At 64.9% G+C, this 57,671-nt stretch carries 55 protein-coding genes (2 of these 55 running past the window's edge); 47 read left to right on the plus strand and 8 right to left on the minus strand.

All coding sequences use genetic code 11. The features are described 5' to 3' along the window. A protein-coding gene (gene nadE / locus BN3266_RS08760; protein WP_059004859.1) for an NAD(+) synthase crosses the window boundary here: on the minus strand, positions 1-139 show its beginning. It extends 1,640 nt beyond the left edge of the window; the window shows 139 of its 1,779 coding nt (coding positions 1-139); it begins with the start codon at positions 137-139; the stop codon falls past the left edge of the window. A 338-nt stretch (positions 140-477) separates the two neighbouring features. Between nadE and BN3266_RS08765 the strand changes: the two genes are divergently transcribed. From BN3266_RS08765 to epsC, 35 genes are all read left to right on the plus strand, one after another. Continuing rightward, entirely contained in the window at positions 478-957 is a 480-nt protein-coding gene (locus tag BN3266_RS08765; RefSeq protein ID WP_021661514.1) for an Lrp/AsnC family transcriptional regulator, read from the plus strand. Next, on the plus strand, positions 954-2,132 hold the full coding sequence (locus tag BN3266_RS08770) for an aminotransferase class I/II-fold pyridoxal phosphate-dependent enzyme (protein ID WP_242861749.1): 1,179 nt from the start codon (positions 954-956) through the stop codon (positions 2,130-2,132). The genes BN3266_RS08765 and BN3266_RS08770 overlap by 4 nt, the downstream gene beginning before the upstream one ends. Before the next feature lie 81 nt (positions 2,133-2,213). After that, positions 2,214-3,353, plus strand: coding sequence for a DUF362 domain-containing protein (locus tag BN3266_RS08775; protein ID WP_059004860.1), 1,140 nt, complete (start codon positions 2,214-2,216; stop codon positions 3,351-3,353). Positions 3,354-3,374: 21 nt separating this feature from the next. Beyond that, positions 3,375-4,286, plus strand: coding sequence for a 4-(cytidine 5'-diphospho)-2-C-methyl-D-erythritol kinase (ispE, locus tag BN3266_RS08780; protein WP_075109724.1), 912 nt, complete (start codon positions 3,375-3,377; stop codon positions 4,284-4,286). 193 nt (positions 4,287-4,479) lie between these two features. Then, on the plus strand, positions 4,480-5,124 hold the full coding sequence (gene spoIIR / locus BN3266_RS08785; RefSeq protein ID WP_059004861.1) for a stage II sporulation protein R: 645 nt from the start codon (positions 4,480-4,482) through the stop codon (positions 5,122-5,124). Between the two features lie 178 nt (positions 5,125-5,302). Beyond that, positions 5,303-8,596, plus strand: a complete 3,294-nt coding sequence (locus tag BN3266_RS08790; protein WP_059004862.1) for a PD-(D/E)XK nuclease family protein — start codon at positions 5,303-5,305, stop codon at positions 8,594-8,596. 3 nt (positions 8,597-8,599) lie between these two features. Continuing rightward, complete coding sequence (locus tag BN3266_RS08795; RefSeq protein ID WP_154669040.1) at positions 8,600-12,160, plus strand: UvrD-helicase domain-containing protein; 3,561 nt, start codon at positions 8,600-8,602, stop codon at positions 12,158-12,160. A 219-nt stretch (positions 12,161-12,379) separates the two neighbouring features. Continuing rightward, positions 12,380-12,883, plus strand: coding sequence for a translation initiation factor IF-3 (infC, locus tag BN3266_RS08800; RefSeq protein ID WP_021661507.1), 504 nt, complete (start codon positions 12,380-12,382; stop codon positions 12,881-12,883). A gap of 23 nt (positions 12,884-12,906) precedes the next feature. Further along, positions 12,907-13,104 carry a 50S ribosomal protein L35 gene (rpmI, locus tag BN3266_RS08805; RefSeq protein ID WP_021661506.1) on the plus strand — a complete coding sequence of 66 codons (198 nt, stop codon included), beginning with the start codon at positions 12,907-12,909 and terminating at the stop codon, positions 13,102-13,104. 44 nt (positions 13,105-13,148) lie between these two features. After that, complete coding sequence (gene rplT / locus BN3266_RS08810) at positions 13,149-13,502, plus strand: 50S ribosomal protein L20 (protein ID WP_021661505.1); 354 nt, start codon at positions 13,149-13,151, stop codon at positions 13,500-13,502. A gap of 90 nt (positions 13,503-13,592) precedes the next feature. Then, a complete protein-coding gene (locus tag BN3266_RS08815) occupies positions 13,593-14,381 on the plus strand; it encodes a TrmH family RNA methyltransferase (protein WP_059004864.1) in 789 nt (262 codons plus the stop codon). After that, positions 14,378-15,415 (plus strand): DNA-processing protein DprA, encoded by a 1,038-nt coding sequence (locus tag BN3266_RS08820; protein ID WP_059004865.1) that lies wholly within the window; start codon positions 14,378-14,380, stop codon positions 15,413-15,415. The genes BN3266_RS08815 and BN3266_RS08820 overlap by 4 nt, the downstream gene beginning before the upstream one ends. A gap of 58 nt (positions 15,416-15,473) precedes the next feature. Beyond that, positions 15,474-17,564, plus strand: coding sequence for a type I DNA topoisomerase (gene topA / locus BN3266_RS08825; protein ID WP_059004866.1), 2,091 nt, complete (start codon positions 15,474-15,476; stop codon positions 17,562-17,564). Then, complete coding sequence (trmFO, locus tag BN3266_RS08830) at positions 17,561-18,883, plus strand: methylenetetrahydrofolate--tRNA-(uracil(54)-C(5))-methyltransferase (FADH(2)-oxidizing) TrmFO (protein ID WP_059004867.1); 1,323 nt, start codon at positions 17,561-17,563, stop codon at positions 18,881-18,883. Before topA ends, trmFO begins: the two co-directional genes overlap by 4 nt. Positions 18,884-18,901: 18 nt before the next feature. After that, positions 18,902-19,921 carry a phosphate acyltransferase PlsX gene (plsX, locus tag BN3266_RS08835; protein WP_059004868.1) on the plus strand — a complete coding sequence of 340 codons (1,020 nt, stop codon included), beginning with the start codon at positions 18,902-18,904 and terminating at the stop codon, positions 19,919-19,921. Continuing rightward, on the plus strand, positions 19,921-20,598 hold the full coding sequence (gene rnc, locus BN3266_RS08840) for a ribonuclease III (RefSeq protein WP_021659814.1): 678 nt from the start codon (positions 19,921-19,923) through the stop codon (positions 20,596-20,598). The genes plsX and rnc overlap by 1 nt, the downstream gene beginning before the upstream one ends. Next, positions 20,595-21,587 carry an elongator complex protein 3 gene (locus tag BN3266_RS08845; protein WP_059004869.1) on the plus strand — a complete coding sequence of 331 codons (993 nt, stop codon included), beginning with the start codon at positions 20,595-20,597 and terminating at the stop codon, positions 21,585-21,587. Before rnc ends, BN3266_RS08845 begins: the two co-directional genes overlap by 4 nt. 4 nt (positions 21,588-21,591) lie before the next feature. Then, positions 21,592-25,161, plus strand: a complete 3,570-nt coding sequence (gene smc / locus BN3266_RS08850; protein ID WP_059004870.1) for a chromosome segregation protein SMC — start codon at positions 21,592-21,594, stop codon at positions 25,159-25,161. Positions 25,162-25,209: 48 nt separating this feature from the next. Beyond that, entirely contained in the window at positions 25,210-25,530 is a 321-nt protein-coding gene (locus BN3266_RS08855) for an MGMT family protein (protein ID WP_059004871.1), read from the plus strand. Positions 25,531-25,557: 27 nt separating this feature from the next. Then, positions 25,558-26,469, plus strand: coding sequence for a signal recognition particle-docking protein FtsY (ftsY, locus tag BN3266_RS08860; RefSeq protein WP_021658461.1), 912 nt, complete (start codon positions 25,558-25,560; stop codon positions 26,467-26,469). Between the two features lie 35 nt (positions 26,470-26,504). Continuing rightward, positions 26,505-27,092, plus strand: a complete 588-nt coding sequence (locus BN3266_RS08865) for an XTP/dITP diphosphatase (protein WP_059004872.1) — start codon at positions 26,505-26,507, stop codon at positions 27,090-27,092. A gap of 47 nt (positions 27,093-27,139) precedes the next feature. Further along, positions 27,140-27,427 carry a YhbY family RNA-binding protein gene (locus BN3266_RS08870; RefSeq protein ID WP_059004873.1) on the plus strand — a complete coding sequence of 96 codons (288 nt, stop codon included), beginning with the start codon at positions 27,140-27,142 and terminating at the stop codon, positions 27,425-27,427. Between the two features lie 22 nt (positions 27,428-27,449). Further along, positions 27,450-28,058, plus strand: coding sequence for a nicotinate (nicotinamide) nucleotide adenylyltransferase (gene nadD, locus BN3266_RS08875; protein ID WP_059004874.1), 609 nt, complete (start codon positions 27,450-27,452; stop codon positions 28,056-28,058). Further along, on the plus strand, positions 28,055-28,621 hold the full coding sequence (gene yqeK, locus BN3266_RS08880; protein ID WP_021658457.1) for a bis(5'-nucleosyl)-tetraphosphatase (symmetrical) YqeK: 567 nt from the start codon (positions 28,055-28,057) through the stop codon (positions 28,619-28,621). Before nadD ends, yqeK begins: the two co-directional genes overlap by 4 nt. A 1-nt stretch (position 28,622) precedes the next feature. After that, positions 28,623-29,756 (plus strand): LCP family protein, encoded by a 1,134-nt coding sequence (locus BN3266_RS08885; RefSeq protein WP_082671757.1) that lies wholly within the window; start codon positions 28,623-28,625, stop codon positions 29,754-29,756. Positions 29,757-29,784: 28 nt separating this feature from the next. Continuing rightward, positions 29,785-30,138 carry a ribosome silencing factor gene (rsfS, locus tag BN3266_RS08890; protein ID WP_059004876.1) on the plus strand — a complete coding sequence of 118 codons (354 nt, stop codon included), beginning with the start codon at positions 29,785-29,787 and terminating at the stop codon, positions 30,136-30,138. Positions 30,139-30,197: 59 nt separating this feature from the next. Next, on the plus strand, positions 30,198-32,603 hold the full coding sequence (leuS, locus tag BN3266_RS08895) for a leucine--tRNA ligase (RefSeq protein WP_059004877.1): 2,406 nt from the start codon (positions 30,198-30,200) through the stop codon (positions 32,601-32,603). Between the two features lie 241 nt (positions 32,604-32,844). After that, positions 32,845-33,027: a 30S ribosomal protein S21 gene (gene rpsU / locus BN3266_RS08900; protein WP_021658453.1), complete on the plus strand. Its 183-nt coding sequence runs from the start codon at positions 32,845-32,847 to the stop codon at positions 33,025-33,027. Between the two features lie 153 nt (positions 33,028-33,180). Then, on the plus strand, positions 33,181-33,663 hold the full coding sequence (locus tag BN3266_RS08905) for a YqeG family HAD IIIA-type phosphatase (RefSeq protein WP_081692924.1): 483 nt from the start codon (positions 33,181-33,183) through the stop codon (positions 33,661-33,663). 1 nt (position 33,664) lies between these two features. Beyond that, complete coding sequence (locus BN3266_RS08910; RefSeq protein WP_059004878.1) at positions 33,665-34,522, plus strand: TIM barrel protein; 858 nt, start codon at positions 33,665-33,667, stop codon at positions 34,520-34,522. A 51-nt stretch (positions 34,523-34,573) separates the two neighbouring features. Further along, positions 34,574-35,008, plus strand: a complete 435-nt coding sequence (gene aroQ / locus BN3266_RS08915) for a type II 3-dehydroquinate dehydratase (protein ID WP_075109725.1) — start codon at positions 34,574-34,576, stop codon at positions 35,006-35,008. Positions 35,009-35,010: 2 nt separating this feature from the next. Continuing rightward, positions 35,011-36,063 (plus strand): M24 family metallopeptidase, encoded by a 1,053-nt coding sequence (locus tag BN3266_RS08920; RefSeq protein WP_059004879.1) that lies wholly within the window; start codon positions 35,011-35,013, stop codon positions 36,061-36,063. A gap of 87 nt (positions 36,064-36,150) precedes the next feature. Then, positions 36,151-36,708: an elongation factor P gene (gene efp / locus BN3266_RS08925; RefSeq protein ID WP_021658448.1), complete on the plus strand. Its 558-nt coding sequence runs from the start codon at positions 36,151-36,153 to the stop codon at positions 36,706-36,708. Between the two features lie 60 nt (positions 36,709-36,768). Next, a complete protein-coding gene (locus BN3266_RS08930) occupies positions 36,769-37,218 on the plus strand; it encodes a CD1247 N-terminal domain-containing protein (protein WP_021658447.1) in 450 nt (149 codons plus the stop codon). Between the two features lie 287 nt (positions 37,219-37,505). Beyond that, a complete protein-coding gene (gene epsC / locus BN3266_RS08935) occupies positions 37,506-38,153 on the plus strand; it encodes a serine O-acetyltransferase EpsC (protein ID WP_059004880.1) in 648 nt (215 codons plus the stop codon). Between the two features lie 375 nt (positions 38,154-38,528). Here the strand turns inward: epsC and BN3266_RS08940 are convergent, their stop codons facing one another. Continuing rightward, entirely contained in the window at positions 38,529-38,990 is a 462-nt protein-coding gene (locus BN3266_RS08940) for a GtrA family protein (protein ID WP_059004881.1), read from the minus strand. A 314-nt stretch (positions 38,991-39,304) separates the two neighbouring features. Here BN3266_RS08940 and BN3266_RS08945 point away from each other — a divergent pair, with 314 nt between their 5' ends. The 6 genes from BN3266_RS08945 (at position 39,305) to BN3266_RS08975 (ending at position 46,418) form a co-directional block, all read left to right on the plus strand. After that, positions 39,305-40,513 carry a hypothetical protein gene (locus tag BN3266_RS08945; protein WP_075109726.1) on the plus strand — a complete coding sequence of 403 codons (1,209 nt, stop codon included), beginning with the start codon at positions 39,305-39,307 and terminating at the stop codon, positions 40,511-40,513. Positions 40,514-40,745: 232 nt separating this feature from the next. Continuing rightward, positions 40,746-41,966 (plus strand): metal-dependent hydrolase family protein, encoded by a 1,221-nt coding sequence (locus BN3266_RS08950; RefSeq protein ID WP_059004883.1) that lies wholly within the window; start codon positions 40,746-40,748, stop codon positions 41,964-41,966. Positions 41,967-42,102: 136 nt separating this feature from the next. Then, positions 42,103-43,317 carry a metal-dependent hydrolase family protein gene (locus BN3266_RS08955; protein WP_059004884.1) on the plus strand — a complete coding sequence of 405 codons (1,215 nt, stop codon included), beginning with the start codon at positions 42,103-42,105 and terminating at the stop codon, positions 43,315-43,317. Between the two features lie 50 nt (positions 43,318-43,367). After that, positions 43,368-44,579 carry a metal-dependent hydrolase family protein gene (locus BN3266_RS08960; protein WP_059004885.1) on the plus strand — a complete coding sequence of 404 codons (1,212 nt, stop codon included), beginning with the start codon at positions 43,368-43,370 and terminating at the stop codon, positions 44,577-44,579. 335 nt (positions 44,580-44,914) lie between these two features. After that, the gene (locus tag BN3266_RS08970) at positions 44,915-45,106 is read left to right on the plus strand and encodes a hypothetical protein (protein WP_059004886.1); all 192 of its coding nucleotides are present in this window, start codon (positions 44,915-44,917) and stop codon (positions 45,104-45,106) included. A gap of 169 nt (positions 45,107-45,275) precedes the next feature. Beyond that, complete coding sequence (locus BN3266_RS08975) at positions 45,276-46,418, plus strand: M20/M25/M40 family metallo-hydrolase (RefSeq protein WP_059004887.1); 1,143 nt, start codon at positions 45,276-45,278, stop codon at positions 46,416-46,418. A 63-nt stretch (positions 46,419-46,481) separates the two neighbouring features. Here BN3266_RS08975 and BN3266_RS08980 read toward each other — a convergent pair whose 3' ends face one another. Next, positions 46,482-46,724, minus strand: coding sequence for a hypothetical protein (locus BN3266_RS08980; RefSeq protein WP_021658437.1), 243 nt, complete (start codon positions 46,722-46,724; stop codon positions 46,482-46,484). Positions 46,725-46,824: 100 nt separating this feature from the next. Continuing rightward, the gene (locus BN3266_RS08985; protein ID WP_154669041.1) at positions 46,825-47,916 is read right to left on the minus strand and encodes a hypothetical protein; all 1,092 of its coding nucleotides are present in this window, start codon (positions 47,914-47,916) and stop codon (positions 46,825-46,827) included. Positions 47,917-48,279: 363 nt separating this feature from the next. Here BN3266_RS08985 and BN3266_RS08990 point away from each other — a divergent pair, with 363 nt between their 5' ends. The 5 genes from BN3266_RS08990 to BN3266_RS09010 all read left to right on the plus strand — a co-directional run bounded on the left by BN3266_RS08990 (position 48,280) and on the right by BN3266_RS09010 (position 51,933). Next, positions 48,280-48,846: a phosphate propanoyltransferase gene (locus BN3266_RS08990; RefSeq protein WP_021658625.1), complete on the plus strand. Its 567-nt coding sequence runs from the start codon at positions 48,280-48,282 to the stop codon at positions 48,844-48,846. A gap of 148 nt (positions 48,847-48,994) precedes the next feature. Further along, entirely contained in the window at positions 48,995-49,696 is a 702-nt protein-coding gene (locus BN3266_RS08995; RefSeq protein ID WP_059004889.1) for a hypothetical protein, read from the plus strand. 288 nt (positions 49,697-49,984) lie between these two features. Beyond that, positions 49,985-50,740 (plus strand): exodeoxyribonuclease III, encoded by a 756-nt coding sequence (locus tag BN3266_RS09000; protein WP_059004890.1) that lies wholly within the window; start codon positions 49,985-49,987, stop codon positions 50,738-50,740. A gap of 25 nt (positions 50,741-50,765) precedes the next feature. Further along, the gene (locus tag BN3266_RS14440) at positions 50,766-51,626 is read left to right on the plus strand and encodes a CCA tRNA nucleotidyltransferase (protein ID WP_059004891.1); all 861 of its coding nucleotides are present in this window, start codon (positions 50,766-50,768) and stop codon (positions 51,624-51,626) included. After that, entirely contained in the window at positions 51,616-51,933 is a 318-nt protein-coding gene (locus BN3266_RS09010) for an HD domain-containing protein (protein WP_059004892.1), read from the plus strand. Before BN3266_RS14440 ends, BN3266_RS09010 begins: the two co-directional genes overlap by 11 nt. Before the next feature lie 51 nt (positions 51,934-51,984). On the opposite strand, the gene BN3266_RS09015 is transcribed toward BN3266_RS09010, so the two are convergent. Together BN3266_RS09015 and BN3266_RS09020 are read right to left on the minus strand one after the other, a co-directional pair. Further along, positions 51,985-52,863 (minus strand): AraC family transcriptional regulator, encoded by an 879-nt coding sequence (locus BN3266_RS09015; protein WP_059004893.1) that lies wholly within the window; start codon positions 52,861-52,863, stop codon positions 51,985-51,987. Positions 52,864-53,031: 168 nt separating this feature from the next. After that, a complete protein-coding gene (locus BN3266_RS09020) occupies positions 53,032-54,450 on the minus strand; it encodes a spore germination protein (protein ID WP_161213276.1) in 1,419 nt (472 codons plus the stop codon). Between the two features lie 641 nt (positions 54,451-55,091). Between BN3266_RS09020 and BN3266_RS09025 the strand changes: the two genes are divergently transcribed. Then, entirely contained in the window at positions 55,092-55,280 is a 189-nt protein-coding gene (locus tag BN3266_RS09025; RefSeq protein ID WP_059004894.1) for a DUF6440 family protein, read from the plus strand. Between the two features lie 152 nt (positions 55,281-55,432). Here BN3266_RS09025 and BN3266_RS09030 read toward each other — a convergent pair whose 3' ends face one another. Next, complete coding sequence (locus tag BN3266_RS09030) at positions 55,433-56,650, minus strand: CPBP family intramembrane glutamic endopeptidase (protein ID WP_059004895.1); 1,218 nt, start codon at positions 56,648-56,650, stop codon at positions 55,433-55,435. A 223-nt stretch (positions 56,651-56,873) separates the two neighbouring features. Beyond that, on the minus strand, positions 56,874-57,671 hold the 3' portion of the coding sequence (gene dinB / locus BN3266_RS09035) for a DNA polymerase IV (protein WP_075109727.1). The gene runs 480 nt beyond the window's last position; only the last 798 of its 1,278 coding nucleotides appear in the window; its start codon lies off the right edge, out of view — the gene reads right to left on this strand; the stop codon is at positions 56,874-56,876.

Raw genomic sequence — 57,671 nt, forward strand, 5'->3', positions numbered from 1 at the left:
TGTATTTGGGCAGCAGCACCAGGTCGGGGGCGCGATCCCCCAACTGCTGGGCCGCCTCGATCAGGGCCTCGGCGCTTTTGTGCATGTCCCCCAGGGAGATGCGGGAGGTGAGCGCCGCCACCCGTACAATGCTTTCCAAAAAAGAGACCTCCTTGCCAAAAAGAGATGGGCCCCCCCGGCGCGGACAGCGCGCCCGCGGCGGGGGGAAAGGGGGGCGTGCACCGGCGCGCCGCCCCGCCCAAACAGGGGGGAGGGGCCGCCGGCTGCCAGGCCCGCCCTGGCGAATATCGCCATGCGGCCATTATAGCATATTTCCCCGCCCAAAAACACCGTGCAGGGGCAGAAAAATGCGCCCGGCAACGGGTTTTTGCCCGGCGCGCCCCCCTTGTGCGCAGGGGCAAAAGGGAGTATACTGTTTACTCAATCAGCCCCTTTTACCGGGGGGCGGAAAAAAAGACGTGAAGGAGTGAGTGACGGATGGACAAATTACTGAAGATCTTACGGCGCAACGGCATGATGGAGGTGGCGCAGCTGGCGCTGCTTTTGGACCAGAGCGAGGCGGAGGTGGAAGAGCGGCTTCGCCAGCTGGAAGAGGATGGGGTCATCAAGGGCTACCGGGCGGTCATCGATTTTGAGGAGACCGAGGAGAACCATGTGGAGGCCCTGGTGGACCTGAAGGTGACCCCCCGCAAGGACTGCGGCTTTGACTACGTGGCCGACAAGATCGCCCAGATGAAGGAAGTGGATTCCCTCTACCTGATGAGCGGCGGCTACGACCTGTCGGTCCACATTTCCGGCAAGACCTTTCAGGACATCGCCATGATGGTGGCCAAAAAACTCTCCACCATCGACGGGGTGACCGGCACCGCCACCCATTTTGTCCTCAAGAAATACAAGGAAGACGACATCCTCTTCTGCGGTGAAAAACGCGATGAAAGGGGACTCACCAACCTGTGATCGACTACAACAAAATCCTCTCCAACAAAATTTTGCAGGTGAAGCCCTCCGGCATCCGCAAGTTCTTCGACATCGCCGCCGAGATGGAGGGGGTCATCTCCCTCGGGGTGGGGGAGCCCGACTTCGACACCCCCTACTCGGTGCGCCAGGCCGGCATCAAGAGCTTGGAAGAGGGCAAGACCTGGTACACCGCCAACGCCGGACTGGCCCCCCTGCGGGAGGGAATCGCCCGCTACCTGCAGCGCCGGTTCGACGGCCTCACCTACGACCCCAGCGACGAGATCCTGGTCACGGTGGGCGGCAGCGAAGCCATCGACATCGCCATCCGCACCCTGGTGGATCCGGGGGACGAGGTGATCATCCCCGAGCCCAGCTTTGTCTGCTACACCCCAATCGTCCAGCTGGCCGGCGGGGTGCCGGTGCCCATCCCCACCAGGGAGGAAAACGAGTTTCGCCTCACCGCCCAGGAGCTGAAGGACGCCCTCACCGAGCGCACCAAGCTGCTGGTGCTGCCCTTCCCCAACAACCCCACCGGCGCGGTGATGGAGCGGCGCCACCTGGAGGAGATCGCCCAGGTGCTGCGGGGGACCGACGTGATGGTCCTCTCCGACGAGATCTACGCCGAGCTGACCTATGGCGGGCTGAAACACACCCCCTTTGCCGCCATCGAGGGGATGTGGGAGCGCACCATCACCGTCAACGGCTTTTCCAAGGCCTTTGCCATGACCGGCTGGCGGCTGGGCTACGCCTGCTGCCCGGCCCCCATCCTCGCCCAGATGAAAAAGGCCCACCAGTTCGCTATCATGTGCGCCCCCACCGTCAGCCAGTACGCCGCGCTGGAGGCCATCAACAACTGCGACGACAGCATCGAGGAGATGAAGGAGGAGTACGACAGCCGCCGGCGCTACATCGTCGACGCCTTCAACAAGCTGGGGCTGCCCTGCTTCACCCCCAAGGGGGCCTTTTACGTCTTCCCCTGCATCCGCTCCACCGGGATGTCTTCCGCCCAGTTCTGCGAGGAACTGCTCTACTCCAAGAAAATCGCGGTGGTGCCGGGGGACGCCTTCGGCGAGAGCGGGGAGGGCTTTATCCGGGTGAGCTACTCCTACTCCCTCTCCCACCTGAAAAAGGCAATCAAGCGCATCGGCGAATTTCTGGAAGAGCGGCAGGGGTGAGGACGCCCCGCCAAAAAACCAAACGGCACGGGCCGCGACCGAAGGGGCCGCGGCCCGTTTTGAGAAATGGGGGATCGGAAGATGTCCGCTGAACTGGTTTCGGTGATAAAGACCCCGCGCTACGGGCGGGAGGAGGCGGTGGCCGCCGTCCGCCGCCACTTTGCGGCCTTGGGGGTAAAGGAGCAGGTGGGTCCGGCCACCCGCGCCCTCATCAAGCCCAATTTGCTGATGAAGCGGGCCCCTGAGGGGGCCACCACCACCCACCCCGACTTGGTCTACGCGGCGGTGGTCTGCCTGCAGGAGCTGGGGGTGCGGGAGATCGCCATTGCCGACAGCCCCGGCGGCCCCTACACCGAGAGCGCCCTGCGGGGCATCTACCGCGCCTGCGGGATGGAGGAGGTGGCCCGGGACACCGGCGCCCGCCTCAACTTCGACTTGGGGGAGGGGGAGCGGGAGAACCCTGCCGGGGTGAAGGCCAAGAAGTTCGCCGTCATCGCCCCCATCTGCCGGGCCGACTTCATCGTGGATGTCGCCAAGTGCAAGACCCACTGCATGACCACCCTCTCCGGCGGGGTGAAAAACCTCTTCGGCAGCATCCCCGGCCTGCAAAAGCCGCGGATGCACTACCGCTTCCCCGAGACCGAGGACTTCTCCCAGATGCTCCTGGACCTCTGCGGCGCGGTGCGGCCCGATCTGGTGCTGGTGGACGCGGTGGAGTGCATGGAGGGGGACGGCCCCTCCAGCGGGGTGAAAAAGCAGGTGGGGCTGACCCTCTGCGGCCGCAGCCCCTACGCCGTGGACGAGTGCCTCTGCCGGCTGATGGGCTTTTCCCCCGAACAGGTGGCCACGGTGCGGCTGGCCCGGGCGCGGGGGCTCTTTGGCGGGGAGGTGGCGCTGACGGGAGACGAGGACGCCCTGCAAAACCGCCATTTTCAGCGGCCCCGCTCCTCCACCGTGGACTTTATGGCCGGGGTGCCCGCCCCCCTGCGCCGCCCGGCCAGGTGGGTGATGCGCATCCTCTTTACCCCCCGGCCGCTCATCGATACCGCCGCCTGCGTGGGCTGTGGGAAGTGTGCCGAGAGCTGCCCGCCCCAGACCATTGTCCTGGAGGGGGGGAAGGCCCGCATCCGGAGGGAGCGCTGCATCCGCTGCTACTGCTGTCACGAGATGTGCCCGGTGGGGGCCATCCGCGTCTCCAAAAACATCCTCACCAAACACTAAAAGCGAGAGGAGGGCGCGCCCATGGACGGTTTGCACCTGCGGGCCAACGCCAAAATCAACCTGTCTCTGGACATCCTCGGCCGGCGGCCGGACGGCTATCACGAGATGGACATGGTGATGCAGACGATCACCCTCTGCGACGAGATCACCCTGTGCCGGACGCCGTCGGGCATCTCCCTCACCGGGGACGACCCGACCCTGCCCTGCGACGAGCGAAACATCGCCCACCGGGCCGCCCGCGCCTTTTTTGAGCGGACCGGACGGCCGGGCGGCTGCGCCATCCACATCCAAAAGCGGATCCCTGCCCAGGCGGGGCTGGGGGGCGGCAGCAGCGACGGCGCAGCGGTGCTGCGGGGGCTGAATGCCCTCTACGGCGCGGGGCTCACCACCCCCCAGCTCTGCGAGGTGGGGGCCGAGGTGGGGGCCGACATCCCCTTTCTGGTGCTGGGGGGCACCGCCCGGGTGGGGGGATTTGGCGAAAAGCTGACCCCCCTCCCCCCGCTGGGGGACTGCTTTCTCCTCCTCTCCAAGCCGGAGGAGGGGGTCTCCACCGGGGCGGCCTTTGCCGCTTTCGACGGAGCGGAAGATCCCCCCCGCCCCGACACCCAGCGGCTGTTGGCCGCCCTGGCGGCGGGGGACCTGCCCGCCCTGGGACAGGCCCTGAAAAACGCCATGCAGCTGCCGGGGGTGGTGCCGCCGGCGGTCTGGGAAATCGCCCGTCGGATGGAGGAAGGGGGGGCGCTGGGGGCCTGCATGAGCGGCAGCGGCTCGGCGGTCTTCGGCCTCTTTGACCGGGAGGGGCCCGCCCGCCGGGCCGAGGCGGCGCTGCGGAAAGTCTACCCCCAGACCGTCCTCTGCCGCCCCACCCCCTTTGGGGTGACCGACCGCCGGGGACAGCCGGTTGAGGGCTCCGTTGGGGCCGCGCGCCTTTAACAGTGCGCTGGCAGAAGGGCCCCTCTGCACCGGAAAGGGGCAATGGCCGCCGATGGGGCGGGGGAAGGCCCCCGGCCCCTTCTCCGTCTCTATCCCCTGCTCTGTCGGCGGCAAAATAAATTTGAATTTCCAGGTATAATTTGAAAAAGAGCGCTCCATACTCTCCCCAGACAAATCGGAAGGGGCGTTTTCAGTGAAGCGTTTTGCAAAAGTCCACAAGTGGGAGTGGGCCCTGGCTCTGGCCTCGGTCCTCTGCATCTTCTACGCGGCGGTGTCCGCAGAGGGGGAGTCGGTGGAGGCCATCCGCGAGAACACCGTGCGGCTGCACATCGTGGCGAATTCCGACTCGCCGGAGGACCAGGCCCTCAAGCTGCAGGTGCGCGATGCGGTGCTGGCCCGCTCCGACGAGCTCTTCGGCGATCTCGAGGGGAAGGAAGAGGCCCTGGACGCCATCCGGGAGAAGCTGCCCGCCATCGAGGAGGCCGCCGAGGCGGCCCTGCGGGAAAACGGCTGCCAGGAGCCGGTGCGCGCCGGGGTGACAAACCTCTACTTTGACATCAAGCGCTACGGCGACCGGGCGATCCTCCCCGCAGGGGAGTACGACGCGCTGCAGCTGGTCATCGGCGAGGGGCAGGGCCACAACTGGTGGTGCGTCATGTTCCCGCCCCTCTGCGTCCCCACCGCCAGCGAGCAGACCCCCGACTCGGTCTACGGCGAGGCGGCGGGGGAGATCGACCCCATCCAGGGGGTGGAGGTCAAGTTCAAGGTGGTGGAGTGGTTTGAGGGGGTGCAGCGCTTCTTCTCCGGCGAGAAGAGCGCCGAGCACTACACCCACTAGAGTGGGTCTCGGGCGGGCGGCCGCAGCGGAAGAATCTTCCGCCGCGGCCGCCCGCCTTTTTGCGCCCCGCGCGGGTTGCCCGGCGGGCCAAAACGTGTTATTCTGAAAGGCAAACGACAACCCCTCCCACCGCCCCTTTTGGGCGGCGGGAGGGCCGGACCGAAAGGGGGGAAGAGAGATGCTGCAACTGGTGCTGGGCCGGGCCAAGACCGGCAAGAGCACCCTGCTGGAAAGCCGGGTCGCCCAGCGGGCCGCTCAGGGGCGGGAGGTGCTGTTTCTGGTGCCGGAACAGGCCTCCTACCAGACCGAGAGCCGTCTCTTTTCCGCCCTGCCCCACGGCGATTTCAGCCGGGTGCAGGTCCTCTCCATCACCCGGCTGTGCGAGACCATCTTCGCCCAAAACGGCGGCCTCTCCGTCCCCGATTTGACCGGGGTGGGGGCGGCCTCCCTCATGGCCTCGGCCTTTTACGAGACCAAAGACCAGCTGCGCCTCTACGGCGGCCAGCCGGTGACCGAGGGCTTTCTCTCGGCCCTCATCGCCGCCCGGGAGGAGTTTCAGAACATGGGCCTCTCGCCCCAGGCCATCGACGAGGCCGCCCAGGCCCTGGGGAGCCCCGCCCTGCAGGACAAGCTGGGCGATTTCTCCGCCGTCTTCGCCGCCTTTGACGCCCTTTTGGACCGCAGCTTTACCGACGAGCCGGGGAAGATCTACCGCGCCATCGACCGGCGGGGGGATTTCTTTTTGGGCAAGTCGGTCTTTGTCGACGCCTTCACCGGCTTCACCAAGCCCCAGCACGACCTGCTCGACTGCATCCTGCGGGAGGCGGAGGAGGTGACGGTGGCCCTCTGCTGCGACGACCCCTGGCAGGGGGACGGGCGGGAGCTCTCCCCCTTTTACGAGGCCCGCAAGACCGCCCGCCGCCTGGCCCGCAACTGCCGGGAGATGGGGGTGGCGGTGGCCGAACCCGAGCGGCTGGACACCCCCCGCTTTGCCTCCGCCGACCTCTGCCAGATAGAGGCGGCCTTTGCCGGGCGCCGCCCCGCGCCGCTGGAAGAGGGGAAGGTGCGGGTCTTTGCCGCCCCCGACCGGTTTGCCGAGTGCGACTGGGCCGCGGCCGAGATCGACCGGCTCTGCCGACAGGGCTACCGCTACCGGGAGATCGCCGTCCTCTGCCGCCGGGCCGACGACTGCGCCGTGGCCATCCGCCAGGCGTTCGACCGGCGGGAGATCCCCTATTTTATCGACGAGAACCAGCCGGTCTACGCCAAGCCCACCGTCAGCCTGGTGCTGGCCATTTTGCGGGCCCTCACCCGGGGGCTGGACGCGGACGGCCTCCTCCTCATCGCCCGGCAGGGGCTGGCCGACGCCGACGAGGAGACCCTCTGCGACCTGGAGAACTACCTCTACACCTGGAACCTCTCGGGGGCGGCCCTCAAGCGGCCCTTTGAAAAAAATCCCGACGGCTTCGGCGGCCCCCTCACCCCCGAAGGGGCCGAGACCCTGCGCCGGGTCGAGGCGCTGCGCCAGGCCGTCTGCGATCCCCTGTTCGCCCTTGAAAAGAGCTGCCGCCGCAGCACCGGCGGGAAAATCGTCAAGGGCCTCTTTTCGCTGTTGGAGCGATACGGCGCGGCCCGGCTGGGGGAGCGGCAGGTGGCCCGGCTGGACGAGCTGGGGGAGAGCGCTTTGGCCGACGACTTTGTGGCCCAGTGGGACGCCCTGGTGGCGGTGCTGGACGAGCTCTACCTCACCCTGGGGGACCAGCCGCTGGACATCGACCGGTTTGCTGAGATCTTTCGTCTCTCCCTCAAGGCGGGGGATTTCGGCGCCATCCCCCGCAGCCTCGACCAGGTCATCGTGGGCTCGGCGGACAAGACCCGGCTGGAGGGCTGTCGGGTCTGCTTTGTGCTGGGGGCGACCTTTGGGGCCTTCCCCCTGCAGGAGGACCCGCCGGGGCTGCTGACCCAAAAGGAGAAAAACGCCCTGGCCGAGTGGGGCCTCGCCTACGCCGTGGACACCGGCGAGGCGGTGAGCCGGGAGCTGGGCTACTGCTACAATGCGGTCTGCGCCCCCAGCGAGCGGCTCTACATCGGCTACCACACCGCCTCGCTGAAGGGGGAACAGTTTGAGCCCAGCGAGCTGGTGGAGACCGCCCTGAAGATCCCCGGCCTCAAGGTGGAGGCCGGAGAGCTTCCGGGAGAGGAGGCCGTCTCCAACCGGGAGACCGCCTTTGCCGCCCTTTGCGCCGGGGAGGACCCGGCCTTGGCGGCCGCCCTGACCCAGGCCCTGGGCGAGCCGGAGCGCCGCCGGTTGGAGCGGGTGCGCCGCAGCGGCGAGGGGTACCGCTTCACCCTGGGGAGGGAGGCCAGCTACCTCCTCTTCGGGACCAAGCTGAACCTCTCCCCCACCGGGCTGGAGCAGTTTGAAAACTGCCCCTTCTCCTTCTACCTCAAGCGGGGGCTGGGGCTCGCCCCGCCCCCCAAGGGGGAGGTCTCCCCCCTGGAGACGGGCAGCTTTATCCACTATCTGCTGGAACAGGCCCTCAAGACCTACGGGCGGGCGTTCCCCGCCGTCCCCAGAGAGGAGCTGGACGGCTTTGTGGACACCGCCGCCGCCCGCTACGGGAAGGAGCAGTTGGGGGAGGAAAACCTCACCAAGCGCCAGCAGTACCTGCTGCAAAAGGTGCGGGAGAACACCAAGCTGCTGCTGACCCACCTGCAGAGGGAGCTGGCCCAGAGCCGGTTTTTCCCCGCTGCCTTCGAGCTGCCGGTGGGGGAGGGGAAGGACGCCCCGCCCCTGCGGGTGCAGGCCGCCGACGGCACCGAGGTGGCGGTGCAGGGGTATGTGGACCGGGTGGACACCTGCGAGATCGACGGCCAGCCCTACCTGCGGGTGGTGGACTACAAGTCGGGGGGGAAGGCCTTCTCCCTGAGCGATGTGTACAGCGGGCTGAACATGCAGATGCTCATCTACCTCTTCTCCCTCTGCCAGAAGGAGGGACCCTTTGCCGGCAGCCTGCCCGCCGGGGTCCTCTACATGCCCGCCGCCGTCACCTATTCCGACGTGGAGGGGGAGCCGGACGAAGGCTCCGCTGCCCTCTTTTCAAAGGGGCTGACCCAGAGCGGGCTGGTGCTGCGGGATCTGGAGGTCGTCCGCGCCATGGAGCCGGGGGTGGCGGGGGACTTCATCCCCGTCAAGCAGAACAAGGACGGCACCTTCAGCAAGTACAGCCGCCTGGCGACGCTGGAGCAGATGGGCCAGATCGAGGGGCACATCCGCCGCACCATGGCCGGGCTGGTGGACGCGCTGCGCCAGGGGGAGATCGGCGCCGTGCCCCTGCAAAAGGACCAGTTCCTCCCCTGCACCTACTGCGACTACCGCCGGGTCTGCCTCATCGAGGAGAAGGACGAGCGGCGGGAGTGCCCCAAACTGAAGGGGGACGCCGAATTTTACCAGAGGACAAAGGGGGAGTGAGTGATGGCTGAAAAGCCCCGCTTTACCAGGTGGCAGCAGGCCGCGGTGGACGACCGGGGCGGCACCCTGCTCGTCAGCGCCGCCGCCGGTTCGGGCAAGACCTCGGTCCTCACCAGCCGGGTGGTCTCCCTCCTGGCCGACGAGACGGCCCCCGTCAGCCCGGAGGAGCTGCTCATCGTCACCTTCACCAACGCCGCCGCCGCCGAGATGAAGCAGCGCATCTACACCGGCCTGGCCGCCGAGATCGCCGCCCGGCCGGGCAGCGCCTTTCTGCGCCGCCAGCAGGCACTGGTCTCCCGCGCCGACATCTGCACCATCGACTCCTTTTGCATCAAGTTGGTGCGGGAGCACTTCTCGGCCCTGGGCATCCGCCGGGACTTCTCCATTGTGGAGGGGGCCCAGGCGGGGCTGCTCAAGCAGCGGGCCCTGGGCGAGACCCTGCAGGAGCTCTACGAGGAGGCGGAACCCGCCTTTTTGCAGATGGCCGAACTGGTCAACGCCGAGCGCAGCGACCGACGGCTGGAGGACATCCTCTTAAAGCTGCACGACTTTCTCCAGTCCCTGCCCTACCCCCAAAACTGGCTCGACAGCGCCCTGGCCCTCTACGACGGGGACCAGCCGGCGGGGGAGAGCGTCTGGGGCAGGGCCCTCCTCGCGGGCGCAGCGGAGATGCTCTCCTTCTCCCTCGCCCAACTGGAGAAGATGGGCGACCTCGCCGCCGGGGACGGAAAGCTGTCCGCGGCTCTGGCCCCGGTGCTCGAGAGCGATCGGGCCCTGGTGCAAGGCGCCCTGGACGCGGCCCTGACCGGGGACCTGGGCGGCCTGGAGGAGCGGCTGCGGGCGGGCGGCTTTGCCCGTTTTCCCACGGTGCGGGGCTATGCCGACGACCCGCTCAAGGTGCGCGTCAAAGAGCTGCGCGACGAGGTGCGGGCCGACTGGGCCGAGTGGCGGGACAAGCGCCTCTGCCGCACCCCCGCTCAGCACCGGGAGGACGTGGCCGCCCTGCGCCCCCTGGTGGCCGCCCTCTATGGGGCGGTGAGCCGCTTTGGCCGCAAGTTGGAGGAGCGCAAGCGGGCCGAAAACCAGTTTGAGTTCTCCGACTTGGAGCAGTACGCCCTGCGGCTGTGCACCACCACCGACGGGGTGCAGATCCTCCCCAGCGAGCTGGCGGGGGAACTGTCGAGCACCATCTCCTTTATCATGGTGGACGAGTACCAGGACACCAACGGGGTGCAGGACGCCCTCTTTCAGTCCCTGTCCAAAAATGGGGAGAACCTCTTTTTGGTGGGGGACGTCAAGCAGAGCATCTACCGCTTCCGCCAGGCCAAACCGGAGATCTTCATCGCTAAGAAGGAGCAGTTTCACCCCTACGACGGCAGCGCCTACCCGGCCCTCATCACCCTGGACCAAAACTTCCGCAGCGCCAAGGGGGTCACCGACTTTGTCAACTTCCTCTTTTCCCGGGTCATGAGCCGGGAGGTGGGGGAGATCCCCTACGGCGAGGGGGAGGAGCTGGTCTACTCCGGCGGGTACGACGGCGCGGCGGTGGACGACGCGCCCGAAATCTACCTGGTGGACGGCAGCCCCGAACAGCCGGGGGAGGGGGAGGAGCCGCCCCCGCCCGACCGCCGGACCCTGGACGAGCGGGAGGCCGACTTTGTCGCCCAGAAGATCCGCTCCATGGTGGAGGGCGGGTTCCTGGTCAAGGACGGCCCGGTCACCCGCCCCGCCCGCTACGGCGACTTTGCCGTGCTGCTGCGCTCGGCCAACACCCTGGCCCCCCTCTATCTCGAGCGGTTGGAGCTGGCGGGGGTCCCGGCCGGCGGCAGCGGCAGCCAGGGCTTTCTCGGCCGCAAGGAGATCGGGATGCTCACCGACTTGCTCAAGTGCATCGACAACCCCAAAGACGACGTGGCCCTGGCCGGGGCCATGCTCTCCCCCCTCTACGGCTTCACCCCCGACGAGCTGGCCGAAATCCGCGCCGGCGCGCCCAGGGGGGCGGGGAAGAGCCTCTACGCCCGGCTGCTGGGGGCGGCGCGTACCCCCAAGCTGGACGGGTTTTTAAAGGACCTGCGCTACTTCCGCGAGCTGGCGGCCGTCCTCCCCGCGCGGGAGCTGCTGGGGCGCATCTACCTGGCCACCGACGTGGAGAACCTGGTCAGCGGGCTGGCAAACCCCGCCCCCCGGCGGGAAAACCTCCGCCTCTTTCTCACCTACGCCCAGGAGTTTTCCCAGTCCGGCTCGGCGCGGGAGTTCCTGCGCTATCTGGAGCGGGTGGCCGAGGGGGGGGACGACCTGCCCGGCGCCCAGTCCGGCGGCGGGGGCAACGGGGTGCAGGTGATGAGCATCCACCGCTCCAAGGGGCTGGAGTTCCCCGTCTGCTTTGTCTCCCGGCTGGGGGGCGGCTACAACCTGAAAGACGCCCGGGCCCGGGCCCAGGTCTCCCCGGCCATGGGCTTTACCTGCTACCGGCGGCGGGAGCACTTTTTGCAGCACTCCACCCTGATGCACGAGGCGGCCAAGTGGGAGGCGGTGCAGCAGTCGTTGAGCGAGGAGATGCGGGTGCTCTACGTGGCCCTGACGAGGGCCAAGCAGAAGCTGATCCTCACCGCCGCCCAGAAGGACCCCCAGGGCTATGCTCGCGCCTGCTGGGCCCGGGGCACCAGCCCCTACGCCGTCCGCCGCAGCGGCTGCTTTGCCGACTTTGTGCTGGCGGCCCTGGCCCAGCACCCGGGGGCCGACGGCCTCTTTCGGGGGGCGGGGGTCCTCCTCCCGGCGGGGGAAGCGCCCTTCCCCCTGGTGGCGGCGGTGGTCCGCCCCGCTCTGCCCGCCCCGCGGGAGACCGCGCGGGAAGAGGTGCCGGCCGACCCCGCCCAGGTGGCCCGGCTGCGGGAGAAGCTCGCCTACCAGTACCCCTACCGGGCCCTGACCGCCCTGCCGGCCAAGGCCTCGGTCTCCCAGCTGGCCAAGGGGCGCAAGAGCTGGCTCAACACCCGCCCGGTCTTTACCTACCAGGGGGGGCTCACCCCCACCGAGCGGGGCAACGCCCACCACAAGTTCATGCAGTACTGCGACTACCGGGCCGCCGCAGCCGACCCCGAGGGGGAGATCGCCCGCCTGAGGGGGGAGCAGTACCTCACCGGCCCCGAGGCCGACTGCATCGACCCCGCCGTCCTGCGCAGCTTTTTTGCAGGGCCGGTGGGCCGGCGGATCGCCCGGGCCGACCGCCTCTACCGGGAGCTGCGGTTTTTCACCCGGATGGACGCGGGGGAGCTGGACGGCGAGGCCGCCGGCTTTGGGGAGACGGTGCTGGTGCAGGGGGTGGCCGACTGCGTCCTCGAAGAGGGGGGCGAGCTGACCATCATCGACTACAAGACCGACCGGGTGAAGGACCTGGCGGCCCTGGGCGAGCGCTACGCCGTGCAGCTGCAAGTCTACACCAAGGGCATCGGCGACCTGCTGGAAAAGCCGGTGCGCCACAAGATCCTCTACTCCTTCTACCTGCAAAAGGCGCTGGAGCTGGAGGAGGAAAAGGCCGCCGCCCGCCGCAAAAAAAACAGTTGACAGGGCGGGGTGGGGCTGCTATACTAGTTGAGACAACAAAGTAGAACAACATCTGCCGTTCTCACCCACCGGCCTTCTGTGGCGGTGCGGTCAATCAGAAAAGGGGCGTCTCCCCACAGGGGCGGCGCGCGTTTGGGCGATTGGTCAAGTGCGGCAACGGTGTTGTCGCACTTTTGTAATTTCAGGGCTTATGGAGGTGTATGGGCAATTAAGAAAGACATGCTCATCAATGAGAGTATTCGAGAAAAAGAGGTTCGGGCGATCGATTCCGACGGCAGCCAGCTGGGCGTTCTCCCCACCCGTCAGGTGTTGGAGATGGCGTACAGCCGCGATCTGGACTTGGTCATGATCTCCCCGACGGCACAGCCGCCGGTCTGCAAGATCATGGACTACGGCAAGTACCGCTTTGAACAGTCCAAGCGGGACAAAGAGGCCAAAAAGAAGCAGAAAATCGTCGAAATCAAAGAAGTTCGCATGTCTTTGAACATCGATACCCACGATCTGGAGACCAAGATCGGCCAGGCGAACAAGTTTTTGGGCCAGGGCAACAAGGTCAAAGTGTCCATCCGTTTCCGGGGGCGCGAGATGGCCCACAAAAGCCTGGGCGTCGAACTGATGAACCGCTTTATTGAGCTCATCGGCGACGAGGCCGTGGTCGACAAACCGTCCAAGATGGAAGGGCGCAGCATGGTCGCCTTTCTGTCCCCCAAGCCCGTGAAGTAACATTTTAAGGAGGAGCATATAAGATGCCGAAGCTGAAGACGCACACCGGTGCCAAAAAACGCTTTAAGCTGACCAAAAACGGAAAGGTGAAGCGGGGTCACGCCTACAAGTCCCACATCCTGACCAAGAAGGACACCAAGAGAAAACGCGGCCTGCGCAAAGCGGCTTACGCCGACAAGACCAACGTAGAGGCCATCAAGAAACTGCTGCCCTACGCCTAAATAGAGGCCGGAATTTTTGAAGGAAACCTAGGAGGTATAAGGATATGGCTCGTATTAAGAGAGCGACCATGACGCACAAGAGAAGAAAAAAGGTTCTGAAGCTGGCCAAGGGCTACTACGGCGCCAAGAGCAAGCTGTTTAAAACCGCCAAACAGGCCGTGATGAAGTCCGGCCAGTACGCCTACATCGGCCGCAAGCAGAAAAAGCGCGACTTCCGCAGACTGTGGATCACCCGCATCTCCGCCGGCTGCAAGGCCAACGGCATGAACTACTCCACCTTTATCAACGGCCTGAAAAAGGCCGACATCTCCCTCAACCGCAAAATGCTGTCGGAGATCGCCATCCATGACGCCGCCGCCTTCACCGCCCTGTGCGAAAAGGCCAAGGCCGCTCTGTAAAGGGGCGTAATATGCGCATCTGCCGCCCGGTCAAGCCATTTGACCGGGCGGTTTTCGTACCGCCGCGGGCGGCAAAAGGAGGAAACTGCTGTGTCAGAACACATCACCAGCCGGGACAATCCCCGCGTCAAGGCGATCTGCCGCCTGCGCTCGTCGGCCAAGGCCCGGCGGGAGGCGGGTCTCTTTCTCTGCGAGGGGGCCCGCCTCTGCGCCGAGGCCGCCGCCTCCGGCGCGGTGGAGAGCGCCTTTTTCACCGAAGAGGCCCGCACCCGCTGGCCCGACGTGGTCGCCGCCCTCGAGGAGGCGGCCCGATCGGCCTTCTGTGTCAGCGATAGGGTGATGGCCAAAATCAGCGGGGTCGAAAGCCCCCAGGGGGTGCTCGCCGCCTGCCGGGCGGGGCTGGTCCACCGCCGGCTGGGCCCCATCGACCCCGGCGGCCACTATCTCCTTCTAGACGGGGTGGCCGACCCGGGCAACCTGGGCACCATCGTCCGCAGCGGCTGCGCCTTCTCGGTCACCGGCATCATCGCCGGGGAGGGCGGGGCCGACTTCCTGGGCGACAAGGTGGTGCGGGGGGCCATGGGCGCCATCTTCAAGGTGCCGCTGACGGTGGTCCCCGACCTGGCCGAGGCGGTGGGGGAACTGCAGGCCGCCGGGCTCCCCGTCTACGGCTCCGCCCTCCACCGGGAGAGCGTGCCGGTGGGGCAGATTGACTGGAAGTCCCCCTGCGCCCTGGTGGTGGGCAACGAGGGGGCGGGCATCTCCCCCCAGGTGGCCCAGCGGTGCGACAAACTGGTGGAGATCCCCATGGCGCCCGGCTGCGAATCCCTCAACGCCGGGGTGGCAGCCTCCCTCTTCCTGTGGGAGATGGCCCGTTGAATCCGGCCCTCTGGCTCTACCGGGGGCTGGGCCCGGCCAATCCCCGGCTAAAGGCGGCGCTGGCGCATTTTGGCTCCCCCGAAGCCGTCTGGCAGCGGGGGCGGGAGGACGGCTTTTTCACCGCGCGGGAGCGGGCGCGCCTCTTCTCCCGTGACCCGGCGGACGAGCCGCCCTTTTCCCGCCGGGCCCTCTGCTGGGGCGGGGAGGACTACCCCGCCCGGCTGTCGGCGCTGACCGACCCGCCGGGCTTTCTCCTCTGCGAGGGGGATCCGGCGGCCCTTGCGGGCCCGGCGGTGACGGTGGCCGGGTCCCGCACCCCCGACGCCTACGGCGCCGACTGCGCCCGCGCCTTTGGCAGGGCCCTGGCCCAGGGGGGCGCGGCGGTGGTGGCCGGGGTGGCCTACGGGGTGGACCAGGCCGCGCTGGAGGGGGCCCTCTCCGCCGGGGGAAGGGCGGTGGCCGTCCTCCCGGCGGGGTTTGGCCATCTGACCCCCGCCGGCTGCCGGGACCTCTGCGAACGGATCGCCCGCGCCGGGGGCGCGGTGGTGAGCGAACACCCCGACGACTGCCCGGTCACCCGCCAGGCCTACCACCAGAGGGCCCGGCTCCTGGCGGCGCTGGGGGACCGGCTCTTTGTCCCCCAGTGCGCCCAGAAGAGCGGCGCCCATCTGGCGGCCGCCGCTGCCCGGTCCCTGCAAAAACCGGTCTACGCCCTGCCGGGGGATGTTCGCACCCCCTTTGCCGCCGGTTTTTGGCGGCTGTTGCAGGAAGGGGGACAGGTCTGCGTATATCCCCACCAGTTGCTGGACCATCCTCAAGGAGAGCCGGCCACCCCGCCGCCCCCGCCGAGAGAGGTGCCGGCCGGCCCGGCCGGGGCGATCCTCGCCCTGCTGCACGCGGGCCCCGCCCCCCTCGAGGGGATATTGGCCGGGGTGCAGGCCCCGCCCCCGGCGGTGCTGGCGGCACTTTCAAAGCTGGAACTGGCCGGGCAGATCGCCCGGGGGGTGGACGGGCGCTACCGGAGGGTGCTATAATGAAGTATTCGCGGCGAGGGCCGTGTGAAACCCACTCGAAAAACGAGGAGTGAATGGATTGTCGAAACTGGTTATAGTGGAATCGCCTGCCAAGGCAAAGACCATTAAAAAATATCTGGGCCGGGGCTACAGCGTCGTGGCCTCCATGGGCCATGTGCGCGACCTGCCCAAAACCAAAATGGGGGTGGACTTCGAGCACGACTTTGCCCCCCAATACATCAACATCAAGGGCAAGGGCAAGCTGATCAACGAGCTGAAGGCCGCCGCCAAAAAGAGCGACAAGGTCTACCTGGCCAGCGACCCCGACCGGGAGGGGGAGGCCATCTCCTGGCACCTGGCGCAGATTTTGGGCCTGGATGTGAGCGAGCCCAACCGAGTCTCCTTCAACGAGATCACCAAGACCGGCATCCAAAACGGGATGAAGGCCCCCCGCACCATCGACATGGACCTCTTCAACGCCCAGCAGGCCCGGCGCATCCTCGACCGCATCGTCGGCTACAAGCTGAGCCCCTTTCTCTGGCGCAAGGTCCGCAAGGGCCTCTCCGCCGGCCGCGTCCAGTCGGTAGCGGTGCGGCTGATCGTCGACCGGGAGAAGGAGATCCGCGCCTTTGTCCCCACCGAGTACTGGAGCGTGGAGGCCCGCCACCGGGTCGAGGGCTCGCAGGCCGCCTTTTCCTCCAAGCTGGTGGGCAAGGGCGGCAAAAAGATCGAGATCCCCGACGAGGCGGCCGCCCAGGCCATCTACCAGGACATTGCCGGCAGGGAATTCGTCATCGACTCCATCAAAAAGGGCAGCCGCAAGCGCAACCCCTCGCCCCCCTTCACCACCTCCACCATGCAGCAGGAGGCCTCGCGCAAACTGGGCTTTCAGTCCCGGCGCACCATGCAGGCCGCCCAGCAGCTCTACGAGGGCATTGAGATCGAGGGGATGGGGGCCGTCGGCCTCATCACCTACATGAGGACCGACTCTCTGCGCATCTCCAAGGACGCCCAGGACGAGGCTACCGCCTTCATTGAAAAGCAGTACGGGAAGGACTACCTCCCCGAAAAGCCCCGGGCCTACTCGGCCCGCAAGGGGGCCAACACCCAGGACGCCCACGAGGCCATCCGCCCCACCATGCCCTCCCTGACCCCCATGCAGATCAAGGACTCCCTGAGCCCCGACCAGTACCGGCTCTACAGCCTCATCTGGAAGCGGTTCATCGCCAGCCAGATGGCCTCCTCCCTGCTGGACACGGTGACGGTCAACCTGCTGGTGGAGGGGTACAACTTCCGCGCCTCCGGCTTCACCGTCCGCTTCGACGGCTTCACCAAGGTCTACATCGAAGGGAAGGACACCGCCGAGGACGACGAGAAGTCCCTCCCCCCCATCCGCAAGGACTCGAAGATCCTCACCGACAAGATCGACTTGGGCCAGCACTTCACCGAGCCGCCCCCCCGCTACACCGAGGCCACCCTCATCAAGGCGATGGAGGAAAACGGCATCGGCCGCCCCAGCACCTACGCCCCCACCATCACCACCATTTTGGGCCGGGGCTATGTGGAGCGCCAGCAGAAGATGCTGGTCCCCACCAGTCTGGGGGAGGTGACCACCCAGCTGCTGGAAGAGCACTTTCAAAACATCGTCGACGTGAAGTTCACCGCGGGGATGGAGAGCAGCCTCGACGAGATCGAGGAGGGGAAGGCCGACTGGGTCAAGGTCCTGCACGCCTTTTACGGCGAGTTTGAGGAGACGCTGGACAGGGCGGAGAAGGCCATGGAGGGCACCCGCCTCAAGGTGCCCGACGAGGAGACCGACATCGTCTGCGAGCTCTGCGGACGCAAGATGGTCATCAAGACCGGCCGCTATGGCAAGTTTTTGGCCTGCCCCGGCTTCCCCGAGTGCAAAAACACCAAGGCCATCACCGTGGAGACCGGCGGGCTCTGCCCCCTCTGCGGCGGCAAGATGTTGGAGAAGAAATCCAAGCGGGGGCGGAAGTTCTACGGTTGCGAGCACAACCCCAGCTGCTCCTTTATGACCTGGGACCTGCCCATCCCCGAGACCTGCCCCAAGTGCGGCGCCACCCTCTTTAAAAAGACCGGGAGGGACGCCAAGATCTACTGCGCCAAAGAGGGCTGTGGCTACGAGCGGGAGGACCGGGCAGAATGATTCGGGTCATCGGCGCCGGACTGGCCGGCTGTGAGGCGGCCCTGCAGATCGCAGACGGGGGGGAGCGGGTGCTCCTCTGCGAGATGAAGCCGCAAAAATACACCCCCGCCCACCAGTACCCCGGCTTTGCCGAGCTCATCTGCTCCAACTCCCTGAAGGCCGAGCGGGTGGAGAGCGCCGCCGGGCTGCTCAAGGCCGAGATGCGGCTGCTGGGCTCGGTGGTCTGCCGGGCCGCCGACGAGACCCGGGTCCCCGCCGGGGGCGCCCTGGCGGTGGACCGGGTGCGGTTTTCCGATTTGATCACCGAGGCGGTGCGCCGCCACCCCAACATCGAGGTCGTGGAGGGGGAGGTCACCGCCATCGACCCGGATGAGTGGACCGTGGTCGCCTCGGGCCCCCTCACCTCCGACGCCCTGTCGGCGGCCATCGCCGATTTGATTGGGGAGGACTATCTCAGCTTTTACGACGCGGCGGCCCCCATCGTCACCGCCCAGTCCCTTGACCGGGACCGGGTCTTTGCCGCCGCCCGCTACGGCAGGGGGGATGCCGACTACCTCAACTGCCCCATGAACAAGGAGGAGTACGACGCCTTCATCGACGCCCTGGTGTCCGCCGAGCGGGCCCCCCTGCACGACTTTGAACAGGTGGGGGTCTACGAGGGCTGTATGCCGGTGGAGGTGATGGCCGCCCGCGGCCACGACACCCTGCGCTTTGGGCCGCTGCGGCCGGTGGGGCTGCGGGACCCGGCCACCGGCCACCGCCCCTGGGCGGTGGTGCAGCTGCGAAAAGAGGACGTGCAGGGCAGCCTCTACAACCTGGTGGGCTTTCAGACCAACCTCAAGTTCCCCGAGCAAAAGCGGGTGTTCTCGCTGATCCCCGGGCTGGAAAAGGCCGAATTCATGCGCTACGGGGTGATGCACCGCAACACCTTCCTCAACTCCCCCAAACTGCTGTGCCCCACCCTCTGCCTGCGGCGCCACCCCAAGGTCTTTTTTGCCGGGCAGATCACCGGCACCGAGGGCTATATCGAGAGCGCGGCCGGCGGCATCCTGGCGGGGAAAAACGCCCTTCGCGCCGCCCGGGGCCAGCCTCTGCTGGAACTGCCCCGCGACACCATGCTGGGGGCGCTGACCCACTATGTCAGCGACGGGGGGAACGCAGACTTTCAGCCCATGGGGGCCAACATGGGGGTGCTGCCCCCGCTGGAAAATCGCGTCCGCGGCAAGCAGGAGCGCTACGGCGCCCTGGCGGCCCGCGCCCTTTGCAGCCTGCGCGGCTATCTGCGGGCGGCGGGCGAGGCCGAGGCCACACAGAGCTAGAGACGGGAGGAATGGACCATGCGAATCATCTTTGACGCCATGGGCGGCGACAACGCCCCCGACGAGCCCCTCAAGGGGGCCCGGCTGGCCCGGGACGAATACGGGGTGGAGATCACCCTGGTGGGGGACGAGCCCCTGCTCACCGAGCGGGCGGCCGCCCTGTCGGTCGACCTGTCGGGGTTGGACATCCGCCACGCCCCCACCCAGATCTCCATGGAGGACGAGCCCACCGCCGTCTTGAAGGAGAAGGGCGACTGCTCCATGGCCGAGGGGCTGCGGATGCTCAAATCCGGCGAGGGGGACGCCTTTGTCTCCGCCGGGAACACCGGCGCCCTGGTGGTGGGGGCGACCATGATCGTCGGGCGGCTCAAGGGGATCAAGCGGGCGGCCCTCACCACCGTCATCCCCTCGGCCACCGGCGCCTACCTGCTGGCCGACGTGGGGGCCAACGCCGAGTGCCGCCCCGAGATGCTGGTGCAGTTCGGGGTGATGGGATCGGCCTACATGGAGAAGATCATGGGGATCGCCGCCCCCAAGGTGGGGATCGCCAACATCGGCACTGAACCCCACAAGGGCACCCCCTTGCAGCAGGAGACCTACCGGCTGATGCAGGGCGCGCCCCTGCACTTCATCGGCAACGCCGAGGCGCGGGACATCCCCTTCGGGGTGGCCGACGTGGTGGTCTGCGACGGTTTTACCGGCAACATCATCCTCAAACTCACCGAGGGGCTGGCCAAGATGATGGCGGGCGAGGTGAAAAAGGTGATGTTCAAAAGCCCCCTCACCAAGCTGGGCGCCCTGACCATGGCCGGGGGGATGAAGGGTTTTAAGGACAAGATGGACTACTCGAAGTACGGCGGGGCCCCCCTGTTGGGGCTAAAAGCGCCGGTGATCAAGGCCCACGGCAGTTCGGGGGCCGAGGCGTTTCAAAACGCCATCCGCCAGGCCAAGACCATGGTGGAAAACGGGGTGATCTCCACCATCGAGACCGCCCTGGGCGAGATGCGGCAGAAGGCCGCCGAAGGGGGCGAGCAGTAATGGAAAAACTGGAGCGGACCCTGCACTACAGCTTTCTCGACAAGCAGCTCATCGAGACGGCCCTCACCCACTCCTCCTTTGCCAACGAGCGGGGGCCCGGCGTGCAGTACAACGAGCGGCTGGAGTTTTTGGGGGACGCGGTCCTCTCCATCGTGGTGAGCGACTACATCTTCAAAAACCTCACCGACATGCCCGAGGGGGAGCTGACCCGGGTGCGGGCCACCCTGGTCTGCGAGAAGTCCCTCTGCGACCTGGCGCGGGCCATCCACCTGGGGGACTACCTGCGTCTGGGCCGGGGGGAGGACCTCTCCGGCGGCCGGGACCGGCCCTCCATCCTGGCCGACGCCTTTGAGGCGGTGATCGCCGCCATCTACCTGGACGGGGGGATGGAAGCGGCCTCCGCCTTCATCCTGCGCAACATGTCCTCCCTCCTCTCCAACCGCACCTACACCCCCTTTGTGGACTACAAGACCCGCCTGCAGGAGATCGTCCAGCAAAATCCCGAGGACCAGCTGGAATACCGCCTGGCGGGGGAGGAGGGGCCCGACCACGCCAAGATTTTCACCGTGCAGGTGATTTTGGACAACAACGTCTTCTCCACCGGCCGGGGCCGCAGCAAAAAGGCGGCCGAGCAGGATGCCGCCAAAGAGGCCTTGCGGCTGATGGGGGAAGAGTGAAACACGGCAACATCGGCATCTTCATCCCCCACCTGGGCTGTCCCCAGAGGTGCAGTTTCTGCAACCAAAACCGCATCTCCGGGGCCGCCCGGGCTCCCTCCCCGGAGGAGGTGGCCCGGCTGCTCGAAGGGGCGGTGCGCGCCCCCGGCTTTGACGGGGCGCACTGCGAGATCGCCTTTTTCGGGGGCAGTTTCACCGCCGTCGACCCGGCCTACCGGGAGGCGCTGCTGGACGTGGCCGAGCCCTTTGTCCGCCGGGGCCAGGCTGCGGGCATCCGCCTCTCCACCCGGCCCGATTGCCTGGACGGGCCGATGGCCCGCCACCTGGCCGCCCGCGGGGTCACTGCGGTGGAGCTGGGGGCCCAGTGCATGGACGACGGGGTGCTGGCGAAAAACCGGCGGGGCCACACGGCGGAGGATGTCCGCGCCGCCTGCCGGGCCGTCCGCGCCGCCGGGCTGGAACTGGGGCTGCAGATGATGACCGGCCTCCCTGGCGCCGACCGGGAGACCGACCGGCGCACTGCCGAGGCGTTTGTCGCCCTGGTCCCCGACACGGTGCGCATCTACCCCACCCTGGTGATGCGGGACACCGAACTCTGCGCGCTCTATGAAAAAGGCGCATACGCGCCCCTTTCGCTGGAAGAGGCGGTGGAACAGACCGCCGCGCTTCTGCGGCTTTTTGACAGCGCGCGCATCCGGGTCATCCGGGTGGGGCTGCACCCGGACGAGAGCCTGGCCAAGGGCTGGGTGGCGGGCCCCTTTCACCCGGCCTTTCGGGAACTCTGCGAGAGCAGGCGGTACGCCGCCCTGCTGGGCGAAGCGCTGGCCGGTCTCCCCGCCGGGGAGTACCGGCTGGGGGTGGCCCCGGGCCACGCCTCCAAGGCGGTGGGGCACCGGGGGGGAAACCGCCGGGCCCTGGCCGAGCGGGGGCAGCGCATCAAGGTATACGAAGACGGGGCGGTGGCGCCCTACACCATCCGGAGGATGTGAGAGTTTGTTTTTAAAGGCACTGGAAATTTACGGGTTCAAGTCCTTCCCGGACAAGACCCGGCTGGAATTTGACCACGGCTTCACCGCCGTGGTGGGGCCCAACGGCAGCGGCAAGAGCAACCTGTCCGACGCCATGCGCTGGGTGCTGGGCGAGCAGTCCAGCAAATCCCTGCGGGGGGCCAAGATGCAGGACGTCATCTTCGGCGGCACCCAGGCCCGCTCCCCCATGGGGTTTGCCCAGGTGGCCCTGGTCATCGACAACGCCGACGGGAAGCTGGCGGGCATGCAGGCCGAGGAGGTCACGGTGCTGCGCAAGCTCTACCGCTCGGGCGAGAGCGAGTACCGCATCAACGGCCAGGCCGTCCGCCTCAAGGATGTGCACGAGCTGTTCATGGACACCGGCCTGGGCAAGGACGGCTACTCCATCATCTCCCAGGGCAAAATTTCCGAAATCGTCAGCGCCAAGAGCGAACAGCGGCGGGAGATCTTTGAAGAGGCCGCCGGCATCGCCAAATACCGCTACAAGAAAAACGAGGCCGAGCGCAAGTTGGAGCGGGCCGAGGAAAACCTGCTGCGGCTGCGGGACATCCTGCAGGAGGTGGAGAGCCGCCTGGAGCCCCTGCGGGTGCAGAGCGAAAAGGCCAGCCAGTTTCTGCAGCTGGCCGGGGAGCGGCGGCAGCTGGAGGTCTCCCTCTGGGTCTACACCCTGGCCAAATCGCGGCAGCTGCTGCGCCAGCAGGAGGACAAGCTCCTCCTGGCCCAGCGGGACTTTGAGACCATGCAGCAGAAGATCGACGGCATGGACCAGAAAAATGAGGAGCTCTACCGGCAGATGAACCGCTGCGCCTCGGAAATCGAGGAGGTCAACGCCGACATCGCCGAGCTGGGCGCCCAGATCAACCAGAACGAGGCCAGCGTGCTGGTGCTGCAAAACGAGCAGAAGCACGCCGGCGAAGAGGTGGAGCGCCACCGGCGGGAGATGGAGGACCTGGCCCGCCGGGGGGAGGACATCGACCAGAAGATCGCCGACAAGCAGGCCCTCATCGAGAAGAGCCGCGCCCTGGCCGCCCAGCGGGAGCGGGAGATCGCCGAGCGGGAGGAGACCCTCTCCGGGCTGGTGGTGCAAAACTCCTCCACCCAGGAGCGGGTGGAGGAGCTGACGTCCGCCCTCTCGGGCTACTCGGTGGAGCTCAGCGAAATCAAGGTGCGGCTGCACGCCGGGGCCGACAATCGGGCCCGCTCCCAGGCCGTTTTACAGGACCTGGGGGAGAAGAGGAATCTCTTGACCGGCGAGGTGCAGAAGGCCGAGGCCGAAAGGAAAGAGGTCGCCCAGCAGCTCGAACAGGTGGTGGAACAGCTGACCTCCGCCCAGAACACCAAGGACGGCTACGCCCTCAAGTGGGAGAGCCGCCAGCAGCAGCACCGCCGGGCGAAAGAGGAGCTGGACCGCCTGCGGGCCGCCTGCACCGACGCCCAGAACAAGATGAAGGTCCTGCAGGACCTGAAGGACAACATGGAGGGCTTTGCCTACAGCGTCAAGAAGGTGACCCTCTCGGCCAAGGAGGGGAAGCTGCGGGGCATTTTGGGCCCGGTGGCCACCCTGCTCAAGGTCGAGCGCGCCTATGCCACCGCCATTGAGGTGGCCCTGGGGGCCGCCGCCCAGAACATCGTCTGCCAGGACGAGGGGGCGGCCAAGGCGGCCATCCAGTTTTTGAAACAGCAGCGGGGGGGCAGGGCCACCTTCCTCCCCCTGACGGTCATCCGCGGCCGCTCGCTCAGCGAGCGGGGACTGGACGACTGGGACGGCTACGTGGGGGTCGCCAGCGAGCTGGTGGACTGCGACGAGCGGCTGCGCCCCATCGCCGAAAATCTGTTGGGCCGCACAGCCGTGGTGGAGGATCTGGACACCGCCGTGGCCCTGGCCAAGGCCTTTGGCTACCGCTTCAAGGTGGTCACCCTCGACGGCCAGGTGGTCAACGCCGGGGGCAGTCTCACCGGCGGCTCCCTCTCCAAGACCACCGGCGTCTTCTCCCGCGAGAGCGAACTCACCGCCCTGCGGGAGGGGGCGGCCAAACAGCAGGCCCGCCTGGCCGAACTGACCGGGGAGGAGCGGGAGCTGCGGGAGGAGCTGGCCCGGCTGCAGGCGGTGATGGAGGGCGCCCAGAGCGAGCTCATCACCGCCGGGCAGGACAAGATCCGCTGCGAGGGCGAGCTGGCCCGCATCGGCCAGTACCTCGAGCAGGCGGGCAGCCAGTTGGAGGGGCTGGAGCGGGACGCCCTCGCCCAGCGCACCTACCTGGAGAAGTTGGAGGGGGAGATGGACGCCCTGCTCACCGAGCAGGAGCAGACCACCGCCCTCTACCAGAAACTCGACGGCGAGCTGGCCGCCCTTTCCACCTCCGCCAAGGCCTTTACCGACGCCCGGCAGGCCATCCTCGACGAGATCGCCGAGCAGAAGATGGAGATCGCCGGACTGCAGAAGGACACCCTGGTCTGGGGGGAGGAGATCATCTCCCTGCAGCAGACCAAGCTGGGCAGCAGCAAGCAGAGAGAGGAGATCCTCGCCCAGATCGAGGCGGCCAAGGCCCGCAGCGAGAAGATCGACCGGGACATCGCCGAGCTGGCCGAGCAAAACAGCGACCTCATGGGGCGGATCGCCGAGCGCCGCGCCGCCATCCACCAGATCTCCCAGCGCCGCCAGTCCCTGGAACAGGAGGCGGTGCAAAACCGCCAGGAACAAAAGTCCATCCAGTCCGACAAGGACGGGGTGGCCAGGGAGCTGGCCCGGCTGGAGGAGCGCAAGCAGACCATGCAGCAGGACTACGACAAGATCGTGGCCGACCTCTACGACCAGTATGAGCTGACCCGCAGCCAGGCCGAGCAGGAGGCCCGCCCCCTGGAGGACGAGGGGGAGGCCAAGCGCCGCCTGGCCTCCCTCAAGGGGAAGATGCGGGCCCTGGGCTCGGTCAACCTGGACGCCATCGAGGAGTACCGGGCCGAGAAGGAGCGGTTTTCCTTCATGAGCGCCCAGATCGCGGATGTGGAGGAGAGCAAGAACAGCCTGCACAAGCTGATCGCCGCCCTCACCAAGGAGATGATCGCCCGTTTTGAGGAGAACTTCTCCCAGATCAACCGCCACTTCAGCCGCATCTTCGTCGACCTCTTCGGCGGGGGGAAGGCGGCCCTCAGCCTCACCGACCCGGAAAACGTCCTCGAGTCGGGCATCGACATCCAGGTGGCCCCGCCGGGGAAGATCATCAACAACCTCCAATCCCTCTCCGGCGGCGAGCAGGCCTTTGTGGCCATCGCCATCTACTTCGCCATCCTCACCGTCCACCCGTCGCCCTTCTGCATCCTCGACGAGATCGAGGCCGCCCTGGACGACGTGAACGTCAACAAGTACGCCGCCTATCTGCGCACCATGTCGGGGGAGACCCAGTTCATCTGCATCACCCACCGCCGCGGCACCATGGAGGAGGCGGACGTCCTCTACGGCGTCACCATGCAGGAGGAGGGGGTCTCCAAGCTGCTGAAGCTGGACGTATCCGAGGTGGGGTCCGAATTTGTGAACTAGCCGGCGGCTTTTTCCCCGGGAAATACATACCATAAAAGGGGTGGGCAGATGAACTTTTACCAGACCGTCTACGCCCTGGCCCGACAGATCCCCCGGGGCCGGGTGGCCACTTACGGCCAGCTGGCCTTTCTCGCCGGCAGCCCCCGGGCCTCGCGGGTGGTGGGCGGCGCTATGCGCCGCTGCCCCGCGGGCGCCGGCGTCCCCTGCCACCGGGTGGTGGGGAGAGACGGCCGCCTGGCGCCGGAGGGGACCTTTGGCCCCCTGGACGAACAGCGTCTCCTGCTGGAGGCGGAGGGGGTCGAAATCACCCCCGACCGGCGGGTGGACCTGCAGAGATACCGCTGGGATGGTACCCTGAAGACCGAATGAGTGCAACCGCTTGAGAGGAGGCGCAGCATGGGGCTGTTTGACAAATTTAAAAAGGGGCTGCAAAAGACCCGGGATTCCTTTGCCGGGGCCCTGGGCGGCATTGCCGCCAGCTTTACCAAAATCGACGAGGACCTCTTCGAGGAAATTGAAGAGACCCTCATCATGGCCGACGTGGGGGTGGACACCTCCCTCAAGATCGTGGAGAAGCTGCGGGAGGCCGTCAAGCGCGACCGGGTCACCGACCCCAAGGAGATCCGCCGCTACCTGAAAGGGGTCCTGTTGGACATCCTCCAGGGCGACACCGCTTTGGAGATTACCACCAAGCCCACGGTGCTGCTGGTCATCGGGGTCAACGGGGTGGGCAAGACCACCACCATCGGCAAGTTGGCCGCCCTGCTCAAAAACCAGGGGCACACGGTGCTTTTGAGCGCGGCCGACACCTTCCGCGCCGCGGCCATCGACCAGCTGCAAGTCTGGGGGCAGCGCAGCGGCTGCGACGTCATCGCCCACCAGGAGGGGAGCGACCCCGCCGCCGTCATCTACGACGGGGTGGCCGCCGCCAAGGCCCGGGGGGTGGACGTCCTCATCTGCGACACCGCCGGGCGGCTGCACAACAAGAAAAACCTCATGGACGAACTGGCCAAGATCAACCGGGTCATTGACCGGGAGGCCGCCGACAGCAAGAAGGAGACCTTCTTGGTGCTCGACGCCACCACCGGCCAGAACGGGGTCAACCAGGCCAAGCAGTTTATGGAGGTCACCGACCTGACCGGCATCGTCCTCACCAAGCTCGACGGCACCGCCAAGGGCGGGGTGGTGGTGGCCATCAAGGACCAGTTGGGGCTGCCGGTGCGGTACATCGGGGTGGGGGAGCAGGTCGACGACCTGCAGCCCTTTGACGCCCAGACCTTTGTGGACGCCCTCTTCTGCGAGGAGTAGCGCCCCAGACGACAACAAATAGGAGGACAGAGGCTGTGAAATTGCTCATCGCCACCAACAACGACAAAAAGGTGCGGGAATTCCACCGCATCCTGGAGCCCTACGGGGTGGAGTGCGTCTCTTTAAAGGAGGCCGGCATCCGCCAGGAGATCGAGGAGACCGGCACCACCTTTGAAGAGAACTCCCGCATCAAGGCCCAGGCCATCTGCGATCTGACCGGCCTGCCGGCGGTGGCCGACGACAGCGGCCTTTCGGTGGACTGCTTGGACGGCGCGCCGGGGGTCTACTCGGCCCGCTACGCCGGGGAGAACGCCACCGACGACGAGAATGTGGACAAACTGCTGGCGGCCCTCAAAGACGTCCCCGACGAGGGGCGCACCGCCCGCTTTGTCAGCGTCATCACCATCGTCTTCCCCGACGGGCGCAGCTTTCACACCCGGGGCGAGTGCGTGGGGCAGATCGCCCACCAGCGCATCGGCTACAACGGCTTTGGCTACGACCCCATCTTCCAGGTGGGGGAGGGGCGGAGCTTTGCCAGCATCCCCCCCGAGGAGAAGGACGCCATGAGCCACCGGGGCAAGGCCCTGCGGCTCTTTGTGGAAGAGCTGAAAAAGTACCTGTGAGCCGTGCCGCCGGCCCGGCCCGTGAGAGATAGAGAGGAACTGCGACCATGTTGACAAGCAAACAGAGAGCGTATTTGAAGGGCCGCGCCAACGGCCTGGACACCATCGTCCAAATCGGCAAGAACGGGGTCGAGCCGGCGGTCACCAAGCAGGTGGCCGACGCCCTGGCCTCCCGGGAGCTGATCAAGGGCCGGGTGCTGGAAAACAGCCCCTACACCCCCCGCGAGGCGGCGGCCGAGCTGGCCGAGTACACAAAGAGCGAGGTGGTGCAGGTCATCGGCACCAAGTTCGTCCTCTTCAAGCAGAAGAAAAAGGACTCCGCCTACACCCTGTAAGGCGAGGGAGGACGCGAGCGAGATGGATACGGCGATTTTTGGCGGCACCTTCAACCCGCCCCACCGGGGGCACACCCTGCTGGTGGGGACCATCTGCCGGGCGCTGGGCCTTGCGCGCTGCGTTGTGGTGCCCACCTTTCAGCCCCCCCACAAGGCCCCGGCGGCGGGGGCCAGCCCCGCCCAGCGGCTGGAGATGGCCGCCCTCTGCGACTGGGGGGTCCCGGTGGAGATCAGCGACGTGGAATTGCGCCGGGGCGGGCGGAGTTACACCTTCGACACCCTGGCGGAGTTCCACCGCCGCTGGCCTGAAGACCGGCTCTTCTTCCTCATGGGCAGCGACATGCTCTTGAGTTTTCGCCAGTGGCACCGCTACCGGGAACTGCTGGGGATGGCGGCCTTCTGTGTGGCCCCGCGGCGGGAGGACGACCGCGCCGCCCTGCAGGGGGCGGCCGACTCCCTGCGGGCCGAGGGGGGGACCTTCCTGCTGGTGGACGCCCCCCCGCTGGAGGTCTCCTCCACCTGGCTGCGGGCCCGGCTTGCGGCCGGGGAGGACGTGTCGGACTATTTGGACCCGGCGGTGCTGCGCTACATCGAGGAGCGCCGCCTCTACCGAGGGGAGGATGGAAAGTGAACCCCTATAAACCCTACCGCGAGTACGTCAAGGCCCACCTCTCCGACGAGCGCTACCGCCACACCAAAAACGTGGTGGAGCAGGCCGGCGCCCTGGCGCGGCGCCACGGGGCCGACGAGGATGTCTGTCTGCGGGCGGCCTGGCTGCACGACTGCATGAAGGAGGAAAGCCTGGACACTTTGTTGCATTGGTGCAGAGAGTTTGCTATAATAAACAATGCCTTGGCCCGCAGCAGCCGCGCGCTGCTGCACGGGCCGGCGGCGGCAGCTTTTGCCAGGGAGCACTTCGGCATCACCGATGCCCGGGTGCTCGACGCCATCTTCTATCACACCACCGGCCGGCCCAACATGTCGGCGGAGGAGGAGATCGTCTTTCTGGCGGACATGACCGGCCCCGAGCGGACCTTCGCCGGGGTGGAGCAGCTGCGACAGCTCTGTTTTACCGATTTAAACCGCGCTATGGCCTGGGCCCTGCAGAACAATTTGATCTACCTGGCCCAGAGGGGCCGCCCCATCTTCGAGGGGTCGGTCACGGCGTATAACCACTACATCGAGGGAGAGTAACATGGCAAAGAGGATGCGGGAGACCCCCCACAAAGGCAAGAAGACCGGCAACAGAAAAAAGAAGATCGCGCTCATCGTCACCACGGTGGTTTTGGCCCTGGTGGTAGCGGGGGGAACGGCGGTGTACGTGCTGCTGCACTCCAACCTCTTCGGCGGCGCGGACATGTCTGAATACGGCAACTCGCAGGCGGTGCAGGAGAAGTCGGTGAACATCCTCATCGTCGGCACCGACAACGACACCTCCCGCCCCGAATACGCCGACCACGAGCTCACCGACGTCATCATGGTGGTCAACTTCAATATGGAGGACGGGACCGCCCACATCCTGCAGATCCCGCGGGACACCTACGTGGGCGACGACATCCCCTCGGGCAAGATCAACGCCGTCTTCTCCCGCGGGGAGAACAAGGACAAGCACATCCTCAACCTGGTCAACTACATCACCACCCAGTACCAGCTGCCCATCGACCACTACATCACCATCACCATGCAGACCTTCATCGACGCGGTGGACGCCATCGGCGGCATCGAGATGAACGTCCCCTACGATGTGACCATCGTCGACGAGGGACTTGAAATCAAAGCCGGCCAGCAGACCCTCAACGGTGAGCAGGCCCAGTGCTTTGTCCGCTCCCGCGAACTCTACGCCGAGGGCGACCTGGGCCGGGTCAAGGCCCAGCGCCTCTTCATCGCCGCGGGGATGGAGAAGATCACCAAGCTCTCCACCAACGAGATGATCAAGTTGGTGGGGCTGTGCTACGACAAGGTCGAGACCGACCTGACCGGCGCCGACATCCTGAACTACGCCCAGAAGGCATCCAAGCTGGACCTCTCGCAAGTCGAGATGTACATGGTGCCCGGCGAGCCCGCCTACTCCAAGGCGGGGCTGTCCATCTACTCGGTGCACAAAGAGGAGCTGGCAAACCTCCTCAACGAGAAGTTTCGCCCCCACACCGAGGCGGTGCCGGCTGAAAAGCTGACCTGCCCCGAGGTGGCCAACTCCTCCTCCTGGTACGACAAAAACGGCAACACCATCGACGATCTGTTGGGCGGGGCCAAGCCGGGCAAAGACACCATTTCCGGCAAGGAGAGCAGCAGTTCGGCCGCCTCCTCCAGCGCCACCAGCGGCGAGTAAAGACCAATTGATGAAAAGGGAGCAGAGAATGACTGCAAGAGAGATCGCCGCACTGGCTGTGCAGGCGCTAGAAGACAAAAAAGCCGGGGACATCAAGGTCCTCGACATCTCCAAGGTGTCCACCCTGGGGGACTACTTCGTCCTCTGCGAGGGCACCAGCACCACCCAGGTGAAGGCCTTGGCCGACCAGGTGGATTTCTTCCTGGGACAAAACGGGGTGGAGCCGGACCGGATCGAGGGCTACCAGTCCGCCGGGTGGATCGTCTTGGACTACGGCGACGTGATCGTCCACGTCTTCCACAAGGAGTCCCGCGAGTTTTACGGGCTCGAGCGGCTCTGGGCCGACGGCAAGCCGGTGGCCATTGACGAACTGAAAAAATAAGGCAGCCAAAAGCCGCGGGAGACCGCGGCCTTTGGGGCGTTTTGAGGGAGGATACAGTTTTGAGCTACGATTTCAAACAGATCGAAAAGAAATGGCAGGATCGGTGGGACGAGGAGAATGTCTTTGCCGCCACCACCGACTTTTCCAAACCCAAGTTTTACCCCCTGGTGGAGTTCCCCTACCCCTCGGGGCAGGGCCTGCACGTGGGGCACCCCCGCAGCTACACCGCGCTGGACATCGTGGCGCGCAAGCGCCGGCTGGAGGGGTACAATGTCCTCTACCCCATGGGGTGGGACGCCTTTGGCCTGCCCACCGAGAACTACGCCCTCAAAACCGGCATCCATCCCGAGATCGTCACGGCCAAAAACATCGCCCACTTCAAAGAGCAGCTCAAGTCCCTGGGCCTCTCCTTTGACTGGAACCGGGAGGTGAACACCACCGACCCCAGCTACTACAAGTGGACCCAGTGGATCTTCCTGCAGCTGTACAAGCGGGGGCTGGCCTACAAAAAGGAGATGGCCGTCAACTTCTGCACCTCCTGCAAGGTGGTGCTGGCCAACGAAGAGGTGGTCGGCGGCGTCTGCGAGCGCTGCGGGGGCGAGGTCATCCGCCAGGTAAAGAGCCAGTGGATGCTGAAGATCACCGAGTACGCCCAGCGGCTGATCGACGATCTGGAAGAGGTCAACTACATCGACCGGGTCAAGAGCTCCCAGATCAACTGGATCGGCCGCTCCACCGGCGCCGAAGTGGACTTCACCACCACCGCCGGGGAGAAGCTCACCGTCTACACCACCCGCCCCGACACCCTGTTTGGGGCCACCTATATGGTCCTCTCCCCCGAGCACCCCTACATCGACCAGTGGGCCGGGCAGATCACCAACATGCCCGCGCTGCTGGAGTACCGCGAGAAGGCGGCCCGCAAGTCCGACTTTGAGCGCACCGAGATGCAAAAGGAGAAGACCGGCGTCGAGATCGAGGGGGTGCGGGCCATCAACCCGGCCAGCGGCAAGGAGATCCCCATCTTCATCTCCGACTACGTGCTCATGAGTTACGGCACCGGCGCCATCATGGCGGTGCCCGCCCACGACACCCGCGACTACGACTTCGCCAAGGCCTTCGACCTGCCCATCGTCGAGGTGGTGGCCGGCGGCGACGTGGAGAAAGAGGCGTTCACCGACTGCGCCACCGGGGTGATGGTCAACTCCGGCTTCCTGGACGGCATGAAGGTGGAGGAGGCCAAGAAGGCCATCATCGCCTGGCTGGAAAAAGAGGGCAAGGGCCACCCCAAGGTCAACTTCAAGCTGCGCGACTGGGTCTTCAGCCGCCAGCGCTACTGGGGCGAGCCCATCCCCATGGTCTACTGCGAGAAGTGCGGCTGGGTGCCGCTGCCCGAGTCCGAACTGCCCCTGAAACTGCCCGAGGTGGCCGACTTTCACCAGACCGAGGACGGGCAGTCCCCCCTGGCCAAGCTCGACGACTGGGTCAACACCACCTGCCCCCACTGCGGCGGGCCCGCCAAGCGGGAGACCGACACCATGCCCCAGTGGGCGGGTTCCTCCTGGTACTTCCTGCGCTACTGCGACCCCCACAACGATCAGGAGATCGCCAGCAAGGAGGCGCTGGAGTACTGGCTGCCGGTGGACTGGTACAACGGGGGGATGGAGCACACCACCCTGCACCTGCTCTACTCTCGCTTCTGGCACAAGTTCCTCTACGACATCGGGGTGGTCCCCACCAAAGAGCCCTATGCCAAGCGCACCAGCCACGGCATGATTCTGGGTGAGAACGGGGAGAAGATGTCCAAGTCCCGCGGCAACGTGGTCAACCCAGACGACATCGTCGACCAGTACGGGGCCGACACCATGCGGCTGTACGAGATGTTCATCGGCGACTTTGAGAAGGCCGCCCCCTGGAGCGCCGACTCCATCAAGGGCTGCAGCCGGTTTTTGGACCGGGTCTGGGGGCTCTCCAAGCTGCTCATCCCGGGCGAGGGCTACTCCAAAGAGCTGGAGGTCAGCTTCCACAAGACCATCAAAAAGGTGACCGAGGACATCGAAAACCTCAAGTTCAACACCGCCATCGCCGCCATGATGGCCCTCATCAACGAGATCTACGCCAAGAAGGGGATCACCAAGGACGAGCTGCACGACTTCCTGGTCATCCTCAACCCCTTTGCCCCCCACCTCACCGAGGAGATGTACGAGAAGCACGGCTTTGGCCCCATGTTGGCCAAGGAGAAGTGGCCGCTCTTCGATGAGAGCAAGTGCGTCGACGAGACGGTGGAGCTGGCGGTGCAGGTCAACGGCAAGGTGCGGGCCAAGATCGTGGTGCCGGTCAACTGCGACAAAGAGACTGCCATCCAGATCGCCAAGGACAACGCCGCCATCGCCGAGGCGCTGGTGGGGAAGATGCCCATCCGCGAGATCTACGTCCCCGGCCGGCTGGTGAACATCGTCATCAAATAGGGAGTTTTTTGCTGGAAACCGTTTGCTTTTTGAATTTTTCCAACTTGCCCCCTGCAAGCTATTGACAGCCCTTGGCAGGGCATTGTATAATAGTCTCTGTTATACAAGTTGCGCCTGCCGGTACAACTTGTAGCGGCCAGGTCCACGGGTGAGAGCCCTGGGCGGCGGCATCTTACGGGGCGGTCCCTGCGGGGGCGCGGCGCCGTAAACTCCTGCCGCATGGCGGAGGGAGGGGAAGTAAATGTCGGAAATTCGCGTCAAAGACAATGAGAGCTTGGACAACGCGCTGCGGCGGTTCAAACGTCAGTGCGCCAAATCGGGTGTCTTGCAGGAGGTTCGCAAACGTGAGCACTACGAGAAGCCCTCTGTAAAACGCAAAAAGAAATCCGAAGCGGCTCGCAAGCGCAAATTCAAAAAGAGATAAGCTTGCAGGTCTATCGGGCACGGCGAACAAAAGATAAAAGCGGGCTTTGCAGCCCGCTTTTTCATTTGCCGGCTTCAATTTCTTTGCAATTTTGAAACAATTTTTTGAGATACTAAGAGGGCGGCCGTAGCCGCCCAAAGGGGGAGCGAGCAGGTGCTGAGACCGGACTACATGCAAAAGAGCGTGCAGGGGGTGACCCTGCAATTTCTGAAGGCCGCCGGCATCGGCGGGCTGATCGTCGACATCGACAACACCCTTGCCAAACACGACGACCCCACCCCGGCGCCGGGGGCGCGCGAATGGGTCGAGGCCATGCGGGCGGGGGGGATCAAACTCTGCATCATCTCCAACAACGGGGAGGAGCGGGTGCGCCCCTTTGCCCAGCTGTTGGGCCTGCCCTATGTCCACAGCGCCAAAAAGCCCCTGCCGAAGAGCTACCGCCGGGCGGTGGCGCTGCTGGGGCTGCCCCGAGAGGCCTGCGCCATGGTGGGCGACCAGCTCTTCACCGACATGCTGGGGGGGAACATCGCCGGGGTCAAGACCATTTTGGTCAACCCCATCGACGGGCAGGAGCTGGCGCAGATCCAGTTCAAGCGCAAGCTGGAACGGCTGTTCATCAAGCGGGAGGAGGACTGAAATGGCGGCAAAATTCGGCCCGGCGGGCAATTCCCAGAGCTTTAAAGACCAGGGGTACAAGGCCACCATCCAGGCCCCCGGCTATGTGGAGAAGATGGGCCTTGACTGCTACGAGTACCAGTGCGGCCACGGGGTGCGCATCAGCCCCGAGGCGGCGGCCGCCTTTGGCAAAAAGGCGGTGGAGCATGGCATCTCCCTCTCCCTGCACGCCCCCTATTACATCTCCCTCTCTTCGGTGGAGGAGGAGAAGCGTCAGAAGTCGGTGGAGTACATCCTCCAGAGCGTCCGCGCCGCCGCCGGCATGGGGGCCGACCGGGTGGTGGTCCACTCCGGCTCCTGCTCGAAAATCAGCAGGGAGGAGGCCCTGGCCCTGGCCGGCGACACCCTGCAGCGGGCCCTGGCGGCCATGGATGAGGAGGGGCTGGGCCATGTCCACCTCTGCCCCGAGACCATGGGGAAGATCAACCAGTTGGGCACCCTGGACGAGGTGCTCTCCCTCTGCTGTCTCGACGAGCGGCTGATCCCCTGTATCGACTTTGGCCACCTCAACGCCCGCACCCTGGGCGGCATCGCCCAGAAGAGCGATTACGAGGCCATCCTGCTGGCGGTGGGGGAGCGGCTGGGCGAGGGGCGGATGAAGGGATTTCACGCCCACTTCTCCAAGATCCAGTACACCGAAAAGGGGGGCGAAAAGGTCCACCTGACCTTTGCCGACACCGTCTACGGTCCCGCCTATGAGCCGCTGATGGAGCTCATCTGCCAGTACGGCTGCAGCCCCACCTTCATCTGCGAGTCCGCCGGCACCCAGGCCGAGGACGCCCGCACCATGAAAGACTACTACCGCTCCCTGCAGGGGTAAAGCGCTGTCCCGCCCCGCCGGGGCGGAGAAAATAAAGAGGGGTGGATCCACGTGAAAAAGATCATTGCCATCATCAACGGGCCCAACATGAACCTTTTGGGGGTGCGGGAGCCGGGCCACTACGGGCTGGAAAATTTGCAGACCGTGGAGGAGTCCTGCCGCCAAAAATGCGCCGAGCTGGGGCTTTCCTGCATCTGTTTTCAGGCAAACGGCGAGGGCGAGCTCATCGACTTCATCCACCGGGGACTGACCGACTTTCAGGGGATCGTCATCAACCCCGGCGCCTATACCCATTACAGCTACGCCATCCGCGACGCCCTGGCCGCCGTCAAGCTGCCGGCGGTGGAGGTGCACATCTCCAACGTCCACCAGCGGGAAGAGTTTCGCCACCGCTCGGTGACCGCCCCGGTCTGCGTGGGCCAAATCTGCGGCCTGGGCACCCAGGGCTATCTGCTGGCCATCGAGGCCCTGGCGGGGAGGGTGTAGCCATGCGCGTCTGTGAACTGCTGCCCCAGGGCATTGACGCCGCCCTGGTGGACGATGAGAAAAATCGCCAGTACCTCACCGGGGTCCGCTCCTCGGCGGGCACCGTCGTCGTCACCCGGGAGGAGACCTACCTGATCATCGACTTCCGCTACATCGAGATGGCCCGGGCCGCCGCGCGGGATTGCCAGGTGCTCTTGCAGGACAAACTCTATGCCCAGATCGGCGAGCTGTTTGCCCGGCACGGGGTCCGGTCCTACGGGGTGGTGGACTCCCTCTGCTCCCTGTCGAAGGCCCGCGGGTGGATGGAGAAACTCCCCGCCCGGCTGGTGGACGGCAGCGGCTTTGAAGAGGTGCTGGGCGGCCTGCGGATGCGCAAGAGCGCCGCCGAGATCTCCAAGATAAAGGCCGCCCAGGCCCTCACCGACGAGGGGTTCCAGCACATTCTCGGCCACATTGCCCCGGGAAAGACCGAGCGGGAGATCGCCCTGGAGATGGAGTTTTTCATCCGCCGCCAGGGGGCCGAAGGGGTCTCCTTCGACTTCATCGTGGTGGGGGGGCAAAACTCCTCCAAGCCCCACGGGGTGCCGGGGGACTACGTGCTGCAGACGGGTGATTTCCTCACCATGGACTTTGGCTGCACGGTGGACGGCTACTGCAGCGACATGACCCGCACCGTGGCCCTGGGGAAAGTCAGCGAAAAACAGCGCCAGATCTACGACATCGTCCTCAAGGCCAACGAGATCGGCATTGCCGCCGCCCAGGCGGGCGTTATCTGCGAGGAGGTCGACCGGGCCAGCCGGGACTACATCGCCTCCTTTGGTTACGGGGCCCAATTCGGCCACGGCCTGGGCCATGGGGTGGGGCTGGACATCCACGAGGAACCCCGCTTTTCGCCCGGCTGTAAGACCGCCCTTGAAAAGGGGATGGTCATCACCGTGGAGCCGGGCATCTACCTGCCCGGCGAGTTCGGGGTGCGCATCGAGGACATGGTGGTCATCACCCCCCAGGGGACCGAGGACATCACCCGCTCCCCCAAGGAGCTGCTCCTCCTCTAAACCCCGGCGCCAGGCCGAAAAAGAACTTGAAAAATAGACGGTGATAGGATAGAATGGATAAGAACTAATGATTTGGAGGATGGACCCATGATTTCTGCGGGAGATTTTCGCAACGGAGTTACTTTTGAGATGGACGGCACCGTCGTGCAAGTAGTGGAATTTCAGCACGTAAAACCCGGCAAGGGGGCCGCTTTCGTCCGCACTAAAATTAAAAACGTCATCACCGGCGGGGTTTTGGAGAAGACCTTCAACCCCAACGACAAATACCCCACCGCCTTTATCGATCGGCGGGACATGCAGTACCTGTACAACGACGGCGACCTCTACTACTTCATGGACGAGGAGACCTACGAGCAGCTGCCCATCAACAAGTCTATCCTCAGCGACAACTTCAAGTTTGTCAAAGAGAACACTGTGGTCAAGGTGCTGTCCTACAAGGGCAACGTCTTTGGCGTCGAGCCCCCCTTCTTTGTCGAGCTGGAGATCACCAAGACCGACCCCGGCTTCAAAGGCAACACCGCCACCAACACCCTGAAAGAGGCCACTCTGGAGACCGGCGCCGAGATCCGCGTCCCCCTCTTCCTCAGCGAGGGCGACCGCATCCGCATCGACACCCGCACCGGCGAGTACATGGAGAGAGCGTAGGACAGAACCACTCTGCCCGCCCGCCCTTTCCCCAATTGATTTGAATAGGAGAGACAAGCTATGACCATCGGCGAAAAAGTATCCTACCTGAAGGGCCTCATCGAGGGGCTGGACATCGACAAGGGCAAGAAGGAGTCCAAGATCATCCTGGCGATGGTCGACATCATCGAGGACCTGGCCCTGACTGTCGACGACATCGAGGAAGACCTGGACGAAGTGATGGACTTTGTGGAAGAGCTGGACGAGGATCTCTCCGATGTGGAGGACGACCTCTACGGCGACGAAGACGACGACGATGATGACTGTTGCTGCGATGAGCCCATGTACGAAGTGACCTGCCCCACCTGCGGCGAGACCATCTATGTCGACGAGGACACCCTGACCGACGTGGGTTCCATGCCCTGCCCCAACTGTGGCGAGGAGCTGGAACTGGACACTGACTTCGCCTTTGACGACGAAGAGGAGTGCGGCTGCTGCGATTGCGGCTGCGACCACGAAGAGAAGGAGTAGCCCCCTTCAAGCGACTGCGATCGAGAGCCGCCCGGTGTGTGCCGGGCGGCTCTCTTTTTCTTTTTGCCGGGCGGTGTCGGCCCGGCATACACTGTACAAGCGGCCGCGAAAGGCCGCAGAGAGGAGGGGAGACCCTGTGATGAGCGCACTGACTGCCCGCACAAAAAAGCGGCGCAAGGGGTTCCCCCTTCGCCGCCCCTGGGGGCGATGTCTCCGCCCGTGACAGCCGCCGTTCAACCGGCCGCCGCCTGTTCGGCGCGGCCCGCTGCCACAGGAGGAAGATCCCATTGAAATGGCTTGAAGACGCCCGCTCCATCCTAAAAAAAGACCCCGCCGCCAGAAGTCTGGCCGAGGTCGTTTTGCTCTACCCCGGCTACCACGCCCTATTGTGGTACCGGCTCGCCCACCGCCTCTACCGGCGGAAACACTTCTTTCTCGCCCGGCTGCTGAGCCAGCTGGGGCGGGGTTTTACCGGCATTGAGATCCACCCCGGGGCCCAGATCGGCCGCGGCCTCTTTATCGACCACGGGGCCGGGGTGGTCATCGGCGAGACCGCCGTGGTGGGGGACAACTGCACCATCTACCACGGGGTCACCCTGGGGGGCACCGGCAAGGGGGAGGGCAAACGCCACCCCACTGTGGGCAACGATGTGTTGCTGGGGGCCGGTGTCAAGGTGTTGGGCCCCATCGAGATCGGGGACGGCAGCCGCATCGGCGCGGGCAGCGTGGTGCTGCGCCCGGTACCCGCCGGGGCCACCGCCATTGGCATTCCCGCCGCGGTGGTCCGCCAAAACGGCCGCCGGGTCGGCCCGCCCGCCAGCGAGACCCTCAACCAGCGGGACTACCCCGATTTGCTGCACAACCAGTTGGCCCACCTGGCCCGCCGACTCGACCGATTGGAAGGGGAGTGCGGCCGGGGGAGGAGTGCCCGCTGACCGGTTGTTCTACTCCGGGCGCTGCTATCGCGACTTTGCGATATATTGACGACCTAACCGCCGGAGCTGTTTGGCCAGGCCTTTAGCCTTCCGTGGCCCCTCTGTCCCAGCGCAGAAGAGAGGATATAGAAGACCAGCGGCGCAAAATGGGAAGATGATTTCCACCCCCCTTGTCGCCCGCAAAAGGGGCAGACAAAGAGCCTGCCTGGCGGGGGAAAAGAAGCAAGGTTGCATCCGTGACTCATTCCCGAAAAAAGAGAGGGGGGAGCGCTGCGGCGCTCCCCCCTCTCTTTCTAATTATTTGTAGGGCAATTTTAGCAAAGCCCCCTTGGTTTTTGGTGCGACAAAAGGGCGACTTTCCCCGGCGGGGGCCGTTCACCTCTCCCCGGTGTACTTCCTGGCCTCTTTTTTCACCTTGCCGAAAATCCAGAACCGGCTGACAATGTAGTTGATGGTGGCCGAGAGGGCGGAAGCCCCGATTTTTACCGGGTTTTGGGGAAGTCCCAACCCTGAGACAAGCAGCGCCATGATGGCGGTCTCCAGCACACAGGTGCCCAGCCGACAGCCGGCAAAGTCCCGCAGGCCCTGCCAGACAGCCCGCGCCCCGCCCCCGCGCTGGCGAAAGACAAACCAGCGGTTGGAGAAGTAGGCCGCCACTACATAGACCACCCAAGCGGCCACATTGGCGACGGCATAGTTCCAGCCGCACCAGTTGGCCAGGACGAAGAAAAGGCAGAGATTTAGAAAGGCGGTAATGGCCCCCCAGAACACATAGTGGGCAAATTGCCGCCAGTTTTTGACGATGTCGCCGACCAGGGCACGGATCCAGTGGAGCAATCGAGCTCCCCCCTCTCATATAGGCGGCAAATACCGGCATATCTGCGCTCTTTCTGTCCCATTTTACACCCAAATGGAGAAAAGGGGAAGGCGAGAGGGGGTGGAATTTCCCATTCATTGCATATCTTGTATGGTTTTTTGTTTGCAATTTGGCCAAATTCACTATTCGTTTCACCACTTTTCACCGCTAAAATAAAAAATGTTACAAAACTGTGACCGACCCGGTGACAAGCCTCTGGGGCCGTGCTATAATGTGTATCAAATCGACGGGGCCCCCAACAGCCTTCGTCAAATTCGATTTAGGAGGAAATCTGATGACAACAATTTGGACACCGCTGTTCTCGTTTGTCGTCTTCGTGGTCGTCTTCGCCCTCGGCGACATCGTTGCAGAGAAAACAAAAGGATTGATATCCGCTATTATCGTGGGGTGCTTTGTCTACCTCGTAGGGTTCTGGACCGGCATTATCCCGGCCACTTCGGTTGCGGATAGCACCCTGCCCGGCATGATGAGTGCTTTCGGCATCGCCGTGCTGCTGGTCAACCTGGGCACCATCCTCGACCTGGAGTCCCTGCTGAGAGAGTGGAAGACGGTTGTCATCGCTCTGGTGGGCCTGGTGGGTCTGGCCCTGGTCAGCTTCACCATCTCCACCTGGCTCTTCGGCAAAGAGTACGCCCTCAGCGCCGCCTCCCCCATCGCGGGCGGGCTGATTGCCGGCATCATCACCAATGACGCCGCCGTCGCCGCCGGCAAGCCCGCTCTGGGCGGGTTCGCCATGCTGGTCGTGGCCTTCCAGATGTTCGTCGGTATGCCCATTGCCTCCTTCTGCCTGAAGAAAGAGGCGGGCAAGATGGTCAAAAACGGCGTTGTCTCCGAGAGCGCTTCCACCGGCAAGAAAAAGAAGATCAACCTTCGCTTCCTGCCCGAGGGGCCCAAGTTCCTCAACACCCCCACTTCCATTATCGCCAAACTGGGCATCGTTGCCTTTATCGCCTACGTTGTGGCCATGCTGACCGTCATCCCCGGCTCCAACCCGGTCAACTACATCCTCAACCCCAACGTGGCCTACCTCCTCTTCGGCATCATCTTCTGTGAGATCGGCTTCCTGAACAAGAACGCCTTGACCAAGGCCGGCGCCTACGGCTTCTTCAGCATCGCCCTGCTGGCGGTCCTGCCCGGCTCCTTCACCTCGGTCACCCCGGCTGCCTTCCTCGACATGATCCTGCCCCTGGTCGGCACCCTGGTCATCGGCGCCGTCGGCATCGGCATCTTCGCCATCATCATGGGCAAACTGCTGGGCTACAGCCCCCTGGTCTCCATCGCCATCGGCATGACCGCCCTCATCGGCTACCCCGGCACCCAGGTCATCACCGACGAGGTCGTCGCCGGTCTGGACGCCAGCGACGAGCAGAAGGCTGCTGTCTCCGCCGTGATTCTGCCCAAAATGCTCGTCGGCGGCTTCACCACCGTCACCATTGCCTCGGTGGTCTTTGCCGGCATCATCTCCCCCTTCATCTTCTCCTAAGCGAGGAGCGGGGAGAGCGCATTCACAGAAGCGGTTTCTGTTGGGAAAATTGCGTCTTGTGAGTTTGAAAAGAAGGTTTTGCGAGTTGACCGTCTGCTTTGGCAGGCGGTTCACTTGCAGAAAGGGGACGCTTTAAACCGTTAAAGCGTCCTGGAAATACAACGCTGTACAGACGTGCTGCCCGCCGGCTTTTCGACAGGCGGCCCCTCAAATAAAAAAGGAGTGGATGATTGTGAAAAAAGTGATCAAATGCGGCAAGTTTTTCAGTGCGGTGGACGACAAGGTCCTGGAGAACATCGCCATCGTCATCGACGGCAATAAAATCGAGTCGGTCGGCCCCATCTCCGGGTGCAACTGCGACGACTGCGAGGTCATCGACCTGTCCGACAAGTTCGTCATGCCCGGCCTGATCGACGCCCATCTGCACACCCTCATGAACGGCGAGGTCACCTGCATGGACGACATGGGCAAAAAGACCATCGGCGACATGACCATCGACAGCATGAAAAACGCCCAGTCCGACCTGATGGCGGGCTTCACCACAGTGCGGGACGAGGGCTCCTACGGCTTTGCCGACATCGCCGTGCGCGACGCCATCAACGCCGGCAAGATCACCGGCCCCAGAATGTTCGTCTCCGGCATCCCCATCGGCACCACTGGCGGCCACTGTGACTCCCACTACAACCCCTACATCACCGGGCAGCACAGCATGGGCCAGGTCATCGACAGCCCCGACGCCGGCCGCAAAGCCGCCCGCTACACCCTGAAATACGGCGCTGACCAGATCAAGGTCATGGCCACCGGCGGCGTCATGTCCATCGGCGACGAGCCCGGCGCCCCCGAGTTCACCTACGAGGAGATGAAGGCCATCCTCGATGTGCCCAACTCCCGCGGCAAGATCTCCACCGCCCACGCCCACGGGGCCGAGGGCATCAAAATCGCCATCCGCGCCGGTATCACCTCCATCGAGCACGGGATGCTGATGGACGAGGAGTGCATGGACATGATGGTCGAGCACGGCACCTACCTGGTCCCCACCATCATCGCCGCCGAGCGGATTGTCGCCATGGGCGTTGAGAACGGCCTGCCGGCCGAGGCGGTGGGCAAGGCCCAGCGCTGCCTGGAGAACCACGGCAAAAACCTGGAGAAATGCCGCGCCAAGGGCGTGAAGATCTGCTTTGGCACCGACGCCGGCACCTACTACAACCGGCACGGCGAGCAGACCCGCGAGTTTGGGCTGATGACCGAGTACGGCAAGTTCCCGGTGGCCGAGTGCCTGATTGCCGCCACCCGCACCAACGCCGAGCTGATGAAGTGGGGCGACAAGGTCGGCACCATCGAGGCCGGCAAGCTGGCCGACGTGGTGGCCTTTGACGAGAGCCCCTTCGACAACATCGAAATCATGAACCACTGCTCCTTTGTCATGAAGGACGGCGTGGTTTACAAGGGCTAAAAATACTGGTATAATCTGATAAGTGGCTGTGTGAGCAGCCACTTATCGTTGCTTTATTCGCTTTCGTGCTTTAAACTGCAATTTGCAGCGAATGGCTTGCCTGCGCGATTTTGGCGAACAGAGAGGGAGGAATTCCATGAAAAAAGTGCTCTTTTGCGGCCAGCTCTTTCCCGCCACCGGGGAAGAGGTGCTCCGCGACCAGGCCGTTTTGATCGACGGCGAGACCATCGAGGCGGTGATGCCCCGCGCCCAGTTTAGGGGGGAGGACTACCAGGTCATCGACCTGTCGGACAAATTTGTCACCCCCGGCCTCATCGACGCCCACGTCCACACCAACATCGACGGCGAACTCAACTTTATGGAGCAGATGATCTCCGAGACGGTGGGGGCCTGCACCATCCGCTCCCTCTGCAATGCCCGCAGCGATTTGATGGCGGGCTTTACCTCCCTGCGGGACATGGGCTCCTACGGCTTTGCCGACATCGCCCTGCGCGACGGCATCAACGCCGGCAAGGTGGTGGGGCCGCGGATGCTCTGCTCCGGGCTCTGCATCGGCTCCACCGGCGGCCATGCCGACTCCTGGTTCAACCCCTATATCACCGGGATGCACGAGTACGGCTATGTCATCGACGGCCCCGACGAGGCCCGCAAGGCCGCCCGGCTGATGTTCAAGTACGGCGCCGACCAGCTCAAGATCATGGCCACCGGCGGGGTGGGTTCCCCAGGGGAGCCGGGCGCGCCCGAACTCTCCTTTGAGGAGATGAAGGCCATGCTCGACATCGCCAACAGCCGGGGCAAGCTCTCCTCGGCCCACGCCCACGGCGCCCAGGGGATCAAAAACGCCATCCGCGCCGGGGTGGCCACCATCGAGCACGGGATGCTGATGGACGACGAGTGCATTGACCTGATGGCCGCCCACGGCACCTACCTGGTCCCCACCATCATCGCCGGCGACCGCATTGTCGAGTACGGCACCGACGCCGGCATCCCCGCCTCGGCGGTGGAGAAATCGGCCCGCTGCCTGGAAAACCACCAGAGAAATCTGGCTAAATGCCGGGAGAAGGGGGTCAAAATCGGCTTCGGCACCGACGCCGGCACCTTCTTCAACCACCATGGAGAGCAGACCTATGAGCTGGTGCTGATGGTCCGCTACGGCTTTACCCCCGCCCAGGCCCTGCTGGCAGCCACCAAGGTCAACGCCGAGCTGATGCGCTGGTCCGACCGGGTGGGCACCGTGGAGGCCGGCAAATTCGCCGATTTCGCCGCCTTTGACCAAAACCTGCTGGAACACATAGAAGCGGTGAGCGACTGCTCCTTCGTCATGAAGGGCGGCCAGGTCTGCAAGGGATAGCCCCCGCAGACAGCCCACCGAAACGAGATACGATAAAGGAGAATGGTAAGATGAAACAAGTCCTGCGCTGCGGCCACCTGTTTGACACCGCCACCAAGCAATTCGTCGAGGGGGTCGACCTCTACATCGACGGCAACAAGATCGAGGCCCTGTCCACCGGCGCCCCCCTGAAGGAGGGGTACGAGGTGGTCGACCTGTCGGACAAATACGTCCTGCCCGGCCTCATTGACTGCCACGTCCACGTGAACATGAACGGGGAGCCCGCCACCGACTACATGAGCAAACAGACCATCGGCGACTCCACCATCACCGCCATCTGCAACGCCCAGTCCGACCTGATGGCCGGCTTCACCACCATCCGCGACGAGGGGTCGGTCTTCTTCACCGACATCGCCGTGCGCGACGCCATCAACGCCGGCAAGATCGACGGCCCGAGAATGTTCTGCTCCGGCATCCCCATCGGCACCACCGGCGGCCACGCCGACAGCAGCTTCAACCCCTACATCACCGGCGACACCAGCATGGGCTTCATCATCGACAGCCCCGACGAGGGCCGCAAGGCCGCCCGCAAGGACTTCAAATACGGCGCCGACCAAATCAAGTTGATGGCCACCGGCGGCGTCCTCTCCTTCGGCGACGACCCGGGTGCCCCCGAGCTGACCTTTGAGGAGATGAAGGCCGTCATCGACGAGGCCAAGGTCAAGGGTCGCATCACCTCCGCCCACACCCACGGGGCCGAGGGGATCAAGATGGCGGTGCGCGCCGGCATCACCTCGATCGAGCACGGCACCATGGCCGACCAGGAGGCCCATGACCTGATGCTGGAAAACGGCACCTGGCTGGTCCCCACCCTGCAGGCCCCCTGGCACATCATGAAAAACGGCACCCAGATGGGCATTCCCGCCCCCCTGGTGGAAAAGTGCGGAAAGGTGATGGAGACCCACTTCGCCACCTTTGCCCGCGCCTACAAGATGGGCATCAAGATCGCCTTCGGCACCGACACCGGCACCCCCTTTGCCACCCACGGCAGCCAGGCGCTGGAGTTTGAGCTGATGGTGAAACAGGGGATGGACCCGGGCGACGCCATCCTCTCGGCCACCAAGTGGGCCGCCCAGCTCATCCGCTGGGAGGACCGGGTGGGCGCCCTCAAAGAGGGTCTGCTGGCCGACGTGGTGGCTGTGGACAGCGACCCCCTGGCCGACATCACCGCCCTCAAAGCGGTCACCTTTATCATGAAAGACGGCAAGGTCTACAAAAACTAGACACCTGCCAAATGTCATCGGGGCGCCGCCTCCACCCTGCAAAAGGGTGGGGCGGCGCCTTTTAAGGTCTGCTTTTTCTCCTCTTTGTAATGGGGAACCCTGTCGAAAGAATACAGGGGGTAGAGCCCCTGTAAAAACGAGACCATCCGCATCATAAAGCCATTTGTTTCAAAGTTGTAAAGATGCGTCCATCCCTCCAAAATCGACAATCTGCGCCGTTTTCCAGCCCTATAATGAAGCTAAACCAGTCACATCGGGACGGGAAACGTCGCAGACAGCACAAGCTCTGTCAAACCAGAGGGGAATGCGAGACACCCCCTCGAAAGGAGAAAAAAATGGATGCTTTTGAAAAGGATTTTGGACAGTTTATTGACAGCCTAAAGTACGACGAGTTTGAGGGGATCCTCTTCAACTTGGTGCGGGACGCCTACATGGCCGGTTACCGCAAGGCGGGTGGAACGGTCCCCGCCAACCAGCCGGTCTTCCGCATCATCGCCGACTTTCAGACCAGCAGCCCCCGCCGCTAGAGAGTACATACCCCCACCCGCCGAACGGCGAGCGGGGGAGAGGGGCAAATCTTTTTTCTCTCCCTTCGGCCCACCCTCTCCAAATCGTGGTATAATGGGGGCAACCGCAGCCGCTCCTGCCGTGCAGCGGGCGGCCTGCAAAGCTACTTGAAGAAAGAGGGAACCTGTCATGCCGGAAAAATTGCCCCAGACCTTCCTCGACTATGTAGAGGAAAACCGCCAGGTCTTGATCGATCTGATCGCCGACCTCTGCGCCATCCCCGCCCCCTCCCACAACGAAGGGGCCCGGGCCGACTTCTGCAAGCGCTGGTTTGAAGCGCACGGCGCGCAGGGGGTGTACATAGACGAGGCCCTCAATGTGGTCTACCCCTACGGCTGCAAGCCGGAGGGCGAAGTGATGATCTTCATGGCCCACACCGATACCGTCTTCCCCGATCTGGAGCCCTTTGCCCCCCGCTACGAGGGCGGCAAGATGTACTGTCCCGGCGTGGGGGACGACACCGCCAACCTGGCCGTGCTGATGATGCTGGCGGCCTATGTCACCCGCCAGGGACTGCAGGCCGACTGCGGCGTTCTCTTTGTGGCCAACTCCTGCGAGGAGGGGCTGGGCAACCTCAAGGGTTCCCGCCAGCTGGCAAAGGACTACGCCGGGCGCATCCGCCAGGTGGTCTCCTTTGACGGCTACTATCTGATGCTCTGCAACGGCGCGGTGGGCTCGCAGCGCTACCGGGTCGAGATCAAGACCGAGGGCGGCCACTCCTACGGCAACTTTGGCAACCGCAACGCCATCGCCTGCCTGGCCTCGATGATCGACACCCTCTACACCGTCAAAGTCCCCACCGGCGGGCGCACCACCTACAATGTGGGGACCGTTTCCGGCGGCACCTCGGTGAACACCATCGCCCAGAACGCCGAGATGCTCTACGAGTTTCGCTCCGACTGCCGGGAGGACCTGGCCTTCATGCAGAACTTCTTTGAAAAGACGGTCGAGTGCTACCGCGCTATGGGCATCGAGGTGGAAGTCGAGCTGCTGGGCGAGCGCCCCTGCACCGGCGATGTGGACCCCGCCGCCCAGCGGGAGCTGGAGGACCGCTGCCTTGACGCCATCGAGCAGTTTACCGGCAAGCGCGTCGAGATGCTGGCCTCCTCCACCGACTGCAACATCCCCCTCTCCCAGGGAATCCCCGCCGCCTGTTTCGGGGTCTGTACCGGGGGCGGCGCCCACACCCGGGGCGAGTGGATCGATTTGGAGAGCCTGCCCACCGGCATGAAGATCGCCGGGTCGCTGGTGCTCTCCTACTTCCACGGTTGATTTTGAAGACGGAGAGAGGGCCGGCCCCAATCGGGGTCGGCCCTCTTTTTTGGCTGTCTGCGCTCAACTGGCCCGGCTCTCGCCCTCGCCCGACTGCTGCCGGATGAGGGAGATGACCTGGTCGATGGACATCCCCGAGTCGGAGATGGTCTGATAGACAGCGCTGAGCTCTGATTGCTGCTTTTCGCGGACGATCTGCTTGCGGGTCTCCTCCAGCTCCACAATGGTGTTCTTGTGCCGGGTGATCTGGGCCTCGACCTTCATCAGCTCTTCGTCGAAGTTTCGCGCCTTCTTTGGACGTGCCATATTGCGCCCCCTTCCTTCGGATAGCGGTATAGTTGCATTATAGACCGCCCTCCAGCGCGATATGCGCCCCTTTTTGTCGCCGCCGGGATTTGGTCGGCCCCTAGCGGGCGGTCAGCTTCTCCACCAAAAGCCCCGCCAGGGCGTCGACCCCGGCGCGGTCAGTGCCCAGGGCGTAGAGGGCCTCGGCCTGGCGGTGGGCCTCCTGGGCCTCGGCGCAGAGGCGGGCGGCCTCCCGCACCAGCTCTTTGGCCGCCTTTTTGTTGAAGGAGAGGCGGTTGCGGTAGGGGTAGAGGGCGTCCAGGTCGGTGAAGCGGCGGCTGTACACATGGCGGAAGGGGGTGGGCAGCGCCTGGGCGTAGGCGTTTTGCCGCGGCTCGCTGACGAGACAGAGGTCCGCCTCGGGCAGGACCAGGTGCTCCAGCTTGTCGTAGGGGGAGAGGGGGGAGTAGCAGGCGTAGACGTCGTACCCGGCGGCCAGGGCAATCTTGGCCATCCGCTCCAAAAAGAGGGGGGCCGCCGTCTGGTAGCTGTCCTCCAGCAAGATCACCCGGCCAAAGCCCGCCGCCGTCTCGCAGAGGGGCTGGGGCCCGGAGGGCGTCAGGTGGGAGAGGAAGCGGTCAAAGGTCCGCCCCTTCTTGTCCAGCGGGGGCAGCAGCCGCTTGGCGGTGGAGAGGGCGTACCGCTCCAGCTTGGGCAGGTCGAGACAGGGGGTCACCACGGCGCTGTTGTCCCGCAGCAGCGAGGCCGCCGCCGAGAGGAAGCGGCCGGAGCGCCGCTGCAGACGGGCGCTCTCGTCCAGCCGGGCGGTGATCTCCTCCCGGTGGGGGGCGATCGCCGCCGGGTCGGTGAAGCGGTAGAGGTCGACAAACTGCTCTGCGAGTGCGGGGTAGCGGGGGACCATCCCGTGGGGCGGGGTGCCGTCCACCACCCCCAGGTGCAGCCCGGGGCAGAGAACGGCGTCGTAGGAGCCCGGGTCGGAGGCGCAGTGGATGAACTCCACCGTCTCCCCCCGGTCGAGCAGGGCCTCCCCCACCCGGCGCAGCAGGGTGGACTTGCCGCAGCCCGGGCAGCCGCCCAGTATGTAGGTGGTAAAGGCCGGGTCGCCCCCGTCCAGGGCGCCAAAATAGCTGGCAAAGCCCACCGGGCTGTTGGCGGCCAAAAAGAAGTCCAGCCGCTTTCCCTTGTGATCCATCATGTCAAAACCCCTTTTCTCCGGCGAGGGAAGGTCGGCGGCGCGCCCCGCCCCTCTCGCCGGAAGGAGGGCAGGGGAAAAAGCGCCGCCGGAGCGGCCGCTCATTTTGCCGCAGGGAAATGGTAGGGCATTCTATTCCTCCCCGGCCTTTTTTGACACTGTCCCACCTCCGTCCTTTCCCGAAAAAATCCCTCTTTTTCCGTTGCAAAGCCGGCGGATTGTGATACAATAAAATAGAGTGTAGAGGCGACTGCCGCCCCCTTTTGAAAGCGGGGGACCGCCGCTTTTTGCCGCCGCCCGCCGGGCGGATGTCACAGCTATTTCGCCGGGTGCGCCCCGGCAGTCAATTGGGAGGATTGCACGATGAAAAAATTCCTGGTGGAGATGTCTGCCCGCCACGTTCACGTGACCGAGGCCGACCTGGAAACGCTGTTTGGCAAGGGCGCCAAGCTGACCCCCAAAAAGGACCTGTCCCAGCCCGGCCAGTTCGCCTGCGAGGAGCGGGTCGACGTGGTGGGCCCCAAGGGCACCCTGCCCCACGTCTCGATTTTGGGCCCCACCCGTTCGGCCACCCAGATCGAGGTCTCGGCCACCGAGGCCCGCAAGCTGGGCGTCGCCGCCCCGGTGCGGGAGTCCGGCGACGTGGCCGGCAGCGCCCCCTGCAAACTGGTGGGCCCCGCGGGTGAGGTCGAGCTGAGCGAGGGCGTCATTGTCGCCAAGCGCCATGTACATATGACCCCCGAGGACGCCGCCGCCTACGGTGTTTCCGACAAGGAGATCGTCCAGGTCAAGGTCGACACCCCTGAGCGCTCCCTCATCTTTGGCGACGTGGTGATCCGCGTCAGCGATAAGTTCGCCACCGCTATGCACATCGACACCGACGAGGCCAACGCCGCCGGGAACCCCCGCGAGGGCGAGTTCGTCAAGTAGGCGTTTTATCCGAAAAAAAGAGCCATTCCGCCCACAGGCGACCCTGCCGGAATGGCCTCTTTTTTACTCCTATATGTCAAAGAAATAACGAGCTGTCGACAGCGTCTTTTCGCTGTGGAAGATAAATTTTTGAGGAGGATATGCGACTGTGAGCAGATTTATTGCGGAATTTGCGTGCAACAAACCCGACGACATGATCAAGTTCATCTCGGAGGACTTCTTTTTGAAAGAGGGGTTCGAGGTGGCCAATGTCAAGGGTGAGATCGTCTGGAAGAAGGGCGTCGGCATGATGACCGCGCCCCAGTTTGTCAAGCTGGTCTACGGCGGGGGCAAGGTCCACATCGAGGCCTGGCTGAAATACGCCATCCTCCCCGGCGTCTACGCGGGGGAGATGGGGCTGGACGGCTTTATGGGCGCCCTGCCCAAGGCCAACTTGAAAAAGCGGGTGGACACCCTCATCGGCCTGCTCAACCAGGTCACCCCCGCCGACGCGGTGCCCCAGGGCGCCCCCGCCGCTGCCGTTCAGGGCGCTGTGGTCCCCCCGGCGGGCGCTCCCCAGGGCGTGCCCCAGGCGGCTGTCGCCCAGCCCGCCCCGGTGCCGGTGGCCGTTCACAACCCTACCAGCAAGGCGGTGCTGGCCCTGGTGATGGGCATCCTCTCCATCCCCGTCTCCTGGTACTTCTCGGCCCTGCTGGGCATTGTCCTGGGGATCGTGGGCATCACCGCTGGGATCACCGGCATCAAGTCCACCTCCAAGGTGATGGCCATCTTCGGCCTGGTGCTGAGCGTCATCGGCGCCGCCCTGGGTGCTGTGGGCTGGATTTTGAACATCGTGTTGCTGGCCGCCTAGTCTCCCGTTTGGCCGCGGCCTATTTCCCGCCAAAAAAGGGCGCTCCCGCTGTTGGAGCGCCCTTTTTCGTGGTATAATAGCCACGAAGTGGCGGTAATACCGGGGATGGCCGGGCAGATGTGCAGACGCCGTTTGCGCCCCGCTCCATGGCCAGGACCCGCTGCGCGGCTGCGGCGGCGGGACGGCCGGTCGAGCCGTCTTTCCCTGTCCGCCGCCGCGCCGGTTAAAACCGCAGCCGCGGACGGAAAGCCGCCCACCCACTACAAAAAAACGAGGAGGGAACCCCCTTTGAAACTTGTCACCTGGAACGTCAACGGCCTGCGCGCCTGTATCACCAAGGGCTTTTTTGATTTTTTTGCGGCGGCCGACGCCGACCTGTTCTGCATCCAAGAGACCAAGATGCAGGAGGGACAGGTCCCGATAGAGACCCCGGGCTATGCCCAGTACTGGAACAGCGCCCTCAAAAAGGGCTATTCCGGCACCGCCGTCTTCGCCCGCACCGAACCCCTGTCCTTCACCCGGGACATCGGCATCGACGCCCACGGCACCGAGGGCCGGGTCCTCACCCTGGAATACCCCCAGTTCTACCTGGTCAACGTCTACACCCCCAACTCCAAAGAGAAGCTGGCCCGCATCGACTACCGCATGCAGTTTGAGGACGATTTTCGCGCCTACCTGCACGCTCTGGACGAGAAGAAGCCGGTCATCGTCTGCGGCGACATGAACGTCGCCCACCAGGAGATCGACCTGAAAAACCCCAAGAGCAACCGGGGGAATGCCGGGTTCTCCGACCAGGAGCGGGAGAAGTTCGGCGCCCTTCTCGACAGCGGGTTTACCGATGTCTTTCGCGCCCGCAACCCCGACCTGACCGGCGCTTACAGCTGGTGGAGCTACCGCTTCAACGCCCGCAAGAACAACGCCGGGTGGCGCATCGACTACTTTCTGGTCTCTGCGCGCATCGCCGGGGCGGTGAAAGACTGCACCATCCACAGCGACATCTTCGGCAGCGACCACTGCCCCGTATCGCTGGAAATCGACCTCTGAGCAGGCCAAAAAGGGAGGGCTGACCGTGGAGAAAATCGCCCTGTCCCCCGCCGCCGCGGCCATCCTCGGGCGGCTGGAGGCGGCGGGCTTTCCCGCCTATGCGGTGGGGGGCTGTGTCCGCGACAGCCTTCTTGGCCGCCCGCCCCACGACTGGGACGTGACCACCGCCGCCCGGCCCGAACAGGTGCTCGCCCTCTTTGGCGACTGCCACCCCGTTCCCACCGGCATTGCCCACGGCACGGTGACCCTCTTTTGGCAGGGGGAGGCCGTGGAGGTGACCACCTTTCGCCTCGACGGGCCCTACCGCGACCACCGCCACCCCGACACGGTCGCCTTTTCCGACCGCATCGAGGAGGACCTGGCCCGCCGGGACTTCACCGTCAACGCCCTGGCCTACTCCCCCCGGCGGGGGCTCTGCGACCCCTTTGGCGGGCGGGCAGACCTGCAAAGCCGCCTCATCCGCTGTGTGGGCGGACCTGCCCGCCGCTTTGAGGAGGACGCCCTGCGGCTGCTGCGGGCGGTCCGCTTTGCCGCCCAGCTCGGCTTTGCCATCCACCCCGCTACCGCCGCCGCCATGGACGCGGCGGCCGGGCTGCTGTCCGGCGTTTCGGGGGAGCGGGTGCTGGCCGAGTGGCGGCGGTTCCTCCCCTGTCCCGGGGCGGGGGCGCTGTTGGCCCGGTTCGGTCCCCTTTTCTGGGCCGCTGCCCCCGCCCTTCGCCCCGCTGGGGGGGAGGAGGGCGGTTGGCTGGCCGTCGCCGAAGCGGTCGAGGCCAGACAGGCTGCGCCGCGACCGCCGCACCGCCGGAGAGGTGACGGCCCTGGTCGCCGCCGCCCACGCCCCCATTCCCTGGGAAACGCCCGCCCTCTGCCGGCTTTTGGCGGATAGGGGGCGGGAGGGGACCCTCCGTCAGGTCGCCCTCTGGCGGGCCACAGGCCGCCTCTCCGAGGAGACGGCCGAACAGCTCACCGGCGGACTGCTGTCCCTGTTGGAGCGGGGGGTCTGTCTCACCGTTCGGGAGCTGGCCCTTTCCGGCGGCGACCTGCTGGCCCTGGGGGCCGTGCCGGGCCCCCAGGTGGGCCGGTTGCAGCGGGCTTTGTTGGAGGGGGTTTGGGCCGGACACGCCGCCAACACCCGGGCGTCGCTGGGACCCCTGGCCCGGGCGCTGCTGAAAGAGGAGACCCTCCTCCCATAAGCGCAAAAAAGAGAGGCGCCGCATCGAGCGGCGCCTCTCTTTTCGCTGTCTTTACTTTTTCTCCACAGCGACCCAGATCTCGCAGCAGTAGTCGGGGGAGTCCACCTGGTCCGACGGGTAGGCCTCGAAGTCGGGCCCCCCGCAGGGCTGGTACTCGCTGGCGGGGAAGAACTCGCTGTAGATCCGGCGGTAGAGGGCTTGAAATGCGTCGGGCATGGCCCCGGTGCAGGGGAAGACCACATAGGTGTGGGCGGGGATGTCCTCCAGCGTAAAGTCCGCCTCGGCGATGGGGGCGCCGTTGTAGACCCCGCCGATGCCGTAGGGAAAATCTCGGTCGGCCGCATCCTCACCGAAACTGGCCCCCAGCAGCCGCTGGCCGAAGGGGCTTTTCTGGTCGGTGTAGCGGCAGAGGGCGGGGATGGTGCCGTCTGCGCCGCACTGCCGCCAGAATGCCGAAATCTCGGCCGCGGTGGTCTCCTCTCCCCGCGGTACCCGCTTCTTTTTGGCGATCATCTGAAAGGGGCCCTGCTTTACAATGCGATAGTCCATGGTCGTTCCTCCGTCTAAAATCAATTTTGCGGAGAGGGGGGAGAAGGTCTTGAGAACGGCGCCACCGGCCTTGGCCTGAGAGGGGGTCACCCCGTGAAAGCGGGTGAAGGCCCGGGCAAAGCTCTCGGGGGTGTCGTAGCCGTATTTCAGAGCGATGTCCAGCACCCGCCGGCCGGTGCCGACCAACTCGCTCCCCGCCAGGGAGAGCCGCCGCCAGCGGATGTACTCCCCCAGGGTGAAGCCGCAGAGGATGGCGAACACCCGCTGAAAGTGAAAGCTGGAGGACAGCGCCTGTTTGGCCACCTCCTCGTAGTCCACCGGTTCGGTGAGGTGCTCCTCCACATAGTCGATGGCCCGCTGTATCCCGGTGATCCAGTTCATCTCTCCACTCCCTTCCGCATGAGACAATGATACCCCTTGGCGGCGCCGGGGTCTTGACTTTCCCTGCGCCGGGGTGTCAGACGATCCTCTCTCCCACTCTACCACACCTGGCCGCTGTGTGGCAAAAAAGGGCCGGCGCGATGGTGCGCCGGCCCGTGAATACGCCCTTTATTTTCCCATGTGGGGCACGTCTTCGCTGTTGCGGGAGAACTTTCGCTTGAACAGGGCGATGAACCCCCGCAGCGAGAAGGGGAGCACCGGGTAGAAGTACCGGTTCCCGGTGATGGTGGGGTTGGCGTAGGCCAGCCAGAGACAGAAGACCAGCACCGGCAAAAAGCCCCAGAGCCCCCCTGCCCAGGCCCCGATCAGCAATAGCATCCGGCAGAACTTGATGGAGTACCCCAGCTCGATGCTGGGCTGGGAGAAGGTGGCGATGGCCACAAAGGCCATGTAGAAGATGACCTGGGGCACCACCACCCCCGACTGCACCGCAAAGTCCCCCAAAATCAGCCCCCCCACAATGCTCAGGGAACTGGCCAGCGCCGTGGGGGTGTTGACCGAGGCCAGCCGCAGCCCGTCGATGGCAAACTCGATGAGTAGCAGCTGCAAAATCAGAGGGATGCCGGTGTCGTTTTGCACCTTGAGAAAGGAGAGGAGGGGCGGCAGGGCGTCCTGATAGTGCAGCAGCACCAGCCAGAGGGGGGTCACCAGCATGGTCAGCAGGGAGGTGGCGATCCGGATCAGCTTCATGTACCACCCCACCAGGGGCGGGAAGTAGAAGTCGTCCGCCTCCTGCGAGAAGTCGGCCAGCCAGGTGGGCAGGATGATGGCGGTGGGGCAGTTGTCCACGATCAGCACCACCCGCCCCTCCACCAGCTGGGCGGCGGCCACGTCCGGCCGCTCGGTGTTGCGCACCTTGGGAAAGGGGTTGATGGAGGGCTTTTTCAGCAGCAGCTCCACCAGGTTTTGCTGGTTGATGACCATGTTTTTGGGGGTGAGGGCCTTGATTTTCTCCCGCAGCTCCCCCACCAGCTTGGGGTCGGCCACCCCGTCGATATAGCCCAGGGCCACGTCGGTCTTGGAGGACTCGCCCACCGACAGCATCTCAAAGGTCAGCCGCGGGTCGCGGATGCGCCGGCGGATGAGGGCGGTGTTGAAGACCACCGTCTCGGAGAACCCGTCCCGCGAACCCCGCAGCACCTTGTCCTTCTCCGGCTCGTCGATGCCCCGGTTGGGGTAGGTGCGGGTGTCCATCACCACCGCCCCGGCAAATCCCTCGATCACCAGGACGGAGGGGCCCGACAACACCGCCTGGGCGGCCTCCTCCGGGCGCTCGGTCACCGCGTATTCGGTGTAGGGGAGAAAGCGGCGGCAGAAGTCCTCCAGGTCCTCCAGGGCGTCCATCTGCTCCGGGGTGATGGAGAAGAAAAACTGCAGGATGCGCTGGAAGAGGTCGTCCTTCATGAACCCGTCTAAAAAAAAGACCGAGCACTGCCGGTCGCCGATGACCACCGGCTTTTCCAGCAGGTCGAAACTCTCTTTCAGGGGGAGCAGGCGGGCAATTTCCTCACGCTTCAAAACGATCACCTCGATTTCCCCATCAGTGTTCCCCAAACGCGGCTGTTTAACCCATTTTTTCTGCGCCCTCCTTTCGCCCTGCGCCGGTGGGGCCGCGCTGCAAAAAAAGAGGGGTCGCCTCCCTCTGCGGGGCGCCCCCTCTTTGCGGGATCCTGTCTGGGGTCCAAATGGAAAGTCGACCGACTTTTCCAAGGTTACTGGGCCGCCTTGTGCCCAATAAGTCGCATTAAGCTGACCTATATAAGCTAAAATCTTACTGATTCAATCGTTTCTCTTCTTCAGCAAAGAAAAAAGTGATTTTTTCTCTCGCTCACACGGGCGCTTTCGCTTGGACTCTGCGTGATAAGCTCTGCAAGCATCGCAATCACCGTGCCGTTCACAATTCTTCTTTTTACACGGACAATCTTCCTTATACATTATTGCCTCCACAAGTCGCGATTTATCGAGTGCGCCTTCTCATCCAAAAGCGCATCGCTCTTTTCACCACCGTACCATATCGCCCTCTTTGTTGCAAGGGGGCCACGGGGGGCTCATCTCGGCGACAGGGCGCAGAGAGGGGCGCTGCCCCTTCTCCTGTTGACAGCCGCTCCCCGTTTGCCGTACACTGAAAAAGCCCCCTTACAGGCGGGCGGAAAAGGAGTGGATGAGAGATGGCAAAACCCAGCGACCGCTTTATCGTTGTCTACAAGCAGGGCACCATGAGCGTCACCCAAATCTGGGTGGACCGGGTGACGGGGGTCAACTACCTCTTTCACCAAGAGGGGTACTCCGGCGGGCTCACCCCGCTGCTGGACCGCTACGGCAAACCGGTGATCAGCCCCATCCCTTTTTCGGGTTGATGGCATTGTTCCGCTCTCCGGCAACAGCGCTTGGGCATATAGGTGTCTTCGCCCCTTCAAAACAGTACCCCCCGACGCAGTTTGTTTTTCTGCGTCGGGGGGTACTTTGTCTCTTATCCGTTTTTACTGGAGCGGCTCAGGGGTGCAGTCGCTCACAAAACGCCCAGGGCGTTGCAGACGGTCATGCCGAGCATCACCGCCAGGGTGAGGATGGTGCCGGGGGCCGACAGGTAGGTCGCCGCCTTCTGCGCCGGGGTGAGGACGGTGCAGGGGTTTTCCAGGCGGAAGGTGTCCTTGTGGTTGACCGCCTCGATGACGAAGAGGACAAACCCACTCACCGCCGCCGCCAGACAGAGGAGGGAGAGGAGCAGGATCGGCAGCAGGTAGGGCAGCTTGGAGAGGAGGTAGGTCATGACATAGCGGCTGCTACCCCCGCCGGTGAGCACCGACAGGTCGATGTGCCCGGCCAGGATGGACTGGGTGGCGCCGATGAGGTTGATGGAGAGGTGGATCCCCAAGGCCGGCCAGATGGACTGGGCCTTGACCGCCACAAACCCGGCGGCGATCCCCATCATGATAGCGTAGAACAGCTGCTGGTAGTTCATGTGGGTCAGGCCAAAGGAGACGCCCACCACCACAATGGCAAACCAACTGCCAAAGGACAGGGTGTGGCAGAGCAGGGTCCCCCGGAAAATCAGCTCCTCCATCAGCGGGGCGGCCAGAGCCATGAAGAAGAAGGAGATGAGGGCGTTGGCAAAGCCGGTGTCGGTCACCAGGCTGGGGGCCGCGAGCTCCACCCCGAACAGCAGTTGGATGATGGTGAAGAGGAAGTTGAAGACATAGCTGACGCCGTAGGTGAGTCCCACCCCGATGAGAGTCCACTTGGCGATCTCCTTGCCGCTGGCCTTGGGCTTTGTAAAGTAGGTGCGCACCTTGTGGGGCTGACCGGCGTTGCCGATGAGCAGCAGCAGGGGGGCCATCACCAGGTAGAGCGAGCCGTAGGAGATCAGGTTGGCCACGGTGTCGAAGGCGGTGGTGCTCATCCGCACCCCCAGCAGCTTCATCGCCATCAGCACCCCCAGGGCCACCAGGTTGGTGCCCACCACCAGCAAGAGCAGCAGCAGGCTGTTGCGGTTGGAACAGCGCCGCAGCGCCTTTTTGGCCTGTTTTACGGGGGAGAGAGGGGGGGCGACCGGCGGCACAGGAGGCGCCTCGCCCCCTGCGGCGGGGGGAGGGGGGAAGTCGGCGGCCCCTTCGGGGCGGTCAAAGGCCGGGGCGGAGGAGGGGCTCTCCGCCGCCTCCGGCGCGCCGGACGGTTCTCCCGGCTGGGGGGAGAGGGGGGGCTGTGGGGTGAAGTTGGTTTCTTCCATCAGTTACGACCACCTTTGTTGCGGAAAATAAAGTTGTGAGAAAACGCCCTTTTGCGGGCGGTTTTGGCATTTGTCCCCTATTGTAACACCCAAATGTGAACAAGTCCAGAAGATGGGGAAAGTCTTGAAAAACGGCCTGAAAGGGGCTTGTGATGGGCCTCGGCGGACCCTGCGGGCCGGGGGGCGAAGGGGGGATTTTGTAAACTTTTTTTGGCGGGCCCCGCTATTGTTCGGGGGGACCGGCGGGGGAGTCGGGCCCTTCGCTCCCCTCGACGCGCAGCTTTTCGCCCTGGCTCTTGCTGACGATGTCGGTCTTTAGCAGGGAGGCAAAGGAGAGCGCCCCCTCCCCGTATTTGGAGCGCACCCTGTCCATGGCCGTTTCCAGCTGGCGCTGCTTCTCCCGCTGGGCCAGGACCGCCTGGTCGGCAAAGAGGGAGAGCTGCTCCCCGCTGTCCTTCCCGCCCAGCCCGGCGGCGGTCACCGTCAGCATCCGGATGGGGGCGCGCAGGTCCCAGTTCTGCCGCACCAGCTCCATGGAGGCGGCAAACAGCTCCCGCGAGAGGTCGGTGCCCCGCTCCAACTGCCGCTGGCGGGAAATCACCTTGAACTGGGGCGATTTGATCTGCACCTGCACCGTCTGGCAGCAAAGGCCGTAGCGGCGCAGCCGGGCCGCCACCGTGTCGCAGAGCATCAGCAGCCCGGCGCGCACGTCCTCCTCCCCCTCCAGGTTGCGGCGGAAGGTGATGCCGTTGCCCACGCTCTTGACCTCCCGTTCGGCCCCGGCGGGGCGCACCGGCTCCTCGTCCTCGCCCCGGGCGTACAGCTGCACCGCCATGCCGGCTTTCCCCAGCAGCCGCTCGATCAGGGTTTCGTCGGCCTGGGCCAACTGGCCGATGGTGTCGATCCCCGCGCGGGAGAGCTTTTCCGCCGCCACCTTTCCCACGTAGATCATCGAGCCCACCGGCAGCGGCCAGAGGACCTGCCGGTAGTTCTCCCGAGTGATGAGGGTGGTGGCGTCCGG

This window comes from Bittarella massiliensis (ex Durand et al. 2017), from assembly GCF_001486165.1.
Classification (GTDB): Bacteria; Bacillota; Clostridia; order Oscillospirales; family Ruminococcaceae; genus Bittarella; species Bittarella massiliensis.

What these genes read in the sequence shown, in the direction of transcription:
- BN3266_RS08910 (WP_059004878.1), top strand. Translation starts at nt 33,665, where the DNA reads ATGGCGGCAAAATTCGGCCCGGCGGGCAATTCCCAGAGCTTTAAAGAC.
- infC (WP_021661507.1), top strand. Translation starts at nt 12,380, where the DNA reads ATGCTCATCAATGAGAGTATTCGAGAAAAAGAGGTTCGGGCGATCGAT.
- BN3266_RS09030 (WP_059004895.1), bottom strand. Translation starts at nt 56,650, where the DNA reads ATGGAAGAAACCAACTTCACCCCACAGCCCCCCCTCTCCCCCCAGCCG.
- nadD (WP_059004874.1), top strand. Translation starts at nt 27,450, where the DNA reads ATGGATACGGCGATTTTTGGCGGCACCTTCAACCCGCCCCACCGGGGG.
- ftsY (WP_021658461.1), top strand. Translation starts at nt 25,558, where the DNA reads ATGGGGCTGTTTGACAAATTTAAAAAGGGGCTGCAAAAGACCCGGGAT.
- BN3266_RS08855 (WP_059004871.1), top strand. Translation starts at nt 25,210, where the DNA reads ATGAACTTTTACCAGACCGTCTACGCCCTGGCCCGACAGATCCCCCGG.
- trmFO (WP_059004867.1), top strand. Translation starts at nt 17,561, where the DNA reads ATGATTCGGGTCATCGGCGCCGGACTGGCCGGCTGTGAGGCGGCCCTG.
- rplT (WP_021661505.1), top strand. Translation starts at nt 13,149, where the DNA reads ATGGCTCGTATTAAGAGAGCGACCATGACGCACAAGAGAAGAAAAAAG.
- BN3266_RS08945 (WP_075109726.1), top strand. Translation starts at nt 39,305, where the DNA reads ATGACAACAATTTGGACACCGCTGTTCTCGTTTGTCGTCTTCGTGGTC.
- rsfS (WP_059004876.1), top strand. Translation starts at nt 29,785, where the DNA reads ATGACTGCAAGAGAGATCGCCGCACTGGCTGTGCAGGCGCTAGAAGAC.
- rpsU (WP_021658453.1), top strand. Translation starts at nt 32,845, where the DNA reads ATGTCGGAAATTCGCGTCAAAGACAATGAGAGCTTGGACAACGCGCTG.
- rpmI (WP_021661506.1), top strand. Translation starts at nt 12,907, where the DNA reads ATGCCGAAGCTGAAGACGCACACCGGTGCCAAAAAACGCTTTAAGCTG.
- BN3266_RS08970 (WP_059004886.1), top strand. Translation starts at nt 44,915, where the DNA reads ATGGATGCTTTTGAAAAGGATTTTGGACAGTTTATTGACAGCCTAAAG.
- BN3266_RS08870 (WP_059004873.1), top strand. Translation starts at nt 27,140, where the DNA reads ATGTTGACAAGCAAACAGAGAGCGTATTTGAAGGGCCGCGCCAACGGC.
- BN3266_RS08795 (WP_154669040.1), top strand. Translation starts at nt 8,600, where the DNA reads ATGGCTGAAAAGCCCCGCTTTACCAGGTGGCAGCAGGCCGCGGTGGAC.
- rnc (WP_021659814.1), top strand. Translation starts at nt 19,921, where the DNA reads ATGGAAAAACTGGAGCGGACCCTGCACTACAGCTTTCTCGACAAGCAG.
- BN3266_RS08955 (WP_059004884.1), top strand. Translation starts at nt 42,103, where the DNA reads ATGAAAAAAGTGCTCTTTTGCGGCCAGCTCTTTCCCGCCACCGGGGAA.
- BN3266_RS08775 (WP_059004860.1), top strand. Translation starts at nt 2,214, where the DNA reads ATGTCCGCTGAACTGGTTTCGGTGATAAAGACCCCGCGCTACGGGCGG.
- BN3266_RS09025 (WP_059004894.1), top strand. Translation starts at nt 55,092, where the DNA reads ATGGCAAAACCCAGCGACCGCTTTATCGTTGTCTACAAGCAGGGCACC.
- BN3266_RS09015 (WP_059004893.1), bottom strand. Translation starts at nt 52,863, where the DNA reads ATGAACTGGATCACCGGGATACAGCGGGCCATCGACTATGTGGAGGAG.
- BN3266_RS08790 (WP_059004862.1), top strand. Translation starts at nt 5,303, where the DNA reads ATGCTGCAACTGGTGCTGGGCCGGGCCAAGACCGGCAAGAGCACCCTG.
- plsX (WP_059004868.1), top strand. Translation starts at nt 18,902, where the DNA reads ATGCGAATCATCTTTGACGCCATGGGCGGCGACAACGCCCCCGACGAG.
- BN3266_RS08985 (WP_154669041.1), bottom strand. Translation starts at nt 47,916, where the DNA reads ATGGATCACAAGGGAAAGCGGCTGGACTTCTTTTTGGCCGCCAACAGC.
- BN3266_RS08930 (WP_021658447.1), top strand. Translation starts at nt 36,769, where the DNA reads ATGACCATCGGCGAAAAAGTATCCTACCTGAAGGGCCTCATCGAGGGG.
- BN3266_RS08765 (WP_021661514.1), top strand. Translation starts at nt 478, where the DNA reads ATGGACAAATTACTGAAGATCTTACGGCGCAACGGCATGATGGAGGTG.
- BN3266_RS08960 (WP_059004885.1), top strand. Translation starts at nt 43,368, where the DNA reads ATGAAACAAGTCCTGCGCTGCGGCCACCTGTTTGACACCGCCACCAAG.
- BN3266_RS08975 (WP_059004887.1), top strand. Translation starts at nt 45,276, where the DNA reads ATGCCGGAAAAATTGCCCCAGACCTTCCTCGACTATGTAGAGGAAAAC.
- BN3266_RS08885 (WP_082671757.1), top strand. Translation starts at nt 28,623, where the DNA reads ATGGCAAAGAGGATGCGGGAGACCCCCCACAAAGGCAAGAAGACCGGC.
- BN3266_RS08990 (WP_021658625.1), top strand. Translation starts at nt 48,280, where the DNA reads ATGAAAAAATTCCTGGTGGAGATGTCTGCCCGCCACGTTCACGTGACC.
- ispE (WP_075109724.1), top strand. Translation starts at nt 3,375, where the DNA reads ATGGACGGTTTGCACCTGCGGGCCAACGCCAAAATCAACCTGTCTCTG.
- BN3266_RS08980 (WP_021658437.1), bottom strand. Translation starts at nt 46,724, where the DNA reads ATGGCACGTCCAAAGAAGGCGCGAAACTTCGACGAAGAGCTGATGAAG.
- BN3266_RS08920 (WP_059004879.1), top strand. Translation starts at nt 35,011, where the DNA reads ATGCGCGTCTGTGAACTGCTGCCCCAGGGCATTGACGCCGCCCTGGTG.
- efp (WP_021658448.1), top strand. Translation starts at nt 36,151, where the DNA reads ATGATTTCTGCGGGAGATTTTCGCAACGGAGTTACTTTTGAGATGGAC.